This is a genomic window from Streptomyces sp. NPDC041970 (assembly GCF_055588985.1).
The window spans coordinates 1-45,169 of record NZ_JBVJCD010000047.1; the positions used below are offsets into that span (position 1 = coordinate 1).

The following is a 45,169-nucleotide window of genomic DNA, read 5'->3' on the forward strand; positions in this document are numbered from 1 at the left end:
TACCTGCATACGACAGCAAAGGGGGGGCGGGGCGGGGGGGGGGGGGGGGGGGGGGGGGGGGGGGGGGGGGGCGCCCCCCCCCCCCCCCCCCCCCCCCCCCCGGCGCGGGGTCCTACCAGGTCACCCAGCCGATGACCGTGGTGGTCACGTCACTCGCGATGTTGGAGACCTTCGCGCCGATCTCCTCCGCCACGCCGAACTTGCTGAACAGCCGCCCCTTGCCGAAGAAGACGCCGCCGACCACGAACAGCCCGAGCGCCGTGTGGAACTCGCTGCTGTCCCAGCCGTAGCCCCAGCCGCTCAGCCCGGCGCTGACGCCCTGCAGGCCCCAGGAGATGAGGCCCGCCCCGGCCGCCAGGGCGCCCAGGACCGGGGAGGCGGGCGTCGGGAACAGGGCGCCGACGCCCAGGACGACCGCGGCGGTCCCGAAGAGGGTGCTCCAGTGGCCGGTGGCCGCCGCCCAGTCCCGCGGGTCCTTGATGTCCTCGGGCCACATGCCCAGCCACTTGGTGTCGCCGGTGTCGTCGTTCTCCGGCGTGTCCGTGGGGTTGGTGCCGTTCTGCTGGTGCTGCCTCGCCTCCGCGGCGGCCCTCTTGGCCGCCTCGATCGCCTCGGCGCGCCGCTTCTGCGTGGCGATGGCGCGGGCCTGGCTGGCGGCCGCGGCCGCGGCCTGCGCGTCCTGGCCGGCCTGCTGGGCGGAGGCCGCGGCCTGGGCGGCGGAGGCCTGCGCCTGCACCGCGAAGGACACGGCCTGCTTGGCGGACGAGGAGGCCTGGCGCATCGAGTGGTTCGCCGAACGGGCGGCGCCGCGCGCGGTCAGCGCCGCGGCGCTGGCCTCCTTGGCCGACTGGGCCGCGGACGCCGCCGACCTGTCCGCGGCGTCCGCGTTCGCCTTCGCCTGGGCGGCCGAGTTCGCCGCGTCCTCGGCGTACGTCTGCGCCTTGGCCGCCCACTCGGACGCCTCCTTCGCGGCGGCGCGGGCCTCCGCAGCGGCCTTGGAGGCGCGCGCGGCGTCCTCCATGGCCTTCGCGGCGACCTTGGCCGCGTGGGCGAGGGTCGCGCGGATCGCGGAGACGTGGGTGGCATGGTCGTGGTCGAGCCGGGCGACGTTGTACTTGTCGCGCACGACGAAGGCGCGCCGCATCCGGGCGGGGCCCTCCAGGACGATCTGCGCGGCCGACCGCATGTAGGGGCCGCCGGTCTCCAGGAGGCGGAACACCTCGACCTGGTCGTCCTCCTTCGTCGCCTCGATGAGCTCGACGGAGAGGAAGTGGTGCAGGGCCTCGGCCGTGCCGGCGTCCAGCGCTGCCTGGGCCTTCGCCTTGACGGCCTTGCCGGGGTCCTGCGCCAGGATCTGGAACACCATCACCCGGTTGTCCACGGCGGCCGCCTCGACGGCCCCCTTCTCCAGGAAGGCGGTGGCCGCGTTCGGGTCGCTGTCGGCCAGCGCCCGCTCGGCCGCCTCGGCGACCGCGGCCGTCGAGGCCTGGGCCAGGGCGAGGACGTTCTCGCGGTCGTCCTGCTGCTGGGCGAGCAGGCGGTCGGCGTCGATCCAGTTGGCCACGTCGTGGTCGGTGCCGGCGAGCGCGAACTCGGCCGCCCCGCGGGTCCAGGTGCCGCTGGACTCGAGGAGCCGTACGGCGGCCTTGCGGCCGACCGTGACCGCGGCCGCGGTGTTCCCGGCCGCCAGCGCCGCCTCGGCGGTGGCGATCAGGCCCTTGACCTCGTCCGAGGTCTGGGCCGCCTGGGTGCGCTGCTTCTCCACCCGCGCGGCGTCCTCGGCCTCCGCCTGCGCCCGCGACCGGGCTTCCAGGACGCCGAGTTCGGTGTCCTCGGCGATCCGGGCGGCCTCGGCCTCACGGGCCGCCTTCTCGACCTCCTGGGCCTCCTTGACGGCGGAGGCCGCGGTGTTGGCCGCCTCGACCGCCGCGGCCGCGAAGGCCGTGGAGCGCTTGGCGTACTCGATCGCCTTGCCCGCGTTGGCAGCAGCCTCCTCCGCCGCGGCTGCTGCCTTCTCCGCGTGGGCGGCCGCGCTGTTGGCGGCGTCGCGGGCCACGCGGGCCGCGGTCGCGGCGCGGTTGGCCAGGGTCTGGGCGGTGCCCGCGGCACGGGTGGCGCGAGCGGCGGCGGCGTTGGCCTCGGCCGCGGCCTGGCGCGCCTTGGCGGCCTGGGCCTGCGCGGCGCCCGCGGAAGCGGCGGCGTCGGCGGAGGCGCTGGCCGCCGCGGCGGCGTTGCGGGCGGCGCCGGCGGCGGCCGCGCCGGCGGACGAGGCCTGGCTGGAGGCGATGGCGGCCTGGTCGGCGGCCTTGGCCGCGGTACGCGCACGGGCGGCCGCGTTCCGGGCGCCCACGGCGGCCTGGCGCGCGGCGGAGGCCTTCGTGGCGTCCTTCGACGCGGAGATCGCGGCGTGGTAGGCGCGGGACGCGGCGTTTCCGGCCGAGGCGGCGGCAGCGGCGGCGGCCTGTGCGGCCTGCGCGGCGCGGCCGGAGGCGACCTGGGCGGTGCGGGAGGCGGAGATGGCGGTGTTGGCGGCGGACGCGGCGCCGCGGGCGGCGCCGGCGGCGTTGTTCGCCGCGTTCGCCGACTTGCGGACGTCCTGCTCGGCCGCCTTCGCCTCCTCCGCCGCCTCCAGTGCGGCGATCTTGGCCTTCTCGGCCGCGTCCTTGGCGCGCTCGGACGCGGCGACGGCCTTCTCCGTGGAGAGCTGGGCGCGCTTGCCCTCCCGCTCCACGATCGCGACCAGTTGCTCGATGGTCGCGGTCTCCTCGTCGCGCGCGCGGGCGATGTGCTGGCCGGAGGAGAGGAAGAGGCGGATCGCCTCGGGGGAGCCGTCGTCCAGCGCGCGCTGCGCGTACTTCTTCACCTCGGGCGACGCGGTGCCGAGGATGGTGAAGACCGCGACCCGGTCGTCCTCCTCCTGGGCCGTGTACTGGGTCGTGCTGAGGAACGTCTCCAGCGCCGCCTTGGTGTTCGCGGACAGCGCCTTGGAGGCCTCCCGCTTCACGGCGGTCCCGCCGTTGTTGAGGTGGGTGAACACCGCCACCCGCAGGTCCTCCTCGACCGGGCGGGCGTAGCCCTCGCGCAGGAACGCGGCGATCGCCTCGTCCCCGGTGGACAGGGCGGCGCTCGCCGACGCCTGTACGGACTTGCCGGCCTGGGAGAGGCTGGTGAGGACGGAGAAACGATTATCCTCCGCCCGCGCGGCGGGGAGTTCGGTGGTGAGGAAGGCGGTCAGCGCGGCCGGAGTGCCCAGCAGCGCGGCCGAGGCCGCCTCGCGCACGGCGCGTCCGCCGGTCTTGTAGGCCCACACGGCCTTGCCCTGGTCGGTGTCGGGCAGGCCGTTCTCCGGGTCACCGGTGGCGGTGACGGCGGCGTGGGCCGGGGTGGCGCTCCAAGTGAGGATCGAGGGCACGGCGGGGACCGCCGCCGCGCCGGCGACGGTGGCGAGTATCCGGCGTCTGCTCCACAACGAAGGCGACAAGACGTGCATCCTTCCCGTTCGGGGGTGCGTCGGTGCAGACACGCGCATTCGCTTCAACTGCCCGCATTACTGACAGGTGTTGATGTGCAACGCAACGTGTCCGGCAATGGCACGGGCACATTACCCTCCCCCGCACATCCGTTCACGGTCCATCAAATTCTTCTCCACAAAGTCTTTTTGGTGGAGATTCGTGCACATCAGCGACCTGAATTCTGGGTGGGAGGCCGCTCGGCGGCGGTGCGAAAGGGCGGGGGAGGGGGCCTTCGTCGGCGCGTGGGCGGGTGCGCTCGTACGTGTACGGGGGAGCGGTGCGAGGCGTACGCGTACGCGTACGGGCGCGCGGCGACGAACGGTGACCGGGGCGGCGGGCGGATCGCGCGCCGGCGGGCCGGGCGCGCCTCCGCGCGCGCCCTCCCCCCGCGCGCGCCCCCCCCCGCCCGTACGGAAGCCACGCCCCGCCGAGAGCCGCACCCCGGCCATCGCGTTCCGGCCCTCCGGGCGCCACCCGCGCGTCGCCCCCGGCCCTCCCGGATGCCGCGCCCCCGCCCGTACGAACGGGTCGCCCCGGATGCCGCCCCCGGCCCTCCCGAGCCCCGCGCCCCGGTCCGCGAGCCCCCGCCGACCCGGTTTGACCCCCGCAGCGACGCCCCGTAATCTTGACCATCGGTGTGTTTCCGTACGCACCTACCCCTGAGCACATCCCTCCCGGTAACGGTCGGTGTTCGCGCCGTCCGCCAGGAGAGGCCGCTCATCCTTCCGGATCGACACGGGCCCCGGCCCGCGCGAGCGGCTGGCATCAGGGGACCGTTTCGAGCGAGAGAGAGATCCGCGTGTACGCCATCGTGCGCAGCGGTGGTCGCCAGCACAAGGTTGCTGTCGGCGACATCGTTGAGGTTGACAAGATTTCCACTGCCAAGGTCGGCGACACGGTCGAGCTCTCGACCCTGCTCGTCGTCGACGGCGACGCCGTGACCAGCGACCCGTGGGTCCTGGCCGGCATCAAGGTCCAGGCCGAGGTCGTGGACCACCACAAGGGCGCGAAGATCGACATCCTTCGCTACAAGAACAAGACCGGCTACCGCCGTCGCCAGGGTCACCGTCAGCAGTACACGGCGATCAAGGTCACCGGTATCCCCGCGGCTGCGAAGTAAGGGACTGACGAGACATGGCACACAAGAAGGGCGCATCGTCCACTCGGAACGGGCGCGACTCCAACGCTCAGCGGCTCGGCGTGAAGCGCTTCGGCGGTCAGGCCGTCAACGCCGGTGAGATCCTGGTCCGCCAGCGCGGCACCCACTTCCACCCCGGCTCGGGCGTCGGCCGCGGCGGCGACGACACGCTGTTCGCGCTGACCGCCGGTGCGGTGGAGTTCGGTACGCACCGCGGCCGCAAGGTCGTGAACATCGTTCCGCTCGCCGTCTGATCTTCGACGCGCGCGGCAGCGACACAGCACCTTCCGAGGGCGGATCCCAGCTTTCCCGACAGACGGGGAAGCGGGTCCGCCCTCGGCGTGTTACGACAGAGACACTTCCGTATTTTCCTGCTGTACCTGGAGGCACCAACCATGACCACCTTCGTGGACCGCGTCGAGCTCCATGCCGCCGCGGGTAACGGAGGCCACGGCTGCGCCTCCGTCCACCGTGAGAAGTTCAAGCCGCTCGGAGGCCCCGACGGGGGCAACGGCGGACGCGGCGGGGACGTGATCCTCGTCGTCGAGCAGTCCGTGACCACGCTGCTGGACTACCACCACAGCCCGCACCGCAAGGCCACCAACGGTCAGCCCGGCGCCGGCGACAACCGCTCCGGCAAGGACGGCCAGGACCTGGTCCTGCCCGTGCCGGACGGCACCGTGGTGCTCGACAAGGCCGGGAACGTGCTCGCCGACCTCGTCGGCCAGGGCACCACCTTCGTGGCCGGCCAGGGCGGACGCGGCGGCCTCGGCAACGCGGCGCTGGCCTCCGCCCGCCGCAAGGCCCCCGGATTCGCGCTGCTCGGCGAGCCGGGCGAGAGCCGGGACATCGTCCTGGAGCTCAAGACCGTCGCCGACGTGGCCCTCGTGGGCTACCCCAGCGCGGGCAAGTCCTCGCTGATCTCGGTGCTCTCCGCGGCCAAGCCGAAGATCGCGGACTACCCCTTCACCACCCTCGTGCCGAACCTCGGCGTCGTCACCGCCGGTTCGACCGTCTACACCATCGCGGACGTCCCCGGCCTCATCCCCGGCGCCAGCCAGGGCAAGGGCCTGGGCCTGGAGTTCCTGCGCCACGTCGAGCGCTGCTCGGTCCTCGTGCACGTCCTGGACACCGCGACCCTGGAGTCCGACCGCGACCCCCTCTCCGACCTCGACATGATCGAGGAGGAGCTGCGGCTCTACGGCGGCCTGGAGGACCGGCCCCGCATCGTCGCCCTCAACAAGGTCGACATCCCGGACGGCCAGGACCTCGCCGACATGATCCGCCCGGATCTGGAGGCGCGCGGCTACCGCGTCTTCGAGGTCTCCGCCATCGCGCACAAGGGCCTCAACGAGCTGAGCTACGCGCTCGCCGGGATCATCGCCGAGGCGCGCGCCGCCAAGCCGAAGGAGGAGGCGACCCGCATCGTCATCCGCCCCAAGGCCGTCGACGACGCGGGCTTCACCGTCGCCGTGGACGACGAGGGCATCTACCGGGTGCGCGGCGAGAAGCCCGAGCGCTGGGTGCGCCAGACCGACTTCAACAACGACGAGGCCGTCGGCTACCTCGCGGACCGGCTCAACCGCCTCGGGGTCGAGGAGGCCCTGATGAAGGCGGGCGCGCGGGCCGGCGACGGCGTCGCCATCGGCCCCGAGGAGAACGCGGTCGTCTTCGACTGGGAGCCGACCGTGATGGCCGGCGCCGAGATGCTGGGCCGCCGGGGCGAGGACCACCGCCTGGAGGCCCCGCGCCCCGCCGCGCAGCGCCGCCGCGACCGGGAGGCCGAGCGCGACGACGCCGACAAGGAGTACGACGAGTTCGACCCCTTCTGATCCGCGCGCCGGTCACGACGAGCCCGGCCCTCCTCCCGTACGCGGGGGAGGGCCGGGCTCCGGCGTCCGCGGGCGGCACCGCACCCCCGGCCCGTCTTTGCGGAGGCGGGCCGTCCGGTAGCCTCGGGGCCGGGGTACCGGCGGAAACCGCCGGTCACGCCGGGTGCTCGTGCTGCGCATGTGCCGATTACGCAACACTCTGTGGATTCGGTCACCCCCTGTACCCGCCCGGCGGCGTCCAACCTCCCTGGCCAGAGGGTGAACGGCGGGTTTCCGCAGGGCAAGCGGTGCACGGCGTCCACCTTGCGAGACGGTCACGGAGAGTGCGACCATCACACTGTTCCCCCGTATAGCAAGGTAGGTCGTCTGTGTCTGTGCCGCATGAAGCCAAGCCCCGGACCACAGCGGTCGTGCTCGCCGGTGGCACCGGCCAGCGCGTGGGCCTGTCGATCCCCAAGCAGTTGCTGAAGATCGCCGGCAAGGCCGTCATCGAGCACACACTGACGATCTTCGAGAACGCCGAGGGCATCGACGACGTCATCGTGCTGATGGCGCCCGGATTCGTGCCCGACGTCGAGAAGATCGTCGCGAAGGCCGGACTGACCAAGGTCACCCGGATCATCGAGGGCGGCGCCACCCGCAACGAGACCACCGAGCGCGCCATCGCGGCCCTCGGGGAGGGCCTCGCCGAGGGCGAGGACCGCAACGTCCTCTTCCACGACGCGGTGCGCCCCCTGCTCTCCCAGCGGGTCATCGAGGACTGCGTCGACGCCCTCGAACGCTACGAGGCCGTGGACGTCGCCATCCCGTCCGCGGACACGATCATCGTGACCCGTACGCACGGCGGCGACGGCGAGTTCATCACCGACGTGCCCGACCGCTCCCGGCTCCGCCGCGGCCAGACCCCGCAGGCCTTCAAGCTCTCCACGATCCGCCGGGCCTACGAGATCGCCGCGGGAGACCCCAACTTCCAGGCCACGGACGACTGTTCGGTGGTCCTGAAGTACCTCCCCGACGTGCCGATCTACGTCGTCGCGGGCGACGAGTACAACATGAAGGTGACCCAGCCGGTCGACGTCTTCATCACCGACAAGCTCTTCCAGCTCGCCTCCACCGCCGCCCCCCGGCAGGCCGACGAGGCCGCCTACCGCGAGCGGCTCTCCGGCCGGACCCTCGTCGTCTTCGGCGGTTCGTACGGCATCGGCGCCGACATCGCCGCCCTGGCCGAGAGCTACGGCGCGAAGGTCTACGCCCTGGGCCGCTCCACCACCGGCACGCACGTGGAGAACCCGCAGCACGTGGACGACGCGCTCGCCACGGCGTACGGCGAGACCGGGCGCGTCGACTACGTGATCAACACCGCGGGCGTGCTGCGGATCGGCAAGCTGGCCGAGACCGACAACGCGACCATCCAGGAAGCGCTCAACGTCAACTACCTGGCGCCCGTCCAGATCGCGCGCGCCTCCTACAAGTACCTCGCCGAGACCCGCGGGCAGTTGCTGCTCTACACCTCCAGCAGCTACACCCGAGGCCGCGCCGAGTACAGCCTCTACTCCTCCACCAAGGCCGCCATGGTCAACCTCACCCAGGCGCTCGCCGACGAGTGGGCGGGGGAGGGCATCCGGGTCAACTGCGTCAACCCGGAGCGCACCGCGACGCCGATGCGCACCAAGGCGTTCGGCCAGGAGCCCGAGGGCTCGCTGCTCTCCTCCGAGGCCGTGGCGCGCACCTCGCTGGACGTCCTGCTCTCCGAGCTGACCGGCCACGTCGTCGACGTACGGCAGCAGGACCCGACGGCCGGGGCCGGCGACTCCGGATTCGAGCAGGCGCTGGCCTCCGTGCTGGACCGTCAAGAAGATGTGTAATAATTCTTGATAAATGCGCTTTTCCGGGCCTCTGTTATCGCTTAGAGCGAGTACAGAGGCCCGAATGCGTGAAACCACGCGTTCACAATTCGCTCTATACGTGAATCAACCGGCACCCCCCTGGAGCAGGTTCTTCGTGATCTCGACAGTCATTCGCCTGGCCCGTGTGGGCAGCAGGTCGGAGCTGGCGGCAGCGTTGTTGATGGGGCTGGGATATCCCTGCGTCATGCTCGCCGCGCTCATTCCGCACATCTGGTTCTTCACGGCGGCGGCCGCTGTCACGTACGCCGCCGACTGGTATCTGCACCAGCGGGGGAGTTATCTGGTCAACCGCCTGGCCAAGGTCCGGGCCGGTCTGCCGATCCGCTTCCTGCTGCGCCAGTTGATGCTCATCCTGCTGCTGGCCCGGCTGGACCTCGCGGAGGACCCGCTGTTCTACGCGGCGGTCGCCTGCTTCCTGATCTTCTACGGCCTGCAGGCGCCGCACGGCGCGCTCACGACGCTGATCCGGCTGCGCCGCACCATGCCGGTCGTCACCCGCAACGTGGACCTGCACGCCGTCCGCATCCCCGACGCCCCGCCCGGCATCCTGCTGCGGCGCTCCGCCGAGAAGATGCTGCACCTGGACATCCCGGCCATGGCGGGCGTCCTGATCGCCGCCGCGGTCGGCGTGGACGCCATCGGCTTCGCGGGCGCCGCCCTCACCCTGCTGCTCGCGCTGGCCTCCATCGCGGCGCTCCTGCCGTACGTGCGGCGCAGTCGGCTGGTGCCTCCGGCCCCCGCCGTGCTCAAGGCGGTCGACCGCTGGCTGCGCGAGTACCGGCCGACGGTGGTGCTCTACTTCTCCGGCTCCAACGAGTCCGCCTACCAGGGCAACATGTGGCTGGACACCATGGCCCGGATCGAGGGCCGCCCGCTCATCGTCATGCGCGAGCGCGCTCTCGTCCCGCAGTTGGCCGAGACGTCCGTCCCGGTCCTCTGCGTTCCGGCGGGCACCCACCTGATGAACCTGGACCTCTCGACCGTGCGGGTCTGCCTGTATCCCGCGAACGTCGGCAAGAACATCCACATCCTGCGCGTGCCGACCATGAAGCACGTCTTCATCGGCCACGGCGACAGCGACAAGCTCGCCAGCGTCAACCCGTACTCCAAGGTCTACGACGAGGTGTGGACCGCGGGCCGGGCCGGGCGCGACCGCTACGCGCTGGCCGACGTGGGCGTCCGCGACGAGGACATCGTCGAGGTCGGCCGTCCGCAACTGGCGCCGATCAGGAGCGGGACGGGCGTCCCGAAGAACCCCATCCCGACCATCCTGTACGCGCCCACCTGGGAGGGCTGGGACGACAATCCGGGCAACACCTCCCTGCTGCTGGCGGGCGAGAACATCGTGCGGCGGCTGCTGGAGGCCGACCCGCCGGTCCGGATCGTCTACAAGCCGCACCCCTTCACCGGCATCCGCAGCCCCAAGGCCAGAGCCGTCGACGCCCGTGTCCGGGCGATGCTGGGGAAGGCGGCCGCCGCCCGCGCCGCCGAGCCCCGCTGGGCGAAGGAGGCGGCGTCGGCCGTTGCCGGGCAGAGCGCCGCCAAGGCCGAGCTGGCGCGGATCGAGGCGCGGCTCGCGGCGCTGGCTTCCACCGGCCGCACCGTCGGCGACGAGGCGGAGGAGTCGCGGGTCTCCCTCGCCGACCCCGCCCGCGAGGCCGAGGCGGCACGGCTGCGGGCCGAGTGGAACGACGCCTACTGGCGCTCCTTCGGCTGGTGGGAGCACCGCACGGTGACCGGCGCGCAGCCCAAGCTGTACGACTGCTTCAACGAGGCCGACGCGATGGTCTCGGACATCTCCAGCGTGGTCTCCGACTTCATCGCGAGCGGCAAGCCGTACGCGGTCACCGACTCCGCGGGGCTCGGGGCGGCGGAGTTCAAGCGCCAGAACACGGCGGTGCGCGCGGCGGTCATCCTCTCCAACGGGGCCGAGGAGTTGGACGAGCTGCTGGCCGCGGTGGCCGACCCGGCGGCGGACACGCTGGCGCGGGCGCGGCGCGAGCTGAAGACGTACCTCCTGGGGCCGGACGAGCCGACCTCCCTGGAGCGGTTCAACGCCGCCGTGCGGGCGCTGGCCGCCAAGGCGGAGGCCCGCAACCTCGGGGTCGCGCAGCGGATGGACCAGGCGGTGGCGGTGCCGGACCGGGAGGCCGCCTCCAGCGGCGCCGGGGCCGGCGACCCGCAGGCGGCCGCCGCGGCCGTCGCGGCGGCGGACCCGGACGCCCCGGCCGCCTCCGAGGCGGAGGCCGTCGCCCTCGCCGAGGGGACCTCGTCACCGCGTTGAACCGGAGCGTTTCCGTCATCCGTCGCGCATCCGGACGAACTGGCGGAAACGCAGGCAACTCCGACCGCGGCCCGTACGTCTCTCCTCCGGGAGAGGCGCACGGGCCGTTCGGCTTGGGATGTACGGGGGATGTATGACCATGCGAAAAAGTGCAGAGCCGGGCAAAAGGCCCTCTCTCGTGATCAAATCGGCAGGTGCACATGGCTGAGACGCCCACACGGAACGACGAGCCCGATGTCAGTGTGATCATCGGAGCGTACGACGCGATGCCGTATCTGGTCCGGTGCCTGGAGTCCGTCGAGGCGCAGACCATCGGCGCCGACCGGCTGGAGATCATCGCGGTCGACGACGGTTCCACCGACGGCACCGGTGAATACCTGGAGGAATTCGCCGCCCGGACCGCCATTCCCACGCGGGTCGTCCGGCAGGAGAATTCCGGCGGCCCCAGCGGCCCCCGCAATCGGGGCCTCGGCCTCGCCCGCGGCCGCTACGTCTTCTTTCTCGACGCCGACGACTATTTCGGCGAGGAAGCCCTGGAGCGCATGGTCGCCATGGGCGACCGCGCGGGCACGGACGTGGTGCTCGGGAAGATCGTCGGCGTCAATCGCGGCGCCGCGAAATCGATGTGGAAGGAGACGGTCGAACGGGCCGACCTGTACTCCTCCAACATCAAATTCACGCTCAGCGCGCAGAAGTTGTTCCGCCGCTCCCTCCTCGTGCGGCACGGCATGGGCTTCGACGAGACGCTGAAGACCGGCGAGGACGCCCTGTTCACCATGGAGGCGTATCTGCGCGGCGACGGCGTCTCCGTCGTCGCGGACTACACCTGCTACTACCTGGTGGGCCGCGAGGACCGCAACCAGATGACCAAGAAGGGCGACCACACCCGGCGCTTCGACTCGGCCCGCGCGCTCATGGGGCTCATCGCCGACCACGTACCGCCGGGACCCCGGCGCGACGCGCTGATGGTGCGGCCGTTCGTCATCACGCTGCTGCCCCAGTTCGGCCCCGGACTGCTGAAGCAGTCCGCCCAGGTCCGCGCGGACAAGATGGCGCTCGCCGCCCCCCTGATGGCGGCCTACTGGACGCCGGAACTGTCCCGCCTCCTCAAGGTGCACGAGCGGCTGCGGCTGATGTGCGTCGCGGAGGGGCGGCTCGACCTGCTCCTGGACCTCCTCACCTTCCTGGCCGCCAAGAAGGAGCCCGAGGTGGTCCGCCGGGAGGACCCGCCCCGCCTCCTGCTGGCCTATCCGCACCTCGGGGAGAGCGCCGTACTGCCCGACCGGGCCTACGAGGTGACGGTCACCGAGTGGATCGGCGGCCGGCGCATCGACGCGCCCCGGCCCCGGCCCCGTGCCTCCCTGGCCCGACGAGCCGTCAGCAAGGCCCGCCGCGCGGTGGTGGGCGTCCTGCGCGCGCCCGGCGCACGCCGCGCGTGAGGGGCGCGCGAACCGCCCGGCGGTGATCTGGGCGGTTCGGCCCGTGTCGGGTGTCGCGTCATACTGTTGGGCAACCATGAGACCGCTGGTGCGGTCCCATTAATGCCCCGTATGCCTGGGGTTCATCTTCTTCTGCACGTCCCCCCGGAAAGGCCCTCCACCCGTGGCGTCCCTCGAAGCGATCCCCGACGAGCTCAGCCGGCTCATGAAGTACTTCCCGGAGACTCCGCTCGAGGAGCGCCCCGCCTTCCACAGCGCCGCCAAGGACTTCCTCGACCAGGCCGCTCCCAAGCTCGTCCGGAAGCTCTCCCCGATGGCCCGCGTCAAGTGGCACCTGGCGGCCAGCGGGCGCGGCGACGAGCTGGCGGACCTGCTGCACTACGAGCGCGAGAATCCGGGAGCCTTCTCCGTCCGCGGCCTGCGGCGCGCCCGCATCGAACTGCCCGGCGTCGAGAGCGCCTCGCTCCCCTCCTCCGTGCGCGACTTCAACCGCAGCGAACTGCCCGTGCGCGCCAAGCTGCTGGACCTCGCGTGGGTGGACGGCAAGCTCCTGGTCAAGGGGTACGCCTACATCCCCAACATCCCCGTCCCCGCCGGCAAGCACACGCTGCGCGTCGCCGTGCTCCGCCGCCAGGGCAGCCGCGGCGCCCTCCCGCTGCGGCTGCGCACGGTCGTCGAACCGCGCGCCACCGCCGAGGCCAAGGGCGCCCTCCACACCTACGACGGGTCGGGCTTCGAGATCGCCGTCGACCCGGCCCGGCTGCGCGTGCGCGGCCAGTGGCAGCCCGGCGCCTGGCGCCTGGGCATCGGCATCCCGCGCCCCGGCGGCATGTCCGTGGGCGGCGTCACCAAGAACAACGCGGGCGCGGCCGGGCACAGCCGCACCCGCTTCCTGGACGACGGCGTACGCCTCGTCGCCGGCTTCGACCGCAACCGGCTCAAGCTCACCGTGGACGTCGTGCCCGCCGAGATCATCGCCCAGGAGGCGGACGGCGACGCCCTCGCCCTCACCCTGCGCTCCCGTGCCGACGCCCCCGCCGGCAAGGCCCCCACCGCCCTGCGGATCGACCACGAGCCCACCGGGTTCACCACCGACCTGCCGCTCCAGCGGGGCGGGACCGGTCCGGACGGCTGGCTCCGCCACACCGCCCGCCTCGACCCCGCCGCCCTGCCCGCCGACGGCGTCGAGCCCGGCCAGGCCCGCAAGTACCGCGCCCTGATCGTCTTCGCCGACGGCACCACCCGCCGCGCCACCAACGGCGAGCGCCCCGTCATCGGCGTCCACCCGCTCCCCGGCGAGCGCGAGTTGGCCCTCCTCACCGACGGCGCGGGCAACTTCACCCCGCAGGTGCGCACCGTCCAGCCGGTCGTCGACGGCGTCGAGTGGAACGACCGGGGCGAGCTGGTGCTCTCCGGCGTCTACACCGGCCCGGCCGAGCGGATGACGATGGTCCTGCGCCACACCGGCCGCAACGAGGACCGGCCGCTTCCCGTCGAGTTCGCCGACGGCCGCTTCACCGCCCGCCTGCGCCCGGACGCCGTGCCCGCGTACGAGGGCGCCGTGCCGCTGCGCGCCGGACGCTGGATGCCGCGGCTGCGCCTGCGCACCGAGTGGGACCACACCCGCGACGTCCCCGTCACCCTCCGCCCCGACCTCGTCGGGACGCTGCCGCTGACCCACCGCGGCGAGCACCGCACGTACACCGTGGACCGGGTCGACTTCGACCGGATCTTCGTCGAGTCGGGACCGGTCCTCGACCCCGAGCTGCGCGGCGCCTACCGCCAGCGCCTCATGCGCGACGTCCACACCCCCGCGCAGCGCGAGCTCCCACTGCGCGAGGCCGTGCTCTACAACAGCTTCGGCGGCAAGCAGTTCTCCGACTCGCCCCGCGCGGTCTACGAGGAGCTGAAGCGCCGCGGCGCCGACGTCGAGCACATCGCGATGGTCCACGACCAGCAGGTCGTCCTGCCGCCCGGCGTCCGGGGCGTGGAGTGGGGCAGCAGGGAGTGGTACGAGGCGCTGGCCCGCAGCCGGTACGTCGTCACCAACGGCGGCATCCGCGAGTGGTTCGTCCGCCGCGAGGGCCAGGTCGTCGTCCAGACCTGGCACGGCACCCCGCTCAAGCGCATCGGCGCCGACCTCCTCGGCACCCCGAAGGCGAACCTGGCCTACATCGCGAGCCTCCCGCAGCGCTCGCGCCAGTACAGCCTGTTCATCTCGCCGAACGCCTTCACCACCCCGATCATGACCAACGCCTTCCGCCTCCAGTGCGAGGTGCTGGAAGCGGGCTACCCGCGCAACGACGTCTTCCACGCCCCCGACCGCGTCAAGCGCGCCGCCGCCGTCCGCGAGAAGCTCGGCATCCCCGCCGGCAAGAAGGTCGTCCTGTACGCCCCCACCTGGCGCGACGACCAGCGCTACGGCGGCCGCCGGTTCAAGCTGGACAACCGGATCGACGTCGAGGCCGCCCGCCGCGAGCTGGGCGAGGACCACGTGCTGCTCTACCGCAAGCACCACAAGGTCCTCGACTCCATCCCCGGCGCCGGCCAGGGCTTCGTCCACGACGTCACGTACTACCCGGACATCGCCGACCTCTACCTGATCGCCGACGTGCTGATCACGGACTACTCCTCGGTGCTCTTCGACTTCGCCCACTCCGGGCGGCCGATGCTCTTCTTCACGTACGACCTGGAGCACTACCGCGACACCCTGCGCGGCTTCTACTTCGACTTCACCTCCCGCGCCCCCGGCCCGCTGATCAAGACCTCCGAGGACCTGATCGCCGCGATCCGGAACATCGACGCGGTGAGCGAGGAGTACAAGGAGAGGTACGCCCAGTTCCGGGTCGACTTCTGCGAGCCCTCCGACGGCCGCGCCGCCGCCCGCGTCGTCGACCGGATGCTCGCCATCAGGGGCGAGCGGCAGGGCTGACCGCCCCGGCCGCCCCGCCCGCCCGCCGGCCGTCCACCGAGCGGAACGGGCGGGCGGCGGAGGCGGCCGCTCGCGTACTGTGACGAGCCGGGGAGCGGGTGCGGCGCGCCGCGCACGGCGGCGGCCGAGGCCGCCGGCCCCCACCGAACCGCCGGGGCGAAGCAGAGCGAGGAAGCACGTGGCAGAGCACAGGCCGCCGGAGCACCGGCCCGGAGTCACCGAAGCCCGCAGGGTCGTCGTCAAGGTCGGCTCCTCCTCGCTCACCACGGCCTCCGGCGGCCTCGACGCCGACCGGGTCGACGCCCTCGTCGACGTCCTGGCCAAGGTCAGGGACGGCGGCGAACGCGAGGTCGTCCTCGTCTCCAGCGGAGCCATCGCCGCCGGGCTCGCCCCGCTCGGCCTCGTCCGCAGGCCCAGGGACCTGGCCCGCCAGCAGGCCGCCGCCAGCGTCGGCCAGGGCCTCCTCGTGGCCCGCTACACCGCCTCCTTCGCCCGCTACGGCGTCCGCGTCGGCCAGGTGCTCCTCACCGCCGACGACACCAGCCGCCGCGGCCACTACCGCAACGCCTACCGCACGCTGGACCAACTCCTCCAGATGGGCGCGGTCCCCGTCGTCAACGAGAACGACACAGTCGCCACCGACGAGATCCGCTTCGGCGACAACGACCGGCTCGCCGCCCTCGTCGCCCACCTCGTCCACGCCGACCTGCTGGTCCTCCTCTCCGACGTGGACGGCCTCTACGACGGCCCGCCCGGCACCCCCGGCGCCTCCCGGATCGCCGAGGTCGCCGGAGCCGACGACCTCGCGGGCGTCACCATCGGCAGCGCCGGGAAGGCGGGCGTGGGCACCGGCGGGATGGTCACCAAGGTCGAGGCCGCCCGTATCGCCACCGCCGCCGGCGTCCCCGTCGTCCTCACCTCCGCCGGCCGGGCCGCCGACGCCCTCGCCGGCCGCGACACCGGCACGTACTTCCACCGCACCGGCCGCCGCTCCGCCGACCGCCTGCTCTGGCTGGCCCACGCCTCCACCCCGCAGGGCGCGCTCGTCCTCGACGACGGCGCCGTACGGGCCGTGGTCGAGCGGCGCGCCTCGCTGCTGCCCGCCGGCATCTCCGCCGTGGAGGGCGAGTTCAGCGCCGGCGACCCGGTCGAGCTGCGCGACCAGCGCGGCGTGCCGGTCGCCCGCGGCCTGGTCACCTTCGACGCGAAGGAGATCCCCCAACTCCTCGGCCGTTCCACCCGCGACCTGGCCCGTGAGCTGGGGCCCGCCTACGAGCGCGAAGTCGTACACAGGGACGATCTCGTCGTCCTCGCGCCACGCCTCGCCCCCTGAAGCGGAGGAAAGTACCGCCACCGGGCAGGGACCTTTACCAAAACCGCCCCACGCCCGGCTGTGGACTGGTCCAATTTGTTGTGGGGGAGCAGGGGTTCACGCACAGCACCAGACCACAGGAGGCCGCCGGTGAGACGAGCGCGCCCGGGGGCGTCGCCCCGAGGCACGGGCAGCCGAGCCCTGACGAGCGTCGGGGCGGGAGCGGATTTCGAACGGAATCCGCCGCCGGCGGACGCCACCGTGCAGGAGCCGGTCACGACGGCGGAGGCGAAGCCCCCGCAGTCGAAGCTCTGGCACATCACCCTCAGCGTCTCCGGCGCCGAGACGCCGCTGGGCGAGGTGCGGCGGGGGCTGGAGCAGTTGGCACACGACCACCCCTTCCTGCTGACCAGCCGCTACGCCACCGACCACGCGGAGATCCGCTACTGGGAGGAGGCCCGCGACCTCCACGACGCGGCCGCCGTCGCCCTGCGGCTGTGGGGCGAGCACCGCTCCACCGCCCGACTCCCGCCCTGGGAGATCGTCGGCCTCGAAGTCATCGACCGCGAGACCTACCACCTGCGCGTCGCCGAGGGGTACGGGCCGCCGCCCGCCGCCCCCGTGGGGGTGCACCCGTACTGACGCCCCAGGACGCGCCCGGCCCCCGGGCCGGCCGTCCCGCACCACCGGCTGCGAGGCCGTCTCGCATCACGGGATGTCCGTCGGATGCCCGCGGAGCGCGCACTACTCTGCGGGCATGACCACGCTCTCGCCCTACGACAACCTCTCCCCGGTCGCGCAGACCGCCTACCGGGCCCGCGCCGCCGCCGCCGATCTCGCGCCGCTTCCCCGCTCGGCCAAGGACGACGCCCTGCTGGCGATCGCCGACGCCCTCGAAGTGCGCACGAGCGAGATCGTCGAGGCCAACGCCCAGGACGTCGAGCGGGCCCGCGCGGCCGGGACGGGCGAAGGCGTCGTCGACCGACTCACCCTCACCCCCGAACGCGTCCGCGCCATCGCCGCCGACGTCCGGCACGTCGCCGCGCTGCCCGACCCGGTCGGCGAGGTGGTGCGCGGCTCGACGCTCCCCAACGGCATCGACCTGCGCCAGGTGCGGGTCCCCCTCGGCGTGGTCGGCATCATCTACGAGGCCCGCCCCAACGTCACCGTCGACGCGGCCGCCCTCTGCCTGAAGTCCGGCAACGCGGTGCTGCTGCGCGGCTCCTCCTCCGCCTACGCCTCCAACACCGCGCTCGTCCGGGTCCTGCGCGACGCGGTCGGCGGCTCCGGCCTCCCGGCCGACGCGGTGCAACTGGTCCCCGGCGAGAGCCGCGACTCCGTACGCGAACTGATGCGCGCCCGCGGCCTGGTCGACGTCCTCATCCCGCGCGGCGGGGCCTCGCTGATCCGCACGGTCGTCGAGGAGTCCACCGTCCCGGTCATCGAGACCGGCACCGGCAACTGCCATGTGTACGTGGACGCGCAGACGGACCTCGCCATGGCGGTCGACATCCTCGTCAACTCCAAGGCCCAGCGCCCCAGCGTCTGCAACGCGGCCGAGACCCTGCTCGTCCACAAGGACGTCGCCGACGCCTTCCTGCCGCTCGCCCTGGACGCGCTGGCCGAGGCCGGGGTCACCGTCCACGGAGACGAGCACGTCCTCGCCCGCGCCGAGGGCTCCAAGGCCACCGTGGTCGCCGCGACGACGGAGGACTGGGAGACCGAGTACCTCTCGTACGACATCGCGGCGGCGGTCGTGGACTCCCTGGACGCCGCGGTGGCCCACATCCGGCTCTGGTCCTCCGGCCACACCGAGGCGATCGTCACCACCTCGCAGGCCGCCGCCCGCCGGTTCACCCAACTGGTCGACTCGACCACGGTCGCCGTCAACGCCTCCACGCGTTTCACGGACGGCGGTCAGTTCGGTTTCGGGGCCGAGATCGGCATCTCCACGCAGAAGCTCCACGCCCGCGGCCCGATGGGCCTGCCGGAGCTGACCTCGACGAAGTACATCGTCACCGGCGACGGTCACGTCCGCTGAGGCCGCCGCCCACCGGCTCCGTCCGGGGGCGGCGTGCGGAGTCCCTGCCCAAACGGCCCCCGCGCGGCTAGGCTGAAGCCGTGCCGGACGACGTGGGGGGCGAGCCGTTCCCGGACGGCGGGGAGCCCGACGACGACCGCGGGGGCGCGGAGAAGGACTTCGCCGCCGTGGTGTTCGACGAGGACTTCGTCCGGGCGGCGGCCGTGCACGAGCCGACCGCCGTGGAACGCCTGCTCGCCGCCGCCGAAGCGCGCGCCGAGGCCGACGCGGCCCGTGCGCGCCGGAGCCGCCGCCCCGCGGACGAGGACTTCCCCGACGAGCACGGCCGTCCCCGCCCCCACCGCGATCCCCAGGACCTCGACTACGACCCGGACGGCGGCCACGAGGACGACGGGCCGGACGCCGACGGTCGCCGGTGGGGCCCCCGGCGACCCCACCGGAACGCCGCCCGCTGGCACCGGCCGGTCGCCTGGCTGCTGGCCCTGGTGATGGGCGTCGGCATGGTCGCTCTCGCGTTCAGCGCGGTCTACCGGGGAGCCTCGGCCAACCGCCAGGACCGCGTGCCGCCCCCGGCCACCAGCGGCGCCGACCAGCCCGCAACCGCCCCCGCCGAGCCGCGCACCCCATGAACCGCGGCCTTCCGGGCCCCGGCCCGTGAGCCGCGCACCTCCCGAGCGCCGACCCCCTGAGCGCCCCTGATCCCGCTGATCCGCAGGCGAGGCACCATGGGCGGGCGGGACGAGATGCCAAGCCCGGCGGGACGAGGTGCCAAGCCCGGCGGGACGAGGTGCCAAGCCCGGCAGGGCGAGGCGCCAGGGCCGGCGGAGCGAGGAGCCGTGGCCCGGTGGGGCGAGGCACCAGGCCCGGTGGGGCGAGGGAACAGGGCCCGGCGGGGGTGGGAGCACCCGTCCGCCGTAGTCCGGCCGCTCGGAATCCGGTCGGGCCCAAGCCCCCGCTCACGCGGACCGGTCACTGCCTCCGGTCGTCCCTCCATCCCCGCGTGCCACGGTCGTGCGCTGCCCCCTCTCCCGTCCCTCCCGTCACCCGTTCGCCCCGTGCCCCACCGGGAGTTGCCGTCCGTTTCCGCGTTTACGCCCCCGGCGATCGACCTACCCTGATGATGTGACCCCTCGTTCCCAGGGGGGCTTCTCGCTGCCGGACGCCGCTCGGCCGAAGCAGACCGTGGCGCACCGGACCGGCCGGTGTGGAGATCGGGAGAGAAGTCATGACAGGCCGCTCAGAACCGCCGGACGGCCCGCTCGAGAACCCCGCGGGCGGCGAGGACGAATTCGGCTCCCTCGTCTTCGACGAATCGTTCGTCCGGGCCGCCCGGACCCAGGAGTTCTCCGCCCGAGAACGGATGGGCGAGCACGCCCCCGCGGTGCGCGCGCTGCCTGAGCCGGTGGTGGTCTCCGTCCGCGGCGGCAACGGCTCCCGCACCGCCCTGGCGCTGATCGTCCTGACCGCCCTCGCCTTCACCCTGGCCGTCTACATAGGCTTCCAGAGCCCGTATCCGCAGCCCGCCGCCAGGCGGGCCGAACCCCTGCGGACCACCGTCGTCCCCCTCGCCCCCGGCGGCGCCGTCGCGGGCGGATCACCCGAGCGGCTCTACGCCGCCGACCCGGTCGCCGGATTCCGGACCGGCGCGGAAGGCATCAACTTCCCCTCCGTGCGGCGCACACGGAATTTCTCCGACAGCCAGATCACCGCCGCCCTCACCACGGTCAGGGACTACCTGGTGGAATCCGCCCTCAACCCCGACGTCCTCTACGGCCGCGTGCGCAGGCCCGTCGAACGCCTCATCGACCCGGACCAGCGGGACCAGTTCCGACGGAGCCTCAGCGCCCCCGCCGACGACGGGCAGCACGCCGCCACCGGCTGGCTGGTGCGCTTCGACCCCCGCCAGGTCGAACCGGCGGACCCGCAGGTCCGGGTCCAGGGCACCCTCGCGTACGAGGAGGAGGGAGCGGGCGTCCTGGGGGTCGTCTCCGACCACTCGTTCACCTACGCCCTGCGCCCCGCGGGCGGACCCCGCCGGGAGGACGGGGCCTCCCTGTTCACCGTGCGGCGCGAGCTGCGCTTCCGCTTCGACCGCGAGGACCTGCGGCTGCACCGGCTGGAGCTGCGCACCGCCTACGTGCAGGCCGGACCGCAGTCCTGCTCGGCCGACGCGGCCGGGACGCTGCGACCCCTCCTCGCCGGGGAGCGGGCGGACGACCGCGGGCCCGCCGCCACCGACCCGTACGCGACCGGCCGGCCCGCGGCGGCGCTGTGCGGGACCCTGGCGGCGGTCAGCTCCCCGACGCCCCCGAGCCCCCCTCCTCCGGGTCCCGAGGCCGGTCGGCCCCCGCGCCCCGGCCCGTAGCGGAATTGCCCTCCGGCGCCCCGCCCCTCGCGCTCCCGGTGAACCTGTCCCGGAGCTTGCCGCCCAGGTCCCCGGCGCCCCCGGCGATGTCGCCGACCAGCTTCATCAGCGGGTCCTTGCTGGTGCGCACCGTGTCGGCGTAGTGCGAGGCGGACTCCCGGAACGAGTCCGTCACCGAGGCGTCCCCGTCCTCGTCGCGCCGCGGGTAGTGGCCGTCCATGATCCGCTGGAAGTCGCGGGTCTCCGACCACTTCTTCAGCTCGGCGGCCCGCACCGTGGTGAACGGATGCGTGCGGGGCAGCACGTTGAGGATCTTGAGGACGGAGTCGCGGAGATCGCCGCCCTTCTCGTACTCGTCCGCCTGGGCGAGGAAGGCGTCCACGTTCATCTCGTGGAGGTGGTTGCCACCGGCGATCTTCATCAGCCCGCGCAGGGAGGCGTGGACGTCCTGACCCACCAGCAGCCCGGCCCGGTCCGCGGACAGCTCCGACTTGCGGAACCACTCGCGCAGCGCCGTCACTATCGCCATGACCGCCACGTTGCCCAGCGGGATCCAGGCGACCTTCACCGCCAGGTTGGTCAGGAACAGCAGTATCGTCCGGTACACCGCGTGGCCGGAGAGCGCGTGGCCCACCTCGTGGCCCACCACCGCCCGCATCTCCTCCTCGTCGAGCAGCTCCACCAGGCCCGTGGTGACCACGATGATGGGCTCGTCGAGCCCGATGCACATGGCGTTGGGCTGCGGGTCCTGCTTGACGTACATCGGCGGGACCTTCTCCAGGTCCAGGATGTGGCAGGCGTCCCGCAGCATGTCGTCGAGGTGGGCGAACTGGGCTTCGCTCACCCGGACGGAGTCGGAGAGGAAGAGCAGCCGAAGGCTGCGCTCCGGAAGCAGCCCGCTGAGGGCCTTGAACACGGTGTCGAACCCCGTCAGCCTGCGCAGGGCCACCAGGGCCGAGCGGTCGGCGGGGTGCTCATAGGTCCGGGAGGAGATCCCGGCGAATCGCCTGCGCCGCCTGTTCGGCACGTTCTCGTGACTGCTGTTCTCGGTCATGGATGGGCCCCCTGTTCGTACGAGACGTCGCTCGTCCCCCGGACGGAAGCCAGCGTATGTGCTGGCGCTACGGTGTGCGGGGGGCTGTGGATAACCCTGAGGAGCGCCCGAAATGCCGCACACCGCCGTACTGCTCGCCGCCGCGTCCCCGGAGCAGGGGCCGGGGAACACCCTCCGGATCGTGCTGCTCGCCTCGATCCTGGGAGCGGTGGTGCTCGCCTGGTTCCTGCTGCGCGGATACCGCGACGACGACGACAACGACTGAGTCGGCGTGAGCGTGCCCGGAGGACCCGCATACGATGTGCCCGACGTCTTCCTTCCGATTCTCGATCGATAGGTCCTGCCGAAGATGAGCCTCACGAGCACCGCCCACCAGATGGTCACTCTCGCCTCCGGGGGCGGCGAGGGCGGCAACCACGAAAGTCTCAACCCCTACCTGACCGGCGGCGGAGCCCTCTTCGCGCTGCTGTTCCTCCTGTGGGTCACCACCCGCTTCAACCGCGACCGCTGAGTCAAAGGCGTACAGCGGTGCCAGTAGGCTCTGCACGCATGGGAGAGCAGGAAGTGCCTACCGGCCCCGGCAAACGCCGACTCGGCGTCATGGGCGGGACATTCGACCCGATCCACCATGGACACCTGGTGGCGGCCAGTGAAGTGGCCGCCCAGTTCCATCTCGACGAGGTCGTCTTCGTCCCCACCGGGCAGCCCTGGCAGAAGAGCCACAAGAAGGTCTCCCGCGCCGAGGACCGCTATCTGATGACGGTCATCGCCACCGCGTCCAACCCGCAGTTCTCCGTCAGCCGCAGCGACATCGACCGGGGCGGACCGACGTACACCATCGACACGCTCAGGGACCTGCGCGAGGTCCACGGCGACGCGGACCTCTTCTTCATCACGGGTGCGGACGCTCTGGCCCAGATCCTCACCTGGCGGGACGCGGAGGAGCTGTTCTCCCTCTCCCACTTCATCGGTGTCACCCGACCGGGCCACGTGCTCACGGACGACGGGCTGCCCGAGGGCGGCGTCTCCCTCGTGGAGGTGCCCGCGCTGGCGATCTCGTCCACGGACTGCCGTGAGAGGGTCGCGCAGGGGGAGCCGGTCTGGTACCTGGTGCCGGACGGCGTGGTCCGCTACATCGACAAGCGCCAGTTGTACCGCGGCGACTGAGCCACGGAGAGGGGCACCGGTGAACGACCGACAGAACCCGTACGACCCGTACTACCAGGAGCCGCGGATCATCGGCTACGACGCCTACGGGCAGCCGGTGTACGAGCAGCAGGGGCAGCCGCAGTACGACCAGCAGGGGCAGCACTACGACCCCTACGCCGCCGGGCAGGGGCAGAGCCAGGACCCTCCGGCCCCCGACGCGGGGTACGGGTACGACGCGTACGGCAACCCCGCGCAGCCCCAGCCCCAGCAGTACGACCCGTACGCCGGTCAGTATCCGGGCGGCCCCCGACCGGACCCCGGCCAGCAGGCCCACGGCCTCGACCAGGGATACGGGTACGCCCCCGCCGCCGACCACGGCCCGTCCGCCGACTACGGCTACGCCGCCGGGCAGCAGCACGCCCCGGTCGACACCGGCCAGTACGGGAACGTCCCCCGGCAGGCCGAGGCCCCCGCCCCGGAACAGGCGCCCCACCAGCAGTCCTTCCCCGCCCCCCAGTACCAGGAGGCCCGGCACGGGACCGCCGCCCAGCACGCGGCCGTACGGCAGGAGGCCCCCGCCGAAGCGGCGGAGCCGACCGTTCCGGGACAGCGCGAGGCCGCCCCCGACTACCGCACCGAGCAGTTCTCGTTCATCGAGGAGCCCGACGAGGACTCCGAAGACGTCATCGACTGGCTGAAGTTCACCGAGAGCCGCAGCGAGCGGCGCGAGGAGGCCCGCCGCAAGGGCCGCAACCGGATGGTCGCCCTGATCGTCGCCGCCGTCCTCGTGGTCGTCGGCGGAGCCGGCTACCTCTGGGCCGCCGACAAGCTGCCCGGCCTCTCCGGCGGGGACGAGAAGAAGGCCGTCGCCGGCGGCGTGCAGCAGCGGGACATGATCGTGGTGCACCTGCACGACACGAAGAAGGGCGGGACCTCGACGGCCCTGCTCGTCGACAACGCCACCACCAAGCGCGGCACCACCGTCCTGCTGCCCAACTCCCTCGCCGTCGCCTCCGACGACGGAACCACCACCACGCTCGGCAAGTCCGTCGAGGACGACGGCAGGACCGGCACGCGGGAGGCGATCGACGCCCTCCTCGGCACCCGGATCACCGGCACCTGGCGGCTGGACACCCCCTACCTGGAGATCCTCGTCGAGCAGGTCGGCAGCATCGAGGTCGACACCGACACCGAGGTGCCCGCCGCCAAGAAGGGCGAGCCGCCGCTGGTGGCCGAGGGGGAGAAGCAGACCCTGAGCGGACCGATGGCCGTCGCGTACGCCACGTACCGCGCACCGGGCGAGCCCGAGGCCGAGCAGTTGACGCGGTTCGGCGAGGTCATGCGGGCCACGCTGCGCAAGATCTCCGAGGACCCGAAAGCGGCGACCGTCACCGTGGAGACGCTGACGCAGGTGCTCGACCCGTCGCTGCCCGAGAAGGACCTCGGCGCCTCGCTCGCCACCCTGGCCTCGCGCGCCAAGATCGGCGACTACACGACGACCCTGCTGCCGGTCCAGGAGGACGGGACCCTCACCGAGGAGGCCACCCGCAGTGTCGTCGCGGACGTCCTCGGCGGCACGGTGAAGGCCCCCGAGGCGGGCGCGCCCCTCCGCGTGGCCGTCCGCAACGCCACGGGCGACGCCGCCGCCGCGGAAGCGGCCAGGGTGCGGCTCGTCAACGGCGGCTACGCCTACGTGAGCGGCGCGAAGGGCGGCGGGACCGAAGCGGCGTCCGTCGTGCTCTACCGGTCCGCGGAGGACAAGGAGAAGGCCGTCGGCGTGGCCAGGACGCTGGGCCTGGCCGACGACGCCGTGAGGAAGGGCGAGCCGGCCGCCAACGCCGACGTGTCCGCCGTCCTCGGCCGGGACTACACGGCCGAGTAGGCGGACCGGAGGCCACCGGCCGGCGCGGCGGCGCCGGCCGGTGAAACGCAGTGAGGCGCTGTCGGTGGTCCGTGAGACCCTGGAGGTTGCAAACCGACCACCGACGAAAGCCTGCATGTGACCGCCACTGACCGCTCCATCGAGCTCATCAACGCCGCCGCCCAGGCGGCCGCCGACCGGCTCGCGCACGACATCATCGCCTACGACGTCAGCGATGTGCTGTCGATCACCGATGCCTTCCTGCTGGCCTCGGCCCCCAACGACCGCCAGGTCAAGTCGATCGTCGACGAGATCGAGGAGCGGCTCCAGAAGGAGCTCGGCGCCAAGCCGGTGCGCCGCGAGGGCGACCGCGACGCCCGCTGGATCCTCCTCGACTACGTCGACATCGTCGTCCACGTCCAGCACAGCGAGGAGCGCGTCTTCTACGCGCTGGAGCGCCTGTGGAAGGACTGCCCCGAGATCGCCCTCCCCGAGGACGCGATCAAGACCCGCGGCAAGGCCGAGGAGCACGCGCAGCTCCACGGCGGCACGGAAGGTGACCAGAGCTGAACGGCAGCAGCAGCGGCAGGGGCCGCAGAATCGTCCTCTGGCGGCACGGTCAGACACCGTGGAACCTGGAGCGCCGCTTCCAGGGCTCCACGGACATCGAGCTGACCGAGACCGGCGTCGGTCAGGCCCGCCGGGCCGCCCGCCTGCTCGCCTCGCTGAAGCCGGACGCCATCGTGGCCTCCGACCTGCGGCGGGCGGCGGCCACGGCCGCCGAGCTGGCCGCCGTCAGCGGCCTCCCCGTCGCCCATGACGCCGCGCTCCGTGAGACGTACGCCGGCGCCTGGCAGGGGTTGACGCACGAGGAGATCATCGAGCGCTACGGCGAGCAGTACGCGGCGTGGAAGCGCGGCGAGCCCGTGCGCCGCGGCGGCGGCGAGCTGGAGACCGAGGTCGCCGACCGGGCCGCCCCGGTCGTCCTCGCGCACGCCGAGAAGCTCCCCGCGAACGGCACGCTCGTCGTCGTCAGCCACGGCGGCACGATCAGGACGACGATCGGCCGGCTGCTGGGCCTGGAGGCGCGCCACTGGGAAGGCTTCGGCGGGCTCTCCAACTGCTGCTGGTCCGTCCTCGGAGAGGGCGCGCGCGGCTGGCGGCTGCTGGAGCACAACGCCGGCACCCTGCCGGAGCCGGTGCTCGGCGACGACGACTAGCCCTCGTTCCCCGGCCGTTCGGGGGCGGCCCCGGCCGGATTTCACTTTCCGGCTGGGCACAGGCTAAAGTTCTTCTTGTTCGCAGCGCGGAAACGCAGGGAAACACAGCGGACAGCGGGGCTATAGCTCAGTTGGTAGAGCGCCTGCATGGCATGCAGGAGGTCAGGAGTTCAATTCTCCTTAGCTCCACAATCACGATCCCGTCCCCGTCAGGGGGCGGGATCGTCTGCGTTGCGGACACGTCGCGGAGGCGGGGCGGTCTGCGCTCGGCGGGTGGTCGGGGCGTCGAGCGGGCTGACCCCCTTGCGGGGTCATGGCAGAATCGGACCGCCGGAGGGGGCGACGGACCGATCGGGAGGGAACGCGATGCCTGCGAGTCGCGAACGCGTCCCCGACCTGCCGCTTGTCGCCGCTCTGCTCCCCGGCTCTCCCACGTCCGACGATCGATCCCGTCTCGGCTGTCCGTCCTGTGGTTCGTCCCACGTGGCCCAGGTTCTGGGCGACAACGGAGGGGTCTCCTACGTGTGCACGGCCTGCGGCCACTGCTGGAGCTGACTGATGGGTGCGCACAGGCGTAAGTGTGACTGGTGCGGCAGCGGTACGCCCATTGTCAGGGACATGGATCCGGTCAACGCGGAGTACCAGTACTGGTGCGAGGAATGCGCGCGGGCGCTGATCATAAAGGGCGACCCCATCGAGACCTACCGGGAACTGGAGGGGGAGCCGATCTACGGCCGGCTCCTGGAGGAGCACTGCACCCTCAAGCGCTTCTACTCCTTCGCGACCGCCTGACCGGTCCTCCACAACCGTCTGACCTGCGACGGCTTGCGCCGGAGCGAGGATCAATTCGGGCATAGCGGTGCGAAGCGCAAACGATTTGGTGAAGCACCGGGGGGACCGTGTAATGTTCTCGATGTCGCCAAGGGAAACCGGCGCGGCGGACAGCAAGGGGCTATAGCTCAGTTGGTAGAGCGCCTGCATGGCATGCAGGAGGTCAGGAGTTCAATTCTCCTTAGCTCCACAGTGAAGAGGCGGGCCACCCGGATCGGGTGGCCCGCCTCTTCGTCATCCGCCCGCCATCACGGCCGAGGCGCGGCGGCGGACGGAACCGCGCACGTCGGAGGCCATGATCGCCCTGCTCGCCTCGCGGCGCGCCGTCCGGCCGTGCGCCCGGTGTCCGCCCCTCGGTTGCGCCCCGCTCCGTTCCGGCCCCGTGCGGTACCCTGGCGCCATGCGTGCCGTACGCCTTCTGCTTAGCGAGCCGCGCTGAACAGTCCCGACCGGTGAGAGCGCCTGGTCGGAGTCAGCGCGGCGTCCCCTCCTGTGCGAGGGGATTTTTCGTTTCCGTAGACGTGTGTCCGTAGACATGCGCCCGTGGACGTGGGCGCCGGCAGATGACGATCGATGGAGCTTTGAGGATCATGAGCGAGACGAATTCCGCAGCCGAGACGGCCGCGCCGCACCGCTACACGGCGGCCATGGCCGCCGACATCGAGGCACGCTGGCAGGACTTCTGGGACGCCGAGGGGACCTACGAGGCGCCGAACCCCACCGGCGGTCTGGCGGGCGATCCGGAGCTGGCCGCCAAGCCGAAGAAGTTCATCATGGACATGTTCCCGTACCCGTCGGGCACGGGTCTGCACGTCGGGCACCCGCTGGGCTACATCGCCACCGACGTCTACGCCCGCCACCAGCGGATGACCGGCCACAACGTGCTGCACACCCTGGGCTTCGACGCCTTCGGCCTGCCCGCCGAGCAGTACGCCGTCCAGACGGGCACCCACCCTCGGGTCTCCACCGAGGCCAACATGGAGAACATGCGGACCCAGCTCCGCCGACTGGGCCTGGGCCACGACAAGCGCCGCTCGTTCGCGACGATCGAGGCCGAGTACTACAAGTGGACCCAGTGGATCTTCCTGCAGATCTTCAACTCCTGGTACGACACCGAGGCCGACCGGGCCCGTCCGATCTCCGAGCTGGTCGAGCAGTTCGAGAGCGGCGCGCGCCCGACCCCCGACGGCCGTGAGTGGAGCGCGCTGAGCGCCGTCGAGCGCGCCGACCTGCTGGGCGAGTACCGCCTGGCGTACGCCTCCGACGCGCCGGTGAACTGGTCGCCGGGGCTGGGCACGGTGCTGGCCAACGAGGAGGTCACCGCCGACGGCCGCTCCGAGCGCGGCAACTACCCCGTCTTCAAGGCGAAGCTGCGCCAGTGGAACATGCGCATCACCGCCTACGCCGACCGGCTGCTGGACGACCTGGACGCGCTGGACTGGCCCGAGGCCATCAAGTTGCAGCAGCGCAACTGGATCGGCCGCTCCGAGGGCGCCCGGATCGAGTTCCCGGTCGACGGCGCGGGCGACATCACCGTCTTCACGACCCGCCAGGACACCCTGTTCGGGGCCACCTACATGGTGCTGGCGCCCGAGCACGACATGGTCGAGCGGATCATCCCGGCCGCCTGGCCCGAGGGCACCCACCCGGTGTGGACCGGCGGCCACGCGAGCCCCGCCGAGGCCGTCAACGCCTACCGCAAGCAGGCCGCCGCCAAGTCCGACGTCGAGCGGCAGGCCGAGGCGAAGGACAAGACCGGCGTCTTCACCGGTGCGTACGCGACCAACCCGGTCAACGGCGCGAAGGTGCCCGTCTTCATCGCGGACTACGTCCTGATGGGATACGGCACCGGCGCGATCATGGCCGTACCGGCGCACGACACGCGCGACTTCGCCTTCGCGCGCGCCTTCGAGCTGCCGATGCGCTGTGTCGTCCAGCCGTCGGACGACCGCGGCACCGACCCCTCCACCTGGGACGACGCCTTCAGCTCGTACGACGCCACGCTGGTCGACTCCGCGAACGACGACATCTCGCTGGACGGCATGGGCGTCGTCGAGGCCAAGGCGGCGGTCACCGACTGGCTGCGGGAGCACGGCGCCGGCGAGGGCACCGTCAACTTCCGGCTGCGCGACTGGCTGTTCAGCCGGCAGCGCTACTGGGGCGAGCCCTTCCCGATCGTGTACGACGAGGACGGCATCGCCCACCCGCTGCCCGAGTCGATGCTGCCGCTGGAGCTGCCGGAGGTCGAGGACTACTCGCCGCGCACCTTCGACCCGGACGACGCCACCGCCCAGCCGGAGACCCCGCTGTCGCGCAACGCCGACTGGGTCAACGTGACGCTGGACCTGGGCGACGGCCCCAAGAAGTACCGCCGCGAGACCAACACCATGCCCAACTGGGCCGGTTCCTGCTGGTACGAGCTGCGCTACCTGGACCCGACCAACGGTCAGAAGTTGGTCGACCCGGAGATCGAGCAGTACTGGATGGGCCCGCGCGAGGGCCAGCCCACCGGCGGCGTCGACCTGTACGTCGGCGGGGCCGAACACGCCGTGCTGCACCTGCTGTACGCGCGCTTCTGGTCGAAGGTGCTGCACGACCTGGGGCACATCTCGTCCTCCGAGCCGTTCCACAAGCTGTACAACCAGGGCATGATCCAGGCGTACGTCTACCGCGACAGCCGGGGCATCGCCGTTCCGGCCGTCGAGGTGGAGGAGCGCGACGGCCTCTACTACCACGAGGGCGAGAGGGTCAGCCGCGTTCTGGGCAAGATGGGCAAGTCCCTGAAGAACGCGGTCACGCCGGACGAGATCTTCGCCGAGTACGGCGCCGACACGCTGCGCCTGTACGAGATGGCGATGGGTCCCCTGGACGTGTCGCGGCCGTGGGACACGCGGGCGGTGGTCGGCCAGTACCGGCTGCTGCAGCGGCTGTGGCGCAACGTGGTCGACGAGGAGAGCGGCGAGGTCACCGTCGTCGACGCCGAGCCCGACGAGAACACGCTGCGGGCCCTGCACAAGGCCATCGACGGGGTCGGCAAGGACCTGGAGCAGATGCGCTTCAACACGGCCATCGCCAAGATCACCGAGCTGAACAACTACCTGACCAAGTCCGGCGGCCCGCTGTCGCGCTCGGTCGCCGAGCGGCTGGTGCTGCTGATCGCCCCGCTGGCCCCGCACGTCGCGGAGGAGCTGTGGCGGCGTCTGGGCCACACCGAGTCGGTCGTCCACCAGGACTTCCCGGTGGCGGACCCGGCGTACGCGGTGGACGAGACCGTCACCTGCGTCGTCCAGGTCAAGGGCAAGGTCCGCGCCCGCCTGGAGGTCTCCCCGTCCATCACGGACGAGGAGCTGGAGGCGCTGGCCCTCGCCGACGAGGCCGTCGTGGCGGCCCTGGGCGGCGCGGGTGTGCGCAAGGTGATCGTGCGCGCGCCGAAGCTGGTCAACATCGTCCCCGCGTGACGCCGCTGCGCGGCTGACGGCCGCCGGGACCGCGCCGTAGGGGACATCCCCTACGGGCGGGTCGGGGGTCATCTCGGGCAGGTTGGGGGTTCCGAAGGAACCCTCGGCCTGCCCGTTCCGTTTACGGTGGAGGGGGCGACCGGTACCGGCAGCCGCATCGAGACACCGAGGGGCGTTCATGGAAGCCGTGATCATGATCCTGGCGTTGCTCTTCGTCACGTTCGTCGCGCTGGGCGCCTACCTGACGGTGAAGGCCGTGGGCGCGGCCAAGCGGGGAGTGGACCGCACGATCACGCAGGCCCGTCGCACGGTCGAGGACACGACGCTGCGGGCCAAGAGCTTCGGTCAACCGGGCGTCGCCGGGGATCTGGCGCAGCTACGGCTCTCCCTGCGGACCTCGATGCGCGCCACCCAGGAAGCCCTGCACGCCGGTGTCGCCGAGGACGCCTCGCTGGCCGAGTCCGTGGCGCTGTTCCAACGGCTGAGTGCGCACGGCCGGGAGCTGGACGACGAGTTGAAGCGGCTGGAGCGCGAGCCGGACCGGGCGACGGTCGCGGGGCTGCTGCCGCAACTGAAGGAGCGGACGCGGCGGATCACGCATTCGGCGGATTCGCTGCGCTGGGCGGCCCGCGACCGGGCGCGCCAGTTCGCCGACGACGACCTGGACGCGTTGAACGCGCAGATCGACGTCGAGGCCGGGGCCCTGCGCCACTGGACCGTGGAGGAGCCCGCGCAGGCTCCCGGCGCGGTGCCGACCACGGACTGGTCGGAGTCCGCCTCCTCCGCCACCGGGAGCGGCGACGGGCGGAACACGGCGGACACGACCCCGGCCGGGCCCGAGGCGGAGGGCGCGCCGCAGGCGATCACCGCATCGGAACCGCGGTTGACGCACTACCCGTGGCAGAAGTCCACCCGCCCGGAGACGACCACCTGACCACGACCGGCCGGTACGCTCGCGCGGCTCGCCGTTTTCGGAGGTGACGCCGCTCGCTCGTGCGGCGCCCCTTTTGCCTGCGTGGACGCCGTTCGCTTGTGCGGCTTCCCGGCTTCCCGGCTTCCCGGCTTTCCGGCTTCCTGGCATTCGGCGGCAACGGCCGGGCCTCGGATCCGCGCGGCCGGCCTGTCGCCCGCCACGACGCCGTGCGCTCGGGGGTTTCCCGGTGCGCTCGCCGTGACGTCGTCCGTCCGCGCGGCTCCCCGTTCGCCCGTCGTGGCGTCGTCCCGGTGGGGGCTCGCCGCGCTGCCCGCTCCCAACAACTCCTGTCCTCGGTCGACACTGCCCGCCCCGGTTTCCCGCCCCCTGGCCGGCGCTGCCCGCCCAGGCCGTCCGTGACGGCAGCGCCCCGATCCGGCCTGGGCGATCGCAGGTCCGGGGCCGGACTGCCGCGGTCCGGGCACGACGGGTAACCTCCGGCTCATGCCCCGCCACGTCGCTGTCGTCACTGATTCCACGGCCTACCTGCCGCGCCCGACGATGGAACGGCACGGCATCACCGCGGTGCCGCTGACCGTCGTCCTGGGCGATCGGGCCCTGGAGGAGGGCACGGAGATCTCGGCCCGTTCGCTCGCCCTGGCCCTGCAGAAACGCCACTCCGTCACCACTTCCCGCCCCAGCCCGGAGGTCTTCGCGGAGGCATACCGGGCGGCGGCCGTGGGCGGAGCCGACGCCGTGGTGTCGCTGCACCTCTCGGCGGAGTTCTCGGGCACGTACGACGCCGCACTGCTCGCGGCGAAGGAAGCCCCCGTGCCGGTACGGGTGGTGGACACCGGCATGGTCGCCATGGCGCTGGGGTTCTGCGCCCTGGCGGCGGCCGAGACAGCGGCGGCGGGCGGCGACCTGGACGCGGCGGTGCTGGCCGCGGAGCGACGGGCCGCCAGGACGTCCGCCTACTTCTATGTCGACACGCTGGACTACCTGCGCCGGGGCGGCCGCATCGGGACGGCCCAGGCCCTCCTGGGCTCCGCGCTGGCGGTGAAGCCGATCATGGAATTGGACGGGGGCCGGATCGAGCTGCTGGAGAAGGTGCGGACGGCGTCCAAGGCGATCGCCCGGCTGGAGGAGATCGCCGCGCGGCAGGCCGGGGAGGCCGCGGTGGACATCGCCGTGCACCACCTCGCGGCCCCGGAGCGGGCGGAGCGGCTGGCGGAGCGCCTGCGCGCACGCGTTCCCGGCCTGGTCGACCTCCACGTCAGCGAGGTCGGCGCGGTGATCGGCGCGCACACGGGGCCGGGCCTGCTCGCCGCGGTGGTCTCGCCGCGGTGAGCGCGTCGGGCCCTTCAGCCGTCTCGGAGGCCGGGTGGTCCGGGACGTGCCCTCCACTTTGACCTGCCGAGGCGTCAGTCGAGGAGTGGCGGGGGCGGTTTTCACTCGGGTGAGTGGCGGAGTTGTCCACAACCGGCTGGTCATCCACAGAACTGATGGCTGCTCAGCGGGTTGGGTCGGAGATGCCTAACGTCGTGAGGCATGGCCCTTCGATTCCCTCGGGCGTCGGCTCCCGATGCCTTCTCCGTCCAGACGCCCGCCTCACCGACCGTCCGCTCCTCCGCGTCACCGAGTGTCCGGGAAGCCGCTTCGTCGTCCGCCCGGACGGACGCCCCGCCAACTTCCCCCCAGTACGCCGAGCGGTCCCTCCCGCCTGATCTCCCGCACTCCTTGCCACCGTCCTCGTCGTCAGCCGAGTCCGGCCGCGGGGCGGGGCCGGGCGACGTGCTGACGCGCCGGCCGGACGCGGTAGAGGCCGCGGAGCGGGGGGCGTCGCGGCGGCCCCGGCACGGCCCTGGCACGCGGCCGGGCGGTCGGGCGGGTGTCCGGCCCGGCGCCAGGTCGTACGTCCGCCGGGGTGCGCGCGACACCGCGCGGGGGCGAGCTGCCCTCGCCGCGGCGGCCGCGCGGCGCCGGGCGGATGCGCTGATGACGGCAGCTCCGGAGCCGGGCGACGCGTGGGGGATCGGCTCCGTGGTGGACCGGGCGCCGGCGTCGGACCCGAGCCGCGGGGACGCGTACGCGGGGGATGGGGCGGAGAACGCCGACGCGGCGGCCTGGGAGGCGCGGGCCGGGGCGGAGAACGCCGAGGTGGAGGTGGCCGAGGCAGAGGCGCGGGTGGCGGGGGTCGGCGGGACACCGCGTGCGGGGCGTCTCGTGTCGGCTGTGCGGGACCGGCTGCCGTTGTGGGTGCAGCTCCGGTGCGGGCTGGCGCCCCGGACGTCCATCGTGTTGGGCCTGGTGCTGGTCGCCGCCGTGAGTTTCGCCGCGGTGCACTTCTGGTCCGTGCGCCCGCAGACCGTGCGTGCGCCGGACCCGGTCGTCGAGGCGGGTGCGGCGATCGCGACTCCGTTGCCGTCGGAGCCGTTACCGCTTGCCGGGACCGCCCCCGCCCCCTCCGCGGCCGCCGGGGAGCCGGAAGGTCCGGTCGGGAGCGGGCAGATCGTCGTCGATGTGAGCGGGAAGGTGCACCGGCCGGGAGTGCGGCGGCTCCCGGCCGGTTCGCGGGTGGCGGACGCGCTCCGAGCCGCCGGCGGGGTGCGCGACGGCACCGACGTGACGGGGCTCAACCGGGCCCGACTCCTGGCGGACGGGGAGCAGGTCGTCGTGGGGCTTCCGCCCGGCCGGGCCGCACTCGGGGCGGCGGGAGAGGCTCCCGGCGCGGCGGGAGCGCCGGGAGAGCCCGGACCTTCAGCGCCGCTGAACCTGAACACGGCCACCAAGGAGCAACTCGAAACCCTGCCGGGGGTCGGGCCCGTGCTCGCACAGCATCTGATCGACTACCGCACGGAGAACGGCGGATTCCGATCCGTCGACGAACTCCGGCAGGTCAACGGGATCGGTGACCGCCGGTTCGCGGACCTGCGACCACTGGTCCGGCCATGAACAGCCACGGAATCCAGCCCGAGGTCCGTATCCCGGCCGTACGGGGCGCGGACGCCGATAGGAGGGCTCAAGCGGCGGGAGCTTCGGCGGCCCACGCGACCGGCGGCCCCGGCAGGCGGGGCGGTGTGGGCGGCGTCAGCGGCACAGGAAGCGGGGGCGATGGGCGGGATGAGAATGGTGTACACGGTGGTCGAGGCGCACGGGGCGGCGCGGCGGGGGAGCCGGGTCGGCGGCGGGGAGGGCCGGGGGAGGCGTCCGAGGGCGGTGGTCCGCGGTCGGAGGGGCCGGTGGACCTGCGGCTCGTGCCGCCCGCCCTGGCCGTCTGGGCGGCGTCGGCGTCGGCTCTGGGGCTGCCGGGGCGCTGGGTGGCGGCCGTCGCCGTCGCCTGCGCCGTTGCGGCACTCGCTCTGCTGGCGATGGCTTCCCGGCTGCCGCGCGGTGGGCCGGCCGGCCGGCTCGCGGGCGGGGCGGGGGCCGCGGCGGAAGTGGGACATGCGGTGGTGGGCGTACGCCCGCCGGGCGCCGTCGGGCGTTCCCGAGCCGCTGCCGCGGCGGCCGTCCTGCTGTGCGCGGCAGCGGGCGCGGCCGTGGCGGGGCTGCACGGGGTCGACGTGCGGCGCGGGCCTGTGCCGGGGTTGGCGCGGGAGTACGCGCGGATCGACGCCGAAGTACGGGTGACCTCCGATCCGCGTCCGAGTCGGCCCAGGGTGCGGGGCGACCGCAGTGCCCCGGACCTCCTCCTGATCGACGTCGACGTCACCGAGGTGCTGACCCGCAGCGGTCCCGGCACGCGGGTCCGCACCCCGGTGCTGCTCATGGTCCCGGCGGGCGACCACCGGGCCGCCTGGCAGGAACTGCTGCCGTCCACGCGACTCCGGCTCGGCGGCCGGCTCTCGCCACCCGCGCACGAGGGCGAACGCCTCGCCGCCGTCCTGAAGGTGGAGGACGCGGGCGCGCCCCGGATCACCGGCCCCCCGACACGGGTCCAGCGCGCCGCCGGGGGGCTGCGCTCCGGGCTGAGGGAGGCGACGGACGGGCTCGACGCGGATGCGCGGGCGCTGCTGCCGGGGCTGGTGGTCGGGGACACCTCCAGGGTCCCGCCCGAGTTGCACGATGCCTTCAAGGCGACCGACCTGACGCACCTGCTGGCTGTGAGCGGAGCGAATCTGTCGATCCTCCTCTTCCTCCTCATCGGCCCGCCGGGGGCGGCGCTGGGCGCCGAACGCCGGGGCCTGGCACCTCGCTTGGGCGTCTCGTTGCGGGGCACGGCGGTGATCGGCGGGGCGTTGACGCTCGCGTTCATCGTCGTCTGCCGCCCGGAGCCCAGCGTGTTGCGCGCGGCGGCGTGCGGGCTCATCACCCTCCTCGCCATCGGCACCGGACGCCGGAGGTCCCTGATCCCGGCGCTGGCGGCGGCCGTGGTGCTGCTGGTGCTGTACGACCCCTGGCTGGCCCGGAGCTACGGGTTCCTGCTGTCCGTTCTGGCCACCGGGGCGCTGCTGACGCTCGCGCCGCGGTGGAGCGCGGCCCTGCGGGCGCGGGGAGTGCCGGGCAGGGTGGCCGAGGTGCTGGCCGCCGCGGCGGCCGCGCAGGCGGTGTGCGCGCCCGTGGTGGTGGTCCTGGCGGCGCGGGTCAGTCTGGTGGCCGTTCCGTGCAACCTGCTGGCGGAGTTCGCGGTGGCGCCCGCGACGGTGCTCGGTTTCGCGGCACTGGCCTTCGCCCCGGTCGCCATGCCGGTGGCCGAACTGCTGGCCGAGGTGGCGGGTTGGCCCGTCGGGTGGATCGCCACGGTCGCCCGCACCGGGGCGAGCCTGCCCGGCGCCCAGGTGGAGTGGCCCGGCGGCTGGACGGGCGCCGCCCTGCTCGCCGGTCTCACGGCCCTGGTCGTGCTCCTGGCCCCCCGGTTGAGCCGTCGCCCCTGGGTCTGCGCGATCGCCGGGCTGCTCCTCGTCCTGGCGGTGCTGCGACCGGTCCCGCTGACGCGGATCGTGACCGGGTGGCCGCCGCCGGACTGGGCGTTCGCCCTCTGCGACGTCGGGCAGGGCGACGCGATGGTGCTCGCCGCGGGGGAGGGCACGGGGGTGGTGGTCGACGCCGGCCCCGACCCCGGCGCGGTCGACCGGTGCCTGCGCGATCTCGGCGTCACCCGTGTGCCCCTCGTCGTCCTCACCCACTTCCACGCCGACCACGTGCGCGGGCTGCCGGGTGTGCTCCGGGGCAGGGCCGTGGGCGCGATCCAGACGACCGGTCTCGCGGAGCCGCCCGAGCAGGCCGCGTTCGTACGGCGGACGGCCGCCGCGGCGCGGGTCGTGACGCTGCGGTCCACGCCCGGTGAGCGCCGCCGCGCGGGCCCGCTCGACTGGCGGGTCCTCTGGCCCCGCGACGGGCCTGGGGCGGCGACGGCGGCGCTGGAGCCGAACGACTCCAGCGTCACCCTGCGCGTGCGCGCCGCCGGGGGGCTGACGCTGCTGCTCCTGGGGGACCTCGAACCACCGGCCCAGCGCGCGTTGTCGCGCGGCCGGGACGGGCCGGGGCGGGTGGACGTGCTGAAGGTGGCCCACCACGGTTCGGCGTTCCAGGACGCCGGGTTGCTCCGCGACGTACGGCCGAGGCTGGCGCTCATCTCCTGCGGCGCGGACAATCCGTACGGGCACCCCTCGGCCCGTACGGTCGACGCCCTCCGAGCCGCCGGAGCCCGGGTCCTGCGGACCGACAGGGACGGGGCGATCGCGGTGGCGGGAGCCGGGAGGGAACTGCGGGCGGTGGGCCGCCCGTGACGGCGGGGGCCCGGACGCTCCGCCCGGCCCGCGCCCCGACGCCGTACGGGCCGCGCCTCCGCTGGTCCCGGAGGCGGTGCGGGCCCCTCGCCCGGCCCGGCCGCGCGCCGGGGGAGCGGGTCGGGCGGCGCCTCGGGAGACCGCGCGCGTCCCCGTACACCGCGTGACGCAGGGACGCGGCGCCTCACAGGGAAGCGGGTCCTCGATCCTTCACCGACGATCCCTCCCGAGAATCCTCACCCGCCTCGAACATTTGCCTCGAACACCGCCATAGTGATCGAATGCCTACTCGTCGGTGGGCCGCCGCTCCGACAACGACGTCCACCTGGCAGAGGCCCTCAAGCATGAAGCGCCCCTGGGGGTACGGAGAAGATGTTCGGCCGTTGGCTGGGAAGCAGGAGCCAGGCAGGCAAGGGGCGGGGCGGGGCGCTCGCCGGGTTCCAGATGCCCCGCAGCGCGGGCATCCTGAGCTGCCGGGTGCTGGACCCGGTCAACGAACCGGTGCTCCAGGCCGAGTTCGTCCTCACGGACGGGGCGGGCCGCAAGGTGGTGAGCGGCGGGACCGACCCCTTCGGCAGCGTTCTCGCCACGGTCCCGGCGGGCGACTACCGCCTGGCGGTCACGGCCGAGGGCTTCACCCCGTTCCACGGAGCGGTGACGGTGACCGAGGGGGCGTACGCCAACCTGGGCGACGTGACCCTCCAGCTCGCGCAGCCTCCGCAGCTGCCCGACCCCGGCGAGTGGGACGTCGAGCCGAACCACTCGCAGATCGGCTTCACCGCCCGGCACATCGGCCTGGCCCGCATCCACGGCCGGTTCAACACCTTCGCCGGGGCGGTGCGGATCGCCGACCGGATGGAGGACTCGGCCATGCACGTGGTCATCGACGCGGCGTCGATCGACACCAACGTGCAGATGCGCGACGACCACCTGCGCTCCAGCGACTTCCTGGACGTCGGCCGCTACCCGACGCTGGAGTTCTACAGCGAGCGCTTCGTCCACCGGGGCGGCAGCCGCTGGGGCGTCACCGGCGCGCTGACCCTGCACGGCGTCAGCCGCACGGTGACGCTGGACACGCAGTACCTCGGCATCGGCAGCGGGCTGGAGGGCGAGACGCGCGCCGCCTGCCGGGCCACGACCGAACTGCACCGCGAGGACTTCACCCTCACCTGGCAGACGATGCTGGCGCGCGGCATCGCCGTGGTGGGCCCCAGCATCGCCATCGACCTGGACATCCAGATCGTCCCCCGGAGCTGACCGGCGGGGTCCTACGGGGCCTCCAGCCACCCCTCGTACTCCGCGGCGAACGCGTCCAGCGCCGCGGAGTCCAGCCGCCCGGCCGCGTCCTCCACGACCACCAGCCACTGGGCGTCCTCGGCGTCGTCCTCGCCGGCCAGCGCGTCCCGCACGAGCTGCGGTTCCTCGGCGACCCCGAAGCGGTCGGCCAGCTCTCCGGCCACCTCCTCCGCCGCGTCGCGGTCGGGCAGCACCAGTACATGTCTCACATCGCTCACCCGCCCATTCTCGGCCACGGGCCCCCGCCGCGAGGACCGGGCGGTGGGCATCCCGGCTGTCAGTGGGGCATGGGATGCTGGATCGCGATGGCCACCAGGAAGAATTCCGCCGACGACCCGCTCGCCCCCGTCACGCTCGCCGTGGGCCAGGAGGACCTTCTCCTGGACCGTGCCGTGGAGCAGGTGGTGGCGGCCGCCCGCGCCGCCGACGCCGACACGGACGTACGGGACCTGGCGTCCGACCAGTTGCTGCCCGGCACCCTCGACGAGCTCACCAGCCCCTCGCTCTTCGCGGAGCGCAAGGTCGTGATCGTGCGCAACGCGCAGGACCTCGCGGCCGACACGGTCAAGGACGTCAAGGCGTACCTCGGCGCGCCGGTCGAGGAGATCACGCTCGTCCTGCTGCACGCGGGCGGGGCCAGAGGCAAGGGACTCCTGGACGCGGCGCGCAAGGCCGGGGCGCGGGAGGTCGCCTGTCCGAAGACCACCAAGCCCGCCGAGCGGCTCTCCTTCGTACGGTCGGAGTTCCGGACGCACGGACGGTCCGCGACGCCGGAGGCCTGCCAGGCGCTGGTCGACTCCATCGGCAGCGATCTGCGGGAGCTTGCGAGCGCGGTCTCGCAGTTGATCGCGGACGTCGAGGGCACGATCGACGAGGCGGTCGTCGGCCGCTACTACACGGGCCGCGCGGAAGCCTCGTCGTTCACCGTCGCCGACCGGGCGGTCGAGGGGCGGGCGGCCGAAGCCCTGGAGGCGCTGCGGTGGTCCCTGTCGACGGGGGTCGCGCCCGTCCTGATCACCAGCGCCCTGGCGCAGGGGGTGCGGGCGATCGGCAAGCTGTCCTCCGCCCGTGGGGGCCGGCCGGCCGACCTGGCCCGCGAGCTGGGAATGCCGCCGTGGAAGATCGACCGGGTACGGCAGCAGATGCGGGGCTGGACGCCGGACGGCGTGGCGGCGGCGCTCCGAGCCGTGGCGGCGGCCGACGCGGGGGTGAAGGGCGGCGGGGACGACCCGGAGTACGCCTTGGAGAAGGCCGTGGTCGCGGTGGCACGGGCCGCGCGGACGGGACGGTAGCCCGCACCCTCCGGAGCCGCCTCCACACGGGCGGCCCCCGCGAGCCACCCGCCCGCCTGGGCCGGGGCGACCTGCGCGGACGGACGCGACCCGAACGATCCCGCGGGCCTGCACGGTCTGCGAGGCCGCGTTGCCATCTCACGTTCCATGCGTCTTCGCGCGGATACGGCTTGAGCGATCCCGCGGGCCTGCACGGTCTGCGAGGCCGCGTTGCCATCTCACGTTCCATGCGTCTCCGCGCGGACGCGACCCGAACGATCCCGCGGGCCCGCACGGTCCGCGAAGGCGCGCGCCACCTCGCGCTCTGTGCGTCTCGTACGCCTGGAGTACGGAACGCACAGAGCGCGCGCCGACGCACCTCCACTCCGCCCCCGCGGCCCCCGGCACCCTGGCGTACGGCATACCCCCGCGCGGGCAAGGGCGAGACCGCGTCCCCCACCCCGTACGCCTGACGCACCGCACGCACCTCGCGCGTACGCCCGCGTACGCCGACGATCCCCCGCCCGCCCCTGCGGTCCCCGGTGCCCTGCGAGCCCCCGGCGGCCCCGTGCGGCAGCGCACCCCCGCCGCCCGCGCTACACGCATACGTGCACACGCACGAAAGCCCCGGCCGCTGATCTGGGGAGATCAGCTCCAGGGCTTCCGGGTCACACCTTGGGGTGCGCCGCACCCGCGTGGCGAACGCAGGTTCGGTGTGCGGCGCGGGGTGCCGGTCAGGGACGGGAGAGAGGGCCCGTCGAGTCCGTTCCGGCGGTCACATCAGAGAGCTTCGGGAGGAAGCTCAGGCCTGCAGGGCGGCAACCTTGGACGCCAGCGCCGACTTCTTGTTGGCGGCGGCGTTCTTGTGGATGACACCCTTCGAGACAGCCTTGTCGAGCTGGCGGGAGGCGTCGCGGACGGCCGTGGTGGCCTTCTCGACGTCACCGGCAGCGGCGGCCTCGCGGGCCTTGCGGATCGCGGTCTTGAGCGACGACTTGACGGCCTTGTTGCGCAGGCGCGCCTTCTCGTTGGTCTTGTTCCGCTTGATCTGGGACTTGATGTTCGCCACGAAAGAGCCTTTTCAGGTTCGTTGGATCTTCTAGGTGCGCCACGCCGCTGATGAGAGCCACGAGGCACAGCTATCTACGGTAGCAGTCACCCTCCGACCGGCCCAAACCGGTCGCTGTCCCGCGGGCGTGGGACGATGGAGCCTGCGTATCGATCCGACCGACCCGACATCGACCCGAGACACGGCGTTCGGCGTCTCAAGAATCAGGACCCTGCGTGCCCGCGACTCCTTCCAACGTGCCCGAGCCGAGCCGTACCGACCCGGCGCTGATCCGCAACTTCTGCATCATCGCGCACATCGACCACGGCAAGTCGACCCTCGCCGACCGGATGCTCCAGCTCACGGGCGTGGTCGACCAGCGGCAGATGCGCGCTCAGTACCTCGACCGGATGGACATCGAGCGCGAGCGCGGCATCACCATCAAGTCCCAGGCGGTCCGACTGCCCTGGGCCCCCACCACGGGCGAGGACACGGGCAGCACCCACGTCCTCAACATGATCGACACTCCGGGCCACGTGGACTTCACCTACGAGGTCTCCCGTTCGCTCGCGGCCTGCGAGGGCACGGTGCTGCTGGTCGACGCCGCACAGGGCATCGAGGCCCAGACGCTGGCCAACCTCTACCTGGCGATGGAGAACGACCTCACCATCGTCCCGGTGCTCAACAAGATCGACCTGCCCGCCGCGCAGCCGGAGAAGTTCTCCGAGGAGCTGGCCAACCTCATCGGCTGCCAGCCCGAGGACGTCCTCAAGGTCTCCGCCAAGACCGGCGTCGGCGTGGACGCGCTGCTCGACCGGGTGGTGCGCGACGTGCCGGCCCCGGTCGGCGAAGCGGACGCCGCCGCCCGCGCGATGATCTTCGACTCGGTCTACGACCCGTACCGCGGTGTCGTCACCTACGTCCGTGTCGTCGACGGCCAGCTCAACAAGCGCGAGCGCATCCGCATGATGTCGACCGGCGCCACCCACGAGCTGCTGGAGATCGGGGTCTCGTCCCCCGAGATGACCCCCGCCGACGGCATCGGCGTGGGCGAGGTCGGCTACATCATCACCGGGGTGAAGGACGTCCGGCAGTCCAAGGTCGGTGACACGATCACCTCCCTCAGCAACGGGGCGACCGAGGCGCTGGGCGGGTACAAGGACCCGAAGCCGATGGTGTTCTCGGGGCTGTATCCGCTGGACGGCTCCGACTACCCCGACCTGCGCGAGGCGCTGGACAAGCTCCAGCTCAACGACGCCGCCCTGGTCTACGAGCCGGAGACCTCCGCCGCGCTCGGCTTCGGCTTCCGCGTCGGCTTCCTCGGCCTGCTCCACCTGGACGTGGTCCGCGAGCGGCTGGAGCGCGAGTTCGGGCTCGACCTGATCGCCACCGCCCCCAACGTGGTCTACCGCGTCGAGATGGAGGACGGCACCGAGCACGTCGTCACCAACCCGAGCGAGTTCCCCGAGGGCAAGATCGACAAGGTGCACGAGCCCGTGGTGCGCGCCACGGTGCTGGCCCCGAGCGAGTTCATCGGCGCGATCATGGAGCTGTGCCAGAACCGGCGCGGCACCCTGCTGGGCATGGACTACCTCTCCGAGGACCGGGTGGAGATCCGCTACACCCTGCCGCTGGCCGAGATCGTCTTCGACTTCTTCGACCAGCTCAAGTCCAAGACCCGCGGTTACGCCTCCCTCGACTACGAGCCCACCGGCGAGCAGTCGGCCCAGCTCGTCAAGGTCGACATCCTGCTGCACGGCGACAAGGTGGACGCGTTCTCCGCGGTCACCCACAAGGACAAGGCGTACGCGTACGGCGTCCGGCTCGTCGCCAAGCTCCAGAAGCTGATCCCCCGGCAGAACTTCGAGGTGCCGATCCAGGCGGCCATCGGCTCCCGCGTCATCGCCCGCGAGACCGTCCGCGCCATCCGCAAGGACGTTCTCGCCAAGTGCTACGGCGGTGACATCTCCCGTAAGCGGAAGCTGCTGGAGAAGCAGAAGGAGGGCAAGAAGCGGATGAAGATGGTGGGCAACGTGGAGGTGCCGCAGGACGCGTTCATCTCCGTCCTGTCGACCGACGAGTCCGCCGGGGAGACCAAGGCCAAGAAGTAGGACCGCGCGTCACGCCCCTCGTGCACGGGGGGCGCACCGAGGGCCCCCGCACCGCCGAACCGGGCGGCGCGGGGGCCCTTTCGTTATGAAAGCGGCCGCCCGTTGCCTCTTTCGTGCCGGACGAGTGCGCTCTACTCTGATCACGAATCGTTGGTTACTGACCAGTTAAACAAGCCCGAACGAGCAGGTTGCCCCAGCAGGACGAGAGCAGCAGGCGCGCCCTGTCAAGAAGCCGGTCGTAGCAATGCCGCAGGCCCGGAGGATGTCGTGAGCGACGCACAGACCCTGATCGATAACCGGCCGCCCTCCGTGGCGGCCCTCTTCGTCGACCGCGTGGCGGCGACCCCGGACGGGGAGGCGTACCGCTATCCGGTGCCGTCCGCGACCGGCGAGGGCCCCGACGACTGGAAGTCGCTGACCTGGGGACAGGCCGCCGAGAGGGTCTACGCGATCGCGGCCGGCCTGATCGTGCTCGGCGTGCGGCCCGAGGAGCGGGTCGCCCTCTCCTCGGCCACGCGGGTGGAGTGGATCCTCGTCGACCTCGGCGTGATGTGCGCGGGCGCGGCGACCACCACGGTCTACCCGTCCACCAACGCCGAGGAGTCGGCGTTCATCCTGGCCGACTCCGAGAGCCGGGTGCTCTTCGCGGAGAACGCGGAGCAGGTGGCCAAGGCCCGCGCGACCCGCGCCGACCTGCCCGACCTGGCCCATGTCGTCGTCATCGACCCGGCCGGCGCCGAGCCCGCCGCCGGCGACCCCGAGGGCTGGATCATCACCCTCGCGGAGCTGGAGGCACGGGGCGCCGAACTCCTCGCGAAGACCCCGGACGCGGTCGCCGACCGGGTCGCCGCCATCACCGGCGACCAACTGGCCACGCTCATCTACACCTCCGGCACCACCGGCCGGCCCAAGGGCGTACGGCTGCCGCACGACAACTGGTCGTACATGGCCAAGGCCACCGTGGCGACCGGGCTGATCACCGCGGGGGACGTGCAGTACCTCTGGCTGCCGCTGGCCCACGTCTTCGGCAAGGTCCTCACCTCCGGGCAGATCGAGGTCGGCCACGTCACCGCCGTCGACGGCCGGATCGACAAGATCATCGAGAACCTGCCGGTCGTCCGGCCGACCTACATGGCCGCCGTGCCCCGGATCTTCGAGAAGGTCTACAACGGGGTCGCCGCCAAGGCCCGCGCGGGCGGCGGCGCCAAGTACAAGATCTTCCAGTGGGCGGCCAAGGTCGCCCGCGAGTACGCCCAGGTCTCCCAGGACAACTTCCGGCGCACCGGCAAGGCGTCCGTGCCCCTCGCGCTCGGCGCCAAGCACAAGGTCGCCGACACCCTCGTCTACGCCAAGATCCGCGAGGCCTTCGGCGGCCGGCTGCGCGCCTGCGTCTCGGGCTCCGCCGCCCTCGCCCCGGACATCGGCTACTTCTTCGCGGGCGCCGGAATCCACATCCTGGAGGGGTACGGGCTCACCGAGACCAGCGCCGCCTCCTTCGTCAATCCGGGCGAGTCCTACCGCACCGGAACCGTCGGCAAGCCGCTCCCCGGCACCGAGGTGCGCATCGCGGACGACGGCGAGATCCTGCTGCGCGGCCCCGGCGTCATGCAGGGCTACCACAAGCTGCCCGACAAGACCGCGGAGGTCCTGGAGTCGGACGGCTGGATCCACACCGGGGACATCGGCGAGCTGTCGGTCGACGGCTACCTGCGCATCACCGACCGCAAGAAGGACCTGATCAAGACGTCGGGCGGGAAGTACGTCGCCCCGGCGGAGGTCGAGGGCCGGTTCAAGGCGGTCTGCCCGTTCGCCTCCAACATCCTGGTGCACGGCGCGGACCGCAACTTCTGCACCGCGCTCATCGCCCTCGACGGCCCCACCCTGCTGGGCTGGGCCGCCGAGAACGGCATGGAGGGCAAGTCGTACGCGGAGGTGGTCGCCGCCCCGCAGACCGTCGAGCTGATCGACGGCTACGTGCGGCGCCTCAACGAGGGCCTGCAGCGCTGGCAGACGATCAAGAAGTTCCGCCTCCTGCCGCGCGACCTGGACGTCGAGCACGGCGAGCTGACCCCCAGCCTCAAGCTGAAGCGGCCGGTCGTCGAGCGCGAGTACCGGGCGCTCATCGACGAGATGTACGCGGGCTCCCGCGAGGCGTAGCGGAAGGCCCCGGTCCCGCGGCGGGGGCGGTCGGACGCCACGGCGTCCCGCCGCCCCGCCCGCGGGGGGCCGGCCCCCCGCGGGCGCCCGCGCCCGCGCCCCTCCCACCGCCCGCGCTCGCGCGCCGCCCCGCCCGCGCGCCGGCTCCCGCGAACCGGCCTCCGCGCACCGCGTCCGCCCCCCCGGCCCACAGGCTGCACCGCGTCCGCGTCCCCCGTTATGTTTTTCGCGGTCCTGCAATGGGGCCGCTGGCCTCCGGGCCCGGTATGACTGTGTCCCCTCTGTCGATCGGATGACCTGGGGGGT

At 72.7% G+C, this 45,169-nt stretch carries 33 protein-coding genes and 2 tRNA genes; 31 read left to right on the plus strand and 4 right to left on the minus strand.

Translation table 11 applies throughout. The features are described 5' to 3' along the window. Positions 1–112: 112 nt before the first annotated feature. Entirely contained in the window at positions 113–3,490 is a 3,378-nt protein-coding gene (locus tag ACZ6EJ_RS21150; protein WP_469269104.1) for an ALF repeat-containing protein, read from the minus strand. An 821-nt stretch (positions 3,491–4,311) separates the two neighbouring features. Between ACZ6EJ_RS21150 and rplU the strand changes: the two genes are divergently transcribed. The 12 genes from rplU (at position 4,312) to ACZ6EJ_RS21210 (ending at position 20,762) form a co-directional block, all read left to right on the plus strand. Beyond that, the gene (rplU, locus tag ACZ6EJ_RS21155) at positions 4,312–4,632 is read left to right on the plus strand and encodes a 50S ribosomal protein L21 (protein ID WP_042812502.1); all 321 of its coding nucleotides are present in this window, start codon (positions 4,312–4,314) and stop codon (positions 4,630–4,632) included. 14 nt (positions 4,633–4,646) lie between these two features. Further along, positions 4,647–4,904, plus strand: a complete 258-nt coding sequence (rpmA, locus tag ACZ6EJ_RS21160; protein ID WP_164612097.1) for a 50S ribosomal protein L27 — start codon at positions 4,647–4,649, stop codon at positions 4,902–4,904. 141 nt (positions 4,905–5,045) lie between these two features. Beyond that, on the plus strand, positions 5,046–6,482 hold the full coding sequence (gene obgE / locus ACZ6EJ_RS21165; protein ID WP_469269105.1) for a GTPase ObgE: 1,437 nt from the start codon (positions 5,046–5,048) through the stop codon (positions 6,480–6,482). 368 nt (positions 6,483–6,850) lie between these two features. Beyond that, positions 6,851–8,347: an SDR family NAD(P)-dependent oxidoreductase gene (locus ACZ6EJ_RS21170; RefSeq protein WP_469269106.1), complete on the plus strand. Its 1,497-nt coding sequence runs from the start codon at positions 6,851–6,853 to the stop codon at positions 8,345–8,347. Between the two features lie 136 nt (positions 8,348–8,483). Beyond that, positions 8,484–10,673: a hypothetical protein gene (locus ACZ6EJ_RS21175; protein ID WP_469269108.1), complete on the plus strand. Its 2,190-nt coding sequence runs from the start codon at positions 8,484–8,486 to the stop codon at positions 10,671–10,673. 200 nt (positions 10,674–10,873) lie between these two features. Next, positions 10,874–12,112, plus strand: coding sequence for a glycosyltransferase family 2 protein (locus ACZ6EJ_RS21180; RefSeq protein WP_469269110.1), 1,239 nt, complete (start codon positions 10,874–10,876; stop codon positions 12,110–12,112). A gap of 163 nt (positions 12,113–12,275) precedes the next feature. Continuing rightward, complete coding sequence (locus ACZ6EJ_RS21185) at positions 12,276–15,044, plus strand: CDP-glycerol glycerophosphotransferase family protein (RefSeq protein WP_469269111.1); 2,769 nt, start codon at positions 12,276–12,278, stop codon at positions 15,042–15,044. Positions 15,045–15,222: 178 nt separating this feature from the next. Next, positions 15,223–16,377 (plus strand): glutamate 5-kinase, encoded by a 1,155-nt coding sequence (gene proB / locus ACZ6EJ_RS21190; protein WP_469269112.1) that lies wholly within the window; start codon positions 15,223–15,225, stop codon positions 16,375–16,377. A 129-nt stretch (positions 16,378–16,506) separates the two neighbouring features. Beyond that, positions 16,507–16,998: a hypothetical protein gene (locus tag ACZ6EJ_RS21195; RefSeq protein WP_469269114.1), complete on the plus strand. Its 492-nt coding sequence runs from the start codon at positions 16,507–16,509 to the stop codon at positions 16,996–16,998. Positions 16,999–17,113: 115 nt separating this feature from the next. Continuing rightward, entirely contained in the window at positions 17,114–18,397 is a 1,284-nt protein-coding gene (locus ACZ6EJ_RS21200) for a glutamate-5-semialdehyde dehydrogenase (RefSeq protein ID WP_469269115.1), read from the plus strand. Between the two features lie 80 nt (positions 18,398–18,477). Further along, complete coding sequence (locus tag ACZ6EJ_RS21205; RefSeq protein ID WP_469269117.1) at positions 18,478–19,026, plus strand: SCO2584 family spore wall biosynthesis protein; 549 nt, start codon at positions 18,478–18,480, stop codon at positions 19,024–19,026. A gap of 596 nt (positions 19,027–19,622) precedes the next feature. Further along, positions 19,623–20,762: an SCO2583 family membrane protein gene (locus tag ACZ6EJ_RS21210; RefSeq protein WP_469269118.1), complete on the plus strand. Its 1,140-nt coding sequence runs from the start codon at positions 19,623–19,625 to the stop codon at positions 20,760–20,762. Here ACZ6EJ_RS21210 and ACZ6EJ_RS21215 read toward each other — a convergent pair. Then, the gene (locus ACZ6EJ_RS21215; protein ID WP_469269119.1) at positions 20,689–21,816 is read right to left on the minus strand and encodes a M48 family metallopeptidase; all 1,128 of its coding nucleotides are present in this window, start codon (positions 21,814–21,816) and stop codon (positions 20,689–20,691) included. The two genes, ACZ6EJ_RS21210 and ACZ6EJ_RS21215, sit on opposite strands and share 74 nt — an antisense overlap. 112 nt (positions 21,817–21,928) lie before the next feature. Between ACZ6EJ_RS21215 and ACZ6EJ_RS21220 the strand changes: the two genes are divergently transcribed. The 16 genes from ACZ6EJ_RS21220 (at position 21,929) to ACZ6EJ_RS21295 (ending at position 38,237) form a co-directional block, all read left to right on the plus strand. Next, the gene (locus ACZ6EJ_RS21220; protein WP_469269121.1) at positions 21,929–22,081 is read left to right on the plus strand and encodes a hypothetical protein; all 153 of its coding nucleotides are present in this window, start codon (positions 21,929–21,931) and stop codon (positions 22,079–22,081) included. A gap of 84 nt (positions 22,082–22,165) precedes the next feature. Then, positions 22,166–22,327, plus strand: a complete 162-nt coding sequence (locus ACZ6EJ_RS21225) for a hypothetical protein (protein WP_469269123.1) — start codon at positions 22,166–22,168, stop codon at positions 22,325–22,327. A gap of 38 nt (positions 22,328–22,365) precedes the next feature. Beyond that, complete coding sequence (gene nadD / locus ACZ6EJ_RS21230) at positions 22,366–22,983, plus strand: nicotinate-nucleotide adenylyltransferase (protein WP_469269124.1); 618 nt, start codon at positions 22,366–22,368, stop codon at positions 22,981–22,983. Positions 22,984–23,002: 19 nt separating this feature from the next. Further along, a complete protein-coding gene (locus tag ACZ6EJ_RS21235) occupies positions 23,003–24,847 on the plus strand; it encodes an LCP family protein (protein WP_469269125.1) in 1,845 nt (614 codons plus the stop codon). Between the two features lie 117 nt (positions 24,848–24,964). Next, positions 24,965–25,396: a ribosome silencing factor gene (gene rsfS / locus ACZ6EJ_RS21240; protein ID WP_469269127.1), complete on the plus strand. Its 432-nt coding sequence runs from the start codon at positions 24,965–24,967 to the stop codon at positions 25,394–25,396. Continuing rightward, complete coding sequence (locus tag ACZ6EJ_RS21245; protein ID WP_469269147.1) at positions 25,393–26,046, plus strand: histidine phosphatase family protein; 654 nt, start codon at positions 25,393–25,395, stop codon at positions 26,044–26,046. Before rsfS ends, ACZ6EJ_RS21245 begins: the two co-directional genes overlap by 4 nt. Positions 26,047–26,162: 116 nt before the next feature. Next, positions 26,163–26,235 (plus strand) — tRNA-Ala (locus ACZ6EJ_RS21250). Between the two features lie 177 nt (positions 26,236–26,412). Further along, positions 26,413–26,601, plus strand: a complete 189-nt coding sequence (locus ACZ6EJ_RS21255; RefSeq protein WP_469269129.1) for a hypothetical protein — start codon at positions 26,413–26,415, stop codon at positions 26,599–26,601. A 3-nt stretch (positions 26,602–26,604) separates the two neighbouring features. Further along, the gene (locus tag ACZ6EJ_RS21260; RefSeq protein WP_003969224.1) at positions 26,605–26,838 is read left to right on the plus strand and encodes a hypothetical protein; all 234 of its coding nucleotides are present in this window, start codon (positions 26,605–26,607) and stop codon (positions 26,836–26,838) included. A gap of 156 nt (positions 26,839–26,994) precedes the next feature. Next, positions 26,995–27,067, plus strand: a tRNA-Ala gene (locus ACZ6EJ_RS21265). Between the two features lie 400 nt (positions 27,068–27,467). Continuing rightward, the gene (leuS, locus tag ACZ6EJ_RS21270) at positions 27,468–30,335 is read left to right on the plus strand and encodes a leucine--tRNA ligase (protein ID WP_469269131.1); all 2,868 of its coding nucleotides are present in this window, start codon (positions 27,468–27,470) and stop codon (positions 30,333–30,335) included. A 178-nt stretch (positions 30,336–30,513) separates the two neighbouring features. Then, on the plus strand, positions 30,514–31,269 hold the full coding sequence (locus ACZ6EJ_RS21275; protein ID WP_469269133.1) for a hypothetical protein: 756 nt from the start codon (positions 30,514–30,516) through the stop codon (positions 31,267–31,269). Positions 31,270–31,752: 483 nt separating this feature from the next. Beyond that, positions 31,753–32,598, plus strand: coding sequence for a DegV family protein (locus ACZ6EJ_RS21280; protein ID WP_469269135.1), 846 nt, complete (start codon positions 31,753–31,755; stop codon positions 32,596–32,598). A 648-nt stretch (positions 32,599–33,246) separates the two neighbouring features. Next, positions 33,247–34,203, plus strand: a complete 957-nt coding sequence (locus ACZ6EJ_RS21285) for a ComEA family DNA-binding protein (RefSeq protein WP_469269137.1) — start codon at positions 33,247–33,249, stop codon at positions 34,201–34,203. 293 nt (positions 34,204–34,496) lie between these two features. Continuing rightward, the gene (locus ACZ6EJ_RS21290; protein ID WP_469269149.1) at positions 34,497–36,980 is read left to right on the plus strand and encodes a ComEC/Rec2 family competence protein; all 2,484 of its coding nucleotides are present in this window, start codon (positions 34,497–34,499) and stop codon (positions 36,978–36,980) included. 372 nt (positions 36,981–37,352) lie between these two features. Then, complete coding sequence (locus ACZ6EJ_RS21295) at positions 37,353–38,237, plus strand: YceI family protein (protein ID WP_469269138.1); 885 nt, start codon at positions 37,353–37,355, stop codon at positions 38,235–38,237. An 11-nt stretch (positions 38,238–38,248) separates the two neighbouring features. Here ACZ6EJ_RS21295 and ACZ6EJ_RS21300 read toward each other — a convergent pair whose 3' ends face one another. Next, positions 38,249–38,494: a hypothetical protein gene (locus ACZ6EJ_RS21300; protein ID WP_469269139.1), complete on the minus strand. Its 246-nt coding sequence runs from the start codon at positions 38,492–38,494 to the stop codon at positions 38,249–38,251. A gap of 87 nt (positions 38,495–38,581) precedes the next feature. Here ACZ6EJ_RS21300 and holA point away from each other — a divergent pair, with 87 nt between their 5' ends. Continuing rightward, the gene (gene holA, locus ACZ6EJ_RS21305) at positions 38,582–39,568 is read left to right on the plus strand and encodes a DNA polymerase III subunit delta (RefSeq protein ID WP_469269141.1); all 987 of its coding nucleotides are present in this window, start codon (positions 38,582–38,584) and stop codon (positions 39,566–39,568) included. Positions 39,569–40,349: 781 nt separating this feature from the next. Here the strand turns inward: holA and rpsT are convergent. Further along, positions 40,350–40,616 carry a 30S ribosomal protein S20 gene (gene rpsT / locus ACZ6EJ_RS21310; protein ID WP_030077886.1) on the minus strand — a complete coding sequence of 89 codons (267 nt, stop codon included), beginning with the start codon at positions 40,614–40,616 and terminating at the stop codon, positions 40,350–40,352. 215 nt (positions 40,617–40,831) lie between these two features. Here rpsT and lepA point away from each other — a divergent pair, with 215 nt between their 5' ends. Continuing rightward, positions 40,832–42,706: a translation elongation factor 4 gene (gene lepA, locus ACZ6EJ_RS21315; RefSeq protein ID WP_469269143.1), complete on the plus strand. Its 1,875-nt coding sequence runs from the start codon at positions 40,832–40,834 to the stop codon at positions 42,704–42,706. 267 nt (positions 42,707–42,973) lie between these two features. Next, positions 42,974–44,863, plus strand: coding sequence for an AMP-dependent synthetase/ligase (locus ACZ6EJ_RS21320; protein ID WP_469269145.1), 1,890 nt, complete (start codon positions 42,974–42,976; stop codon positions 44,861–44,863). Positions 44,864–45,169 lie beyond the last annotated feature (306 nt).

Excerpts from the sequence above, each read along its gene's own strand:
- ACZ6EJ_RS21285 (WP_469269137.1), top strand. The coding sequence starts at position 33,247 with ATGACGGCAGCTCCGGAGCCGGGCGACGCGTGGGGGATCGGCTCCGTG.
- nadD (WP_469269124.1), top strand. The coding sequence starts at position 22,366 with ATGGGAGAGCAGGAAGTGCCTACCGGCCCCGGCAAACGCCGACTCGGC.
- ACZ6EJ_RS21220 (WP_469269121.1), top strand. The coding sequence starts at position 21,929 with ATGCCGCACACCGCCGTACTGCTCGCCGCCGCGTCCCCGGAGCAGGGG.
- holA (WP_469269141.1), top strand. The coding sequence starts at position 38,582 with ATGGCCACCAGGAAGAATTCCGCCGACGACCCGCTCGCCCCCGTCACG.
- ACZ6EJ_RS21280 (WP_469269135.1), top strand. The coding sequence starts at position 31,753 with ATGCCCCGCCACGTCGCTGTCGTCACTGATTCCACGGCCTACCTGCCG.
- rpmA (WP_164612097.1), top strand. The coding sequence starts at position 4,647 with ATGGCACACAAGAAGGGCGCATCGTCCACTCGGAACGGGCGCGACTCC.
- leuS (WP_469269131.1), top strand. The coding sequence starts at position 27,468 with ATGAGCGAGACGAATTCCGCAGCCGAGACGGCCGCGCCGCACCGCTAC.
- ACZ6EJ_RS21215 (WP_469269119.1), bottom strand. The coding sequence starts at position 21,816 with ATGACCGAGAACAGCAGTCACGAGAACGTGCCGAACAGGCGGCGCAGG.
- ACZ6EJ_RS21275 (WP_469269133.1), top strand. The coding sequence starts at position 30,514 with ATGGAAGCCGTGATCATGATCCTGGCGTTGCTCTTCGTCACGTTCGTC.
- ACZ6EJ_RS21210 (WP_469269118.1), top strand. The coding sequence starts at position 19,623 with ATGACAGGCCGCTCAGAACCGCCGGACGGCCCGCTCGAGAACCCCGCG.
- ACZ6EJ_RS21200 (WP_469269115.1), top strand. The coding sequence starts at position 17,114 with ATGACCACGCTCTCGCCCTACGACAACCTCTCCCCGGTCGCGCAGACC.
- obgE (WP_469269105.1), top strand. The coding sequence starts at position 5,046 with ATGACCACCTTCGTGGACCGCGTCGAGCTCCATGCCGCCGCGGGTAAC.
- ACZ6EJ_RS21260 (WP_003969224.1), top strand. The coding sequence starts at position 26,605 with ATGGGTGCGCACAGGCGTAAGTGTGACTGGTGCGGCAGCGGTACGCCC.
- ACZ6EJ_RS21180 (WP_469269110.1), top strand. The coding sequence starts at position 10,874 with ATGGCTGAGACGCCCACACGGAACGACGAGCCCGATGTCAGTGTGATC.
- ACZ6EJ_RS21295 (WP_469269138.1), top strand. The coding sequence starts at position 37,353 with ATGTTCGGCCGTTGGCTGGGAAGCAGGAGCCAGGCAGGCAAGGGGCGG.
- ACZ6EJ_RS21150 (WP_469269104.1), bottom strand. The coding sequence starts at position 3,490 with ATGCACGTCTTGTCGCCTTCGTTGTGGAGCAGACGCCGGATACTCGCC.
- ACZ6EJ_RS21225 (WP_469269123.1), top strand. The coding sequence starts at position 22,166 with ATGAGCCTCACGAGCACCGCCCACCAGATGGTCACTCTCGCCTCCGGG.
- ACZ6EJ_RS21255 (WP_469269129.1), top strand. The coding sequence starts at position 26,413 with ATGCCTGCGAGTCGCGAACGCGTCCCCGACCTGCCGCTTGTCGCCGCT.